Annotated in this window: 49 protein-coding genes (1 of these 49 running past the window's edge); 40 read left to right on the top strand and 9 right to left on the bottom strand. The window is 36.8% G+C overall.

The window, feature by feature from the left end:
* The 5 genes from HHT355_RS09180 to HHT355_RS09160 all read left to right on the top strand — a co-directional run.
* Positions 1-102: the 3' end of a glycine--tRNA ligase gene (locus tag HHT355_RS09180; RefSeq protein ID WP_103203153.1), read on the top strand. Its footprint begins 1,287 nt before the window's first position; the window shows 102 of its 1,389 coding nt (coding positions 1,288-1,389); its start codon lies off the left edge, out of view; the stop codon is at positions 100-102.
* A gap of 170 nt (positions 103-272) precedes the next feature.
* On the top strand, positions 273-2,894 hold the full coding sequence (gene ppdK, locus HHT355_RS09175) for a pyruvate, phosphate dikinase (protein ID WP_103203152.1): 2,622 nt from the start codon (positions 273-275) through the stop codon (positions 2,892-2,894).
* A gap of 263 nt (positions 2,895-3,157) precedes the next feature.
* The gene (locus tag HHT355_RS09170) at positions 3,158-3,508 is read left to right on the top strand and encodes a hypothetical protein (protein ID WP_103203151.1); all 351 of its coding nucleotides are present in this window, start codon (positions 3,158-3,160) and stop codon (positions 3,506-3,508) included.
* 266 nt (positions 3,509-3,774) lie between these two features.
* The gene (locus HHT355_RS09165; protein ID WP_103203150.1) at positions 3,775-4,941 is read left to right on the top strand and encodes an ImmA/IrrE family metallo-endopeptidase; all 1,167 of its coding nucleotides are present in this window, start codon (positions 3,775-3,777) and stop codon (positions 4,939-4,941) included.
* A complete protein-coding gene (locus HHT355_RS09160) occupies positions 4,935-5,444 on the top strand; it encodes a DUF4411 family protein (RefSeq protein WP_103203149.1) in 510 nt (169 codons plus the stop codon). The genes HHT355_RS09165 and HHT355_RS09160 overlap by 7 nt, the downstream gene beginning before the upstream one ends.
* Before the next feature lie 256 nt (positions 5,445-5,700).
* On the opposite strand, the gene HHT355_RS09155 is transcribed toward HHT355_RS09160, so the two are convergent.
* Positions 5,701-6,696, bottom strand: a complete 996-nt coding sequence (locus HHT355_RS09155; RefSeq protein WP_103203148.1) for a LacI family DNA-binding transcriptional regulator — start codon at positions 6,694-6,696, stop codon at positions 5,701-5,703.
* Positions 6,697-7,143: 447 nt separating this feature from the next.
* Here HHT355_RS09155 and HHT355_RS09150 point away from each other — a divergent pair, with 447 nt between their 5' ends.
* The 6 genes from HHT355_RS09150 (at position 7,144) to malQ (ending at position 16,695) form a co-directional block, all read left to right on the top strand.
* Positions 7,144-9,477: a glycogen/starch/alpha-glucan phosphorylase gene (locus HHT355_RS09150; RefSeq protein WP_103203147.1), complete on the top strand. Its 2,334-nt coding sequence runs from the start codon at positions 7,144-7,146 to the stop codon at positions 9,475-9,477.
* A gap of 32 nt (positions 9,478-9,509) precedes the next feature.
* Positions 9,510-10,823 carry an extracellular solute-binding protein gene (locus tag HHT355_RS09145; protein ID WP_158245945.1) on the top strand — a complete coding sequence of 438 codons (1,314 nt, stop codon included), beginning with the start codon at positions 9,510-9,512 and terminating at the stop codon, positions 10,821-10,823.
* Between the two features lie 194 nt (positions 10,824-11,017).
* Entirely contained in the window at positions 11,018-12,397 is a 1,380-nt protein-coding gene (locus HHT355_RS09140; protein ID WP_103203145.1) for a carbohydrate ABC transporter permease, read from the top strand.
* Positions 12,394-13,251 carry a sugar ABC transporter permease gene (locus HHT355_RS09135; RefSeq protein ID WP_103203144.1) on the top strand — a complete coding sequence of 286 codons (858 nt, stop codon included), beginning with the start codon at positions 12,394-12,396 and terminating at the stop codon, positions 13,249-13,251. The genes HHT355_RS09140 and HHT355_RS09135 overlap by 4 nt, the downstream gene beginning before the upstream one ends.
* 15 nt (positions 13,252-13,266) lie before the next feature.
* Complete coding sequence (locus tag HHT355_RS09130; RefSeq protein ID WP_103203143.1) at positions 13,267-15,018, top strand: alpha-amylase family glycosyl hydrolase; 1,752 nt, start codon at positions 13,267-13,269, stop codon at positions 15,016-15,018.
* A gap of 195 nt (positions 15,019-15,213) precedes the next feature.
* Entirely contained in the window at positions 15,214-16,695 is a 1,482-nt protein-coding gene (malQ, locus tag HHT355_RS09125; protein WP_103203142.1) for a 4-alpha-glucanotransferase, read from the top strand.
* A 381-nt stretch (positions 16,696-17,076) separates the two neighbouring features.
* Here the strand turns inward: malQ and HHT355_RS09120 are convergent, their stop codons facing one another.
* From HHT355_RS09120 to HHT355_RS09095, 6 genes are all read right to left on the bottom strand, one after another.
* Entirely contained in the window at positions 17,077-18,306 is a 1,230-nt protein-coding gene (locus HHT355_RS09120) for a hypothetical protein (RefSeq protein ID WP_103203141.1), read from the bottom strand.
* Positions 18,303-19,187: an ABC transporter ATP-binding protein gene (locus tag HHT355_RS09115; protein ID WP_103203140.1), complete on the bottom strand. Its 885-nt coding sequence runs from the start codon at positions 19,185-19,187 to the stop codon at positions 18,303-18,305. Before HHT355_RS09115 ends, HHT355_RS09120 begins: the two co-directional genes overlap by 4 nt.
* Before the next feature lie 89 nt (positions 19,188-19,276).
* Positions 19,277-19,501: an Apre_1838 family putative sactipeptide bacteriocin gene (locus tag HHT355_RS09110; protein WP_103203139.1), complete on the bottom strand. Its 225-nt coding sequence runs from the start codon at positions 19,499-19,501 to the stop codon at positions 19,277-19,279.
* A 48-nt stretch (positions 19,502-19,549) separates the two neighbouring features.
* Positions 19,550-21,100: a radical SAM protein gene (locus HHT355_RS09105; protein WP_199179186.1), complete on the bottom strand. Its 1,551-nt coding sequence runs from the start codon at positions 21,098-21,100 to the stop codon at positions 19,550-19,552.
* 108 nt (positions 21,101-21,208) lie between these two features.
* Positions 21,209-22,363, bottom strand: coding sequence for a sensor histidine kinase (locus HHT355_RS09100; RefSeq protein WP_103203137.1), 1,155 nt, complete (start codon positions 22,361-22,363; stop codon positions 21,209-21,211).
* The gene (locus tag HHT355_RS09095) at positions 22,356-23,027 is read right to left on the bottom strand and encodes a response regulator transcription factor (protein ID WP_242967639.1); all 672 of its coding nucleotides are present in this window, start codon (positions 23,025-23,027) and stop codon (positions 22,356-22,358) included. The genes HHT355_RS09100 and HHT355_RS09095 overlap by 8 nt, the downstream gene beginning before the upstream one ends.
* 241 nt (positions 23,028-23,268) lie before the next feature.
* On the opposite strand from HHT355_RS09095, the gene HHT355_RS09090 reads away from it, so the two are divergent.
* The 12 genes from HHT355_RS09090 (at position 23,269) to yjfF (ending at position 38,359) form a co-directional block, all read left to right on the top strand.
* Positions 23,269-23,952, top strand: a complete 684-nt coding sequence (locus HHT355_RS09090; RefSeq protein ID WP_103203135.1) for a response regulator transcription factor — start codon at positions 23,269-23,271, stop codon at positions 23,950-23,952.
* 2 nt (positions 23,953-23,954) lie between these two features.
* Complete coding sequence (locus HHT355_RS09085) at positions 23,955-24,872, top strand: sensor histidine kinase (protein WP_103203134.1); 918 nt, start codon at positions 23,955-23,957, stop codon at positions 24,870-24,872.
* A 115-nt stretch (positions 24,873-24,987) separates the two neighbouring features.
* Positions 24,988-25,677 (top strand): ABC transporter ATP-binding protein, encoded by a 690-nt coding sequence (locus HHT355_RS09080; protein WP_103203133.1) that lies wholly within the window; start codon positions 24,988-24,990, stop codon positions 25,675-25,677.
* Positions 25,667-28,219, top strand: coding sequence for an ABC transporter permease (locus tag HHT355_RS09075; protein WP_103203132.1), 2,553 nt, complete (start codon positions 25,667-25,669; stop codon positions 28,217-28,219). Before HHT355_RS09080 ends, HHT355_RS09075 begins: the two co-directional genes overlap by 11 nt.
* Before the next feature lie 358 nt (positions 28,220-28,577).
* Positions 28,578-29,414, top strand: coding sequence for an HD-GYP domain-containing protein (locus HHT355_RS09070; RefSeq protein WP_103203131.1), 837 nt, complete (start codon positions 28,578-28,580; stop codon positions 29,412-29,414).
* Between the two features lie 154 nt (positions 29,415-29,568).
* Entirely contained in the window at positions 29,569-29,895 is a 327-nt protein-coding gene (locus HHT355_RS09065) for a hypothetical protein (protein ID WP_103203130.1), read from the top strand.
* Positions 29,896-30,263: 368 nt separating this feature from the next.
* Positions 30,264-31,913, top strand: a complete 1,650-nt coding sequence (locus HHT355_RS09060) for a response regulator (protein ID WP_158245944.1) — start codon at positions 30,264-30,266, stop codon at positions 31,911-31,913.
* Complete coding sequence (locus HHT355_RS09055) at positions 31,898-33,352, top strand: sensor histidine kinase (protein WP_103203128.1); 1,455 nt, start codon at positions 31,898-31,900, stop codon at positions 33,350-33,352. The genes HHT355_RS09060 and HHT355_RS09055 overlap by 16 nt, the downstream gene beginning before the upstream one ends.
* 182 nt (positions 33,353-33,534) lie before the next feature.
* Positions 33,535-34,554 carry an ABC transporter substrate-binding protein gene (locus HHT355_RS09050; protein WP_199179185.1) on the top strand — a complete coding sequence of 340 codons (1,020 nt, stop codon included), beginning with the start codon at positions 33,535-33,537 and terminating at the stop codon, positions 34,552-34,554.
* Between the two features lie 181 nt (positions 34,555-34,735).
* Positions 34,736-36,265 (top strand): sugar ABC transporter ATP-binding protein, encoded by a 1,530-nt coding sequence (locus HHT355_RS09045; protein ID WP_103203127.1) that lies wholly within the window; start codon positions 34,736-34,738, stop codon positions 36,263-36,265.
* The gene (locus tag HHT355_RS09040; RefSeq protein WP_103203126.1) at positions 36,258-37,322 is read left to right on the top strand and encodes an ABC transporter permease; all 1,065 of its coding nucleotides are present in this window, start codon (positions 36,258-36,260) and stop codon (positions 37,320-37,322) included. The genes HHT355_RS09045 and HHT355_RS09040 overlap by 8 nt, the downstream gene beginning before the upstream one ends.
* Positions 37,319-38,359 (top strand): galactofuranose ABC transporter, permease protein YjfF, encoded by a 1,041-nt coding sequence (gene yjfF / locus HHT355_RS09035; RefSeq protein ID WP_103203125.1) that lies wholly within the window; start codon positions 37,319-37,321, stop codon positions 38,357-38,359. The genes HHT355_RS09040 and yjfF overlap by 4 nt, the downstream gene beginning before the upstream one ends.
* Positions 38,360-38,511: 152 nt before the next feature.
* On the opposite strand, the gene HHT355_RS09030 is transcribed toward yjfF, so the two are convergent.
* Both HHT355_RS09030 and HHT355_RS09025 read right to left on the bottom strand, forming a co-directional pair.
* Complete coding sequence (locus HHT355_RS09030; RefSeq protein WP_158245943.1) at positions 38,512-39,354, bottom strand: LytR/AlgR family response regulator transcription factor; 843 nt, start codon at positions 39,352-39,354, stop codon at positions 38,512-38,514.
* Between the two features lie 312 nt (positions 39,355-39,666).
* Entirely contained in the window at positions 39,667-40,443 is a 777-nt protein-coding gene (locus HHT355_RS09025; protein ID WP_103203123.1) for a DeoR/GlpR family DNA-binding transcription regulator, read from the bottom strand.
* 328 nt (positions 40,444-40,771) lie between these two features.
* Here HHT355_RS09025 and deoC point away from each other — a divergent pair, with 328 nt between their 5' ends.
* The 17 genes from deoC to HHT355_RS08940 all read left to right on the top strand — a co-directional run bounded on the left by deoC (position 40,772) and on the right by HHT355_RS08940 (position 57,528).
* On the top strand, positions 40,772-41,428 hold the full coding sequence (deoC, locus tag HHT355_RS09020) for a deoxyribose-phosphate aldolase (RefSeq protein WP_103203122.1): 657 nt from the start codon (positions 40,772-40,774) through the stop codon (positions 41,426-41,428).
* A gap of 17 nt (positions 41,429-41,445) precedes the next feature.
* A complete protein-coding gene (locus HHT355_RS09015; RefSeq protein WP_103203121.1) occupies positions 41,446-42,180 on the top strand; it encodes a nucleoside phosphorylase in 735 nt (244 codons plus the stop codon).
* Positions 42,181-42,212: 32 nt separating this feature from the next.
* Complete coding sequence (locus tag HHT355_RS09010; RefSeq protein WP_103203120.1) at positions 42,213-42,950, top strand: nucleoside phosphorylase; 738 nt, start codon at positions 42,213-42,215, stop codon at positions 42,948-42,950.
* A 16-nt stretch (positions 42,951-42,966) separates the two neighbouring features.
* Positions 42,967-43,821, top strand: coding sequence for an energy-coupling factor ABC transporter ATP-binding protein (locus tag HHT355_RS09005; RefSeq protein ID WP_103203119.1), 855 nt, complete (start codon positions 42,967-42,969; stop codon positions 43,819-43,821).
* Positions 43,822-43,824: 3 nt separating this feature from the next.
* Entirely contained in the window at positions 43,825-44,643 is an 819-nt protein-coding gene (locus tag HHT355_RS09000) for an energy-coupling factor ABC transporter ATP-binding protein (RefSeq protein WP_103203118.1), read from the top strand.
* 22 nt (positions 44,644-44,665) lie between these two features.
* Positions 44,666-45,277 (top strand): ECF transporter S component, encoded by a 612-nt coding sequence (locus HHT355_RS08995; protein WP_103203117.1) that lies wholly within the window; start codon positions 44,666-44,668, stop codon positions 45,275-45,277.
* A gap of 85 nt (positions 45,278-45,362) precedes the next feature.
* Complete coding sequence (locus tag HHT355_RS08990; RefSeq protein ID WP_103203116.1) at positions 45,363-46,145, top strand: energy-coupling factor transporter transmembrane component T; 783 nt, start codon at positions 45,363-45,365, stop codon at positions 46,143-46,145.
* Between the two features lie 169 nt (positions 46,146-46,314).
* Entirely contained in the window at positions 46,315-47,601 is a 1,287-nt protein-coding gene (locus tag HHT355_RS08985) for an MFS transporter (RefSeq protein ID WP_103203115.1), read from the top strand.
* 156 nt (positions 47,602-47,757) lie between these two features.
* Positions 47,758-49,104: an MATE family efflux transporter gene (locus HHT355_RS08980; RefSeq protein ID WP_242967638.1), complete on the top strand. Its 1,347-nt coding sequence runs from the start codon at positions 47,758-47,760 to the stop codon at positions 49,102-49,104.
* A 211-nt stretch (positions 49,105-49,315) separates the two neighbouring features.
* Positions 49,316-49,810: a GNAT family N-acetyltransferase gene (locus HHT355_RS08975; protein WP_103203114.1), complete on the top strand. Its 495-nt coding sequence runs from the start codon at positions 49,316-49,318 to the stop codon at positions 49,808-49,810.
* Between the two features lie 155 nt (positions 49,811-49,965).
* Entirely contained in the window at positions 49,966-51,627 is a 1,662-nt protein-coding gene (locus HHT355_RS08970; RefSeq protein WP_103203113.1) for an ABC transporter substrate-binding protein, read from the top strand.
* A 104-nt stretch (positions 51,628-51,731) separates the two neighbouring features.
* A complete protein-coding gene (locus HHT355_RS08965; RefSeq protein ID WP_103203112.1) occupies positions 51,732-52,715 on the top strand; it encodes an ABC transporter ATP-binding protein in 984 nt (327 codons plus the stop codon).
* The gene (locus HHT355_RS08960) at positions 52,708-53,763 is read left to right on the top strand and encodes an ABC transporter ATP-binding protein (protein ID WP_103203111.1); all 1,056 of its coding nucleotides are present in this window, start codon (positions 52,708-52,710) and stop codon (positions 53,761-53,763) included. Before HHT355_RS08965 ends, HHT355_RS08960 begins: the two co-directional genes overlap by 8 nt.
* On the top strand, positions 53,756-54,703 hold the full coding sequence (locus HHT355_RS08955) for an ABC transporter permease (RefSeq protein ID WP_103203110.1): 948 nt from the start codon (positions 53,756-53,758) through the stop codon (positions 54,701-54,703). Before HHT355_RS08960 ends, HHT355_RS08955 begins: the two co-directional genes overlap by 8 nt.
* A gap of 56 nt (positions 54,704-54,759) precedes the next feature.
* Positions 54,760-55,644 carry an oligopeptide ABC transporter permease gene (gene opp4C, locus HHT355_RS08950; protein WP_103203109.1) on the top strand — a complete coding sequence of 295 codons (885 nt, stop codon included), beginning with the start codon at positions 54,760-54,762 and terminating at the stop codon, positions 55,642-55,644.
* Between the two features lie 401 nt (positions 55,645-56,045).
* Entirely contained in the window at positions 56,046-56,558 is a 513-nt protein-coding gene (locus HHT355_RS08945) for a CarD family transcriptional regulator (protein WP_103203108.1), read from the top strand.
* A gap of 136 nt (positions 56,559-56,694) precedes the next feature.
* Complete coding sequence (locus tag HHT355_RS08940) at positions 56,695-57,528, top strand: polysaccharide deacetylase family protein (protein ID WP_242967637.1); 834 nt, start codon at positions 56,695-56,697, stop codon at positions 57,526-57,528.
* The last annotated feature ends 143 nt before the right edge of the window (positions 57,529-57,671 follow it).

Genomic DNA, 57,671 nt, shown 5'->3' with positions numbered 1-57,671 from the left:
ACCGACGGATGTGTAACTGTCCGTGACCGTGATACTATGAAACAGGAAAGAGTTCCCATTGAAGGATTAAAAGCCTATTTTGAGGAAAGAATTAGTTTTTAAAAAAGTACTTTCCTTATTTGGGATAATTGTGTTATAATGCAATTTGGTGACTTAAAAATTGTAAAATTTTTTTAATTTTAAGGTATGCATCCGTGTTTTTACAAAAACGAAATATAAACACAGAACATACGGATTAACCACAAAATTAATTTTAGGAGGGCTAATGCAGTATGAAAAAATGGGTTTATATGTTTAAGGAAGGCAGCGCCGACATGAGAAACCTGCTCGGCGGCAAAGGTGCCAACTTGGCAGAAATGACCAACCTGGGGCTCCCCATTCCCCAAGGATTTACTGTTACGACCGAAGCTTGTACCGACTATTACAATAACGGTAGACAAATAAGAGATGAAATTAAGGACCAGATCTTCGATGCTTTAAAGCAGCTTGAAGAAATACAGGGCAAGAAATTTGGGGATCCTGAAAATCCCTTGCTTGTTTCTGTTCGTTCCGGTGCAAGAGTATCCATGCCGGGTATGATGGATACCATTCTTAACCTTGGCTTAAACGATGTCGTTGTTGAAGGTTTTGCAAAGAAGACCAACAATCCAAGATTCGCATATGACTCTTACAGAAGATTTATCCAGATGTTCTCCGATGTTGTTATGGAAGTTCCTAAGTCCAAGTTCGAGGAGATACTGGATGAGGCAAAGGAAAAGAAAGGCGTTAAGGCTGACAGTGACCTTGATGCAGAAGATTTGAAAGAAATCGTTGTTAAGTTCAAAGCATTATATAAAGCAGAAAAGAATGCAGACTTCCCTCAGGATCCGAAGGTGCAGCTGATGGAAGCCGTTAAGGCAGTATTCCGTTCATGGGATAACCCTCGTGCTATTTATTATAGAAGAATGAACGATATACCCGGCGACTGGGGTACAGCAGTTAACGTTCAAGCCATGGTATTCGGTAATATGGGCAACACATCCGGTACCGGTGTTGCATTTACCCGTAACCCGTCCACCGGTGAAGCTAAGATTTATGGTGAGTACCTGATCAATGCTCAGGGTGAAGACGTTGTTGCAGGTATCAGAACTCCTAGCCCTATCGATAAACTTGCTGAGGATATGCCTGAAGTATATGAGGAATTCATAAGAATAGCCAATCTCCTTGAGAATCACTATAAAGATATGCAGGATATGGAGTTTACTATTGAAGACAGAAAACTTTACTTCCTGCAGACCAGAAACGGTAAGAGAACAGCTCAGGCTGCATTAAAGATTGCCTGCGACCTGGTTGACGAAGGCAAGATTACCAAAGAAGAAGCAATCAAGAGAATTGATGCAAAATCCCTTGATCAGCTCCTGCATCCTAGATTTGACGATAAGGCCTTAAAAGAGGCAAAAGTTATCGGAAAAGGTCTTCCTGCATCACCCGGTGCTGCTGCAGGTAGAGTATACTTTACCGCTGAGGATGCAAAGAACCATCATGATATGGGTGAAAGAGTTATTCTTGTTCGTCTTGAGACATCACCTGAGGATATCGAAGGTATGCATGCATCCGAAGGTATCCTTACCGTTCGCGGCGGTATGACTTCTCACGCTGCGGTTGTTGCCCGTGGTATGGGAACCTGCTGTGTATCCGGCTGTGGTGATATTGTAATTAACGAAGAAGAAAATTACTTCACATTAGGAGGATATACAATTAAAGAAGGAGATTACATCTCCCTTGACGGTTCTACCGGTAACATCTATCTTGGCGACATCCCTACAGTAGATGCTGAAATTAGCGGTAACTTCGAAAGAATAATGAAGTGGGCCGACGAAATCAGAACATTAAAGGTAAGAACCAATGCCGATAACCCTGTTGACGCAGCAAATGCTGTTAAATTCGGTGCTGAAGGTATCGGTTTGTGCCGCACAGAGCATATGTTCTTTGAGGCTGAGAGAATTCCTAAGATCAGAAAGATGATCTTAAGTAAGAGCAAGGAAGCAAGAGAAGCTGCTCTTAACGAACTGATTCCTTATCAGAAAGGCGACTTTAAGGCGATTTACGAAGTTATGGAGGGAAGACCTGTTACCATCCGTTTCTTAGATCCGCCGTTGCATGAGTTCCTTCCTACAGATGAAGGCGATATCGCAGCATTAGCAAAAGATATGGGCCTTACTGTAGAGGAAGTAAAAGAAACTTGTGCTGCACTTCATGAGTTCAACCCGATGATGGGTCACAGAGGATGCCGTCTTGCGGTTACTTATCCTGAAATCGCAAGAATGCAGACCAGAGCCGTTATGGAAGCAGCTATCGAAGTTAAAAAAGAAAAGGGTTATGATATCGTTCCTGAAATCATGATTCCTTTGGTAGGAGACAAGAAAGAGCTTGCATTTGTTAAGCAGGTAGTAGTTGAAACCGCAGAAGAAGTTAAGAAGGAAATGGGTTCCGATATCGAGTACCATGTAGGAACAATGATTGAAATTCCTCGTGCTGCACTTCTTGCCGATGAGATTGCAGAGGAAGCTGAATTCTTCTCCTTCGGTACCAACGACCTGACACAGATGACATTCGGTTTCTCCCGTGACGATGCCGGCAAGTTCCTTGAGGACTACTACAAGAATAAGATTTATGAATTTGATCCGTTTGCAAGACTTGACCAGAACGGTGTAGGTCAGCTTGTTAAGATGGCTGCAGAAAAAGGCCGTGCTACAAGACCTGATCTTAAGCTCGGTATCTGCGGTGAGCATGGCGGAGATCCTTCAACCATCGAGTTCTGCCATAAGGTAGGTCTGAACTATGTATCCTGCTCACCGTTCAGAGTTCCTATCGCAAGACTGGCTGCCGCTCAGTCTGCATTAAACAATAAATAAGATCTAAATTGCTTTGTGATATATAGTCTTTACTGAAAATAAATCAGAAGCCCTTATATCGGCTGCATAAGCCGGTATAGGGGCTTTAGAACATATTAGGATAACAACTATATTATCTATAAAAAATTATCTTTAAAAACGCTAATGAAGAATGAATGGAAATACCTAATATATTTTTTATATTTGCTTTATTGATAAACAAGACTATAATAAGTAGAATTTAAGTATAAAATATTATAGGAAAAGCAAAGGAAGGATGTTTTATGAGTAATAAAAACGTTATTATTGAAAAAACCAATGAACTTTTAAACACCCATTGCTATGAAGGCTTAAGAAATGCGGCAAAAGAATGGCTTGAATCATTAGGAACAGATAAAGAAAAAGAAGCCGGCAAAAAGTATGTGGATATGTTGCAAGAATCCATAGTAGACATTGATGCTGTTATAAATCTGTTTTCAAGCGATTTCGGTATTGAAAAATTTGGACGTGAAAAAGCAGAAGAGATAGCTAATCATGCAAAAGAGGTTAAAGCAAAGGGAGCAAAATGGTGCGATTGCCCGGCTTGTACTGCGGCTTTGGAAATATTGAAATACAAGGAAGATTTGCTGGCATAAATTTTTGAAAGTGCTAAGAATATATAACTATAATGTTTTACTATAAGATACCGGTTGTAATTTGTGTTAAAATCGAACATCTAAATTGTTTGATATATGATGCACAAATTTTAGCCGGTATGGCATATATGATATAATATAATTAAATATTATATATAATCTGATAATGTTTATTGTTATCCTGTTTAATTATGGTATAATATATATAATAATGTAAAAGTATAGGATTGTATCAGTAAAACTTTATTTGAAAGGAGGTAGTACCTATGCCGTCAGTGTATGTTAATATAAAACCGGAAATAATTAACTGGGTTTTGAACCAGATACAGGATGATATACTTGAAGAAAATATGATAAATAATATAAAAGCTTGGCTCAATGGTACTAAAACTCCGACTTTTAATCAAATTGAAGATCTTAGCAGGAAGACCAATATACCTTTGGGATATTTCTTTTTACAAACACCACCGGAAGAGAAAATTGATTTACTGGAATATCGCACAATTGACAGTATTCAGCTTGCAAAACCCAGCCGTAATCTTATTGATACAATTTATCATATGGAGAGAATCAGAGATTGGATGAAAGATTACAGACTGGAAATGGGGTTCGATATATTACCTGTTGTTGGATGTATGGAAAATGTCGACGATATAAGTACTATTACAAAAAGGATTCGTAATGATTTGGAACTAAATGAAACATGGTATGAGCTATGCAGTAATACAAGAGAAGCTTTTAATTTCATTAGAGATCGGTTGGAAGCATGTGGGATAATTGTTATGATGAGCGGTATTGTAGGTAGTAATACCCATCGTCTGCTGGATATAAATGAGTTTAGAGCGTTTGTTATGGTAGATAAGTGGGCTCCTATTATATTTATAAATGCAACAGATTCTGACGGAGCCAGGTTATTTTCTTTATTACATGAAGCAGTGCATATATGGATTGGCAAAGATGATTTGTTTAATGACAGGTACGACATAACCAACGGTGTGAGTTCTACGGAAAAATTATGCAATGCCGTTACTGCGGAATTAATGGTTCCTAAAGACATCTTTATAAATAAATGGAATGAAATTAATGAAACAGATGTTTTTGATACTATTACAAGATTGGCTAAATATTTTCGCTGCGGAGAGGTTGTTATTGCAAGAAGAGCAAAAGACTGCAATAAAATAAATCAGGATGTATATAATCATGTTGTGGAGACAGCGATTGAAAACTACAATAAGATAAAAGAGAAACAAGAGGATAATGGAGGTAATTACTATAATACAATGATTTCCCGCTTGGACGGTTGCTTTGTAAGGGCACTATGTGAAAGTATTAATATAGGAAGAACCTCTTATACAGAGGCATATCGTCTGACAAATACCAGCCCTAAGACATTTGCTGAGGTGGCACAGCGTCTTGGAGGTATGCTATGGTAGAAGAGAAATTTTTAGTTGATGCAAACTCCCTGATAACACCATACAGATTATATTATGCGTTCGATTTGGTACCGTCTTTTTGGGATAGACTGTCAGAGAATATTGGCAAAATTGTGTTGCTTGATATGGTAAAAAGTGAGATTGACAAAGGAAATGACGATTTGACTGTTTGGGTAAATAGTCTAAAGGGTTTTGAGATTTGCTATCATTTATCTCAAGAAATTGTAGACAAATGGCAGGAAGTTATACAATATGTTCAAACTTGTGGATTATATAATGAAAATGCATTACATTCATGGGCCCAAATTAATGTAGCAGATCCATGGTTAATCGCAGCTGCCGCAGTTTACGGATATACAATTATTACATTGGAAGGATCGGCAGGGAGATTAAGTCCTATGAATAAGAGTGGGAAAGTAAAGATACCGGATGTGGCCAGGGCTTTTGGCGTTAAAACCAATAATATATTTTATATGATGAGACAATTAGGAATTAAAATATAATGTACATATATAACAGAATGAGAATTATTTATTGACTGAAAATAATTTAAGAATTTGGCCAAATCATTAAATTAAAATAATTCGGAACTAAATTGATAAAATAAAAGAAAACAGGTTGTGACTTGTGCATAATAATCAAATTATTGATGGCTATGCACAAATCACAACCTGTTTTTATATCAAAGAAAATATACGTATATATCCGCTAAATTTATGAAAGTTATCTTAAGTTAATGACATTGCTATAGAGCCTTTTTTATTTCTTAACCGGACCGGTTGATTCCCTGGCAATGAATTTTGCCCTTAGTAATAGTTTGCTTATCGAAACACCGTTTACCAGACCGTCAAGCAGCAAAAATGCACTCTTTCCCAAGTCTCTTCGGTCCTGCCTGATAGTAGTTAAGGACGGGGATAACTGTGAGGCAATAGGAAGATCGTCAAAACCGATAACACTTACATCATGAGGAATTTTTACACCGAGCCTTGTCAGTTCGGCAATTACACCGGTAGCTATAAGGTCACTGGCACACATTATGGCGGTAGCACCATGTTCTAAAAATTCGGGCACATGATCTTTGGCACAGTCGGGTACATAGTATCCGTACCGGATAAGATTTTCATCGGGTTCAAGGCTGTATTTAATCATACTGTTTATAAATGCCTGTCTGCGCTGTTCCGATACCATGGAATTCTTTGTACCGTTCAAAAAGGCAATTCTTTTATGTCCGAGGTTGCATAAGTGATTTACAGCCTGATCTATTCCTTCAAAACTGTCTGTTCCCACATATCCGACGTGGGGGTTATTTTCTATATAATTATCGAGCAGTACGGTAGGGATAGTTGTTTTATTTAGCTGTTTTACCCAATCATCATGTAAGGTAAAACCTAATAAAAATGCACCGCTGTAACCGTTTCTTAACATATATGTATCATATTTTTCTTCCGTTTGCATATTCAGATTTGTCGGAACTACCGTCACTTCCCATTTTCTTCTGGCGGCAGATAATTTAAAGCCGACTATTATCTCATAACCGAATTGCTCAATGCTTTCATATCCCATATTTTCGATAAAAATGCAAACTTTTTTTGAATCCTGGCTTTTCATTTTCTTAGAGGTATAACCCATCTCAATAGCCGTATCCAGAACCAGCTGCCTCATTTCATCACTGATATCGCTGGCATTATTAAGCCCTTTGGATACGGTACTTACGGATATCCCTAATTTGTTTGCTATGTCTTTAATTGTAACCATGGATTAACCCCCTGATTTTTATTTATAAAGTATAAACCTTCTTGTTTTCAAATGCAATATTTTACTTTTACAGAAAAACTAAGATGTTATTTCGGGAATTAATATATATAAATACGAAAAAATGCGAAAATTCATATAAAAAATTATAAAACTTATTATTTATAAAATCAAGTATGTATTTTTATGAAAATAATAATTTTATTTAAAATATATAAAAAATGAACAATAAATTAAACTTATTACTAGTTAAAATATAAAATTTCAACATATAGTAATTGACAAAAAAGGAAGCAGATGTTATTATATTAATAGTTTCGAAAAATTGCGAAAATAAATGAGCGTATATTAGCATATTAAAAAGATAGGGCTTTATATAAGTGCTATATAATAAAACAGTTTATAGAAAATTAATACATAAAATGCGGGGATTTCAGGGGGAAAGTACATATGGATTTCGGATTTAAGGCAAATGTGAAGTTAATTCTAGATCTGGATTATGGAAAGACAATAAATAAGGCCGATAAGATTGAATTATATAATGCCGTATCAAAGGCGGCAATGAAAACTTTGGGTAAAGACTGGGGATTGAATACGGATAAAAAGAAGGTCAGTTATCTTTCAATGGAATTTCTTATCGGCCGTATGATATACAACAATTTATACAACTTAGGTTTGCTGGACGAATTTAAGGAGTTAATGAATGAGAATAATATAGACATTAATATATTTGAAGATATTGAAGATGCGGCATTGGGTAACGGCGGTCTGGGAAGACTGGCTGCGTGTTTTCTTGATTCAGCAGCAACACTGGGATATGTATTAAACGGTTATGGTATCAGGTATAAATACGGCTTATTTAAGCAGGAGTTTGAAAACGGCTTTCAAAAGGAACTTCCCGATGACTGGCAAAGTTTCGGTGATCCGTGGTCTGTAAGAAGAGAAGAAGAAAAGGTACGGATTGAATTTAAGGACCAGTCCGTATATGCAGTACCATATGACATGCCGGTAATAGGATACGGAGGAAAAACTGTCAATACCCTGAGATTGTGGCAGGCGGAAGCCACAAAACCTTTTGATTTTGAGCTGTTTAATAATCAGCAATATACGGAAGCTGCAAAAAATAAAAATGAAGCTGAAGCAATATCAAGCCTTTTATATCCCAATGACAGTACCGAAGAGGGTAAAAAATTAAGAATTAAGCAGGAGTATTTCTTTACCAGCGCCACAATGCAGGATGTAATAAGAAGATTTAAGGAAAAACATGGTACGGCATTTTGCAATATTCCAAAGGAATATGCTTTCCAGTTGAACGATACCCATCCGGTTTTTGCTATACCGGAGTTTATAAGGCTGTTAGTTGAAAAGGAAGGCGTATCTTTTGAAGATGCATTTCGTATCGCCAAAAAAACTTTTGCTTATACGAATCATACTATTATGGCGGAAGCTTTAGAAAAATGGAATGTTTCATTAATACAGTCCGTTATTCCTCATATCTATGAATATATTGTTCTGATAAACAAGGAACTGGTAAAAGAACTCAATGAGGCGGGTATATCTGACGCAGAAAAGAAAAAATATCTGATTATAGAAGATGATACCGTCCATATGGCACGGCTGGCCATATATGTAAGTCATTCGGTCAACGGTGTTGCAGAATTACATACTGAAATTCTTAAGAGCAGGGAATTGAAGGAATGGTGTCAGCTATATCCGGAACGTTTTAATAATAAAACCAACGGTATCAGCCAGAGAAGATGGCTGGCTCTTTCAAACAAGGAACTGTCTGACTTTATTACAGATAAAATTGGTGATGCCTGGATTACCGACCTTGACCAGTTAAAGAGGTTGGAGATGTTTGCTTTTGAAACAGATGTGATAAAAGAATTTGAAAAAATCAAGCAGGTTAAGAAAAGGCAGCTGGCAGATTATATTTTAAAACATGAGGGGGTTAAGATAGATCCTGACTTTATATTTGATATCCAGGTAAAAAGGCTTCATGAATATAAAAGGCAGCTTTTAAATGCATTTTCTGTTCTGGATATTTATTTCGGATTAAAAGAAGGAAGAATCAAAGACTTTTATCCTACGGTATTTATTTTCGGGGGAAAGGCTGCCCCGGGTTATTACAGAGCCAAAGCCATTATTAAATACATTAATGAAATAGCCGGGATGATAGCGGCAGACCCCGAGGTAAGAGATAGACTTAAAGTGGTATTTGTATCAAACTATAATGTTTCCTATGCCGAAAAGATAATACCGGCAGCAGATGTTTCAGAGCAGATTTCCACAGCAGGAACGGAAGCATCCGGAACCGGCAATATGAAATTTATGCTTAACGGGGCGGTTACGCTTGGTACTTTCGACGGGGCTAATATAGAAATTGTCGGGCAGGCCGGTATGGAAAACAACTACATCTTCGGTGCAAGAGTGGAAGACATCGAGAAGATAAAGGATACATATGACCCGCTTGGCATATATCAAAATAACCCTAGAATTAAGAGAGTAGTGGACACTTTAATTGACAATACCTTTGACGATAACGGGACAGGTATTTTTAAAGAACTTTATGATTCGCTACTTAAAGGGGCAAGCTGGCATAAGCCGGATCAGTATTATCTGTTACTTGATTTTATGTCCTACTGTGAAACGAAGATGCAAGTAAACACTGACTACAAAGACCGGCTGTCATTCAGGAAGAAATGCTTTATTAATATGGTTAATGCCGGAAAGTTTTCCAGCGACAGAACTATAAGAGATTATTTTAATGAAATATGGAATTAATTAATTTTAAATATAAAGGAGAGGTGGAGGAAATGAAGATAAGCAAAAAACTTATAATTCTACTTATGATTACAGTTATGGTAATTACCGCTTTTGGGGCATGCGGTAAGAAAGAAGCAGAAAATACTTCTGTAGATAACAAACAGGCAAATTCTTCGGCAGAAAATAAGACTGAGGAGAAAAAAGAAGACAAAGCTGAAGAAAAAGAACCGGAAGATATCACCTTAAAGGTTTGGGGACCCCAGGAAGAACAGGAACTTCTTAAGCAAATGACAGAAGCCTTTGCCAAGGCTCATCCGGAGTATAATATCACATTTGAATACGGCGTAGTATCCGAAGGGGATGCCGCAACAGAATTAACCAAAGACCCGGAGGCTGCTGCTGACGTGTTTGCATTTGCATCAGACCAGACGGCAAGGCTCGTTGAAGCTGGACTTCTGTATCCGATTACTTATAACGTGGATGCCGTAAAGGCTGCCAATTCGGAAGCATCCATACAGTCTGCAACTATAGACGGCCAGTTATATGCATATCCGTTTACACCCAATTCATGGTTTATGTACTATGACAAGAGCAAATTTACCGAAGAAGAAGTAAAATCTCTTGAAACAATGATGGCTAAGGATCTCGGCGAAGGAGTAAAGAATTTCTCGGTAGATATCAATAACGGCTGGTACCTGTCGGCATTTTATTTTGCTGCCGGTTGTACCTTGTTCGGTGAAGACGGAAGAGATCCCAATACCGTAACTTTTAATAACGAAGCCGGTGTGGAAGTTACGAAATATTTAATTGATTTGGTATCTAATCCCAAGTTCCTGGAAGAAGATCAGGGTAATATGATAAATGCTTTTGAAAACGGTACTTTAGGAGCAGCTTGTTCCGGTACATGGAACGCACAAAGCATTAAAGATGCTCTCGGAGAAAACTATGCGGCAACTAAGCTTCCTACTATAAAAATAAACGGTCAGGACCTGCAATTAAGAAACTTTGCCGATTTTAAGCTGATAGGTGTTAACTCGCAGACCAAGCATCCTTTGGCTGCTATGCAGCTTGCCGAGTTTTTGGCAAATGAGGAAAATCAGAAACTACGTTTTGAAGTAAGAAGTATTGCTCCTACCAATATTAATCTTGCCAGTGATCCAGAAGTGCTTAAAAATCCTGCAGTGGCTGCCTTAAGCCTTCAGACAACATTCTCTACAGTTCAGTCATCAATCCCTCAGATGGGCAATTACTGGGCTCCTGCAGAAGCCTTCGGTAACGAACTTATAAACGGAACTATTACAAAAGATAATGTCAAAGAAAAACTGGACAGTTTTGTAGCAAGCATTTTATCTACTCTTAATTAAAATTTTGATTGTCGCATTATAACCTTATGTAATTTAATTAAGTATTCTCCATTTGTATACAAGTACCGATTTAATCGGTACTTGTATACACTTTCAATTGAGCAAAATAATCAGATAAGCTTTTAAAAGCAATTATTTATTGATATTTGCAAATTCTAAGTGCCGGAGAGATTAGTGTAGGAGAGTATATCATTATGGCAAAAATTAAAGAAAAAAATGAAAGATATTCAATTATAAGTGCTTTTTTAAGAGGGGATTTTCTCACCAAATTATCTTTTCTTATCATGGGAGCATCCAACCTTTTCAGAGGGCAAATAATTAAAGGATTGCTGTTTCTCTTTACTGAGCTTGCTTATATATATTATTTAACCTCTGCCGGGATATCTGCCTTAAGGGGGCTTCGGACTCTTGGAACAAAAGAGCAGAGTATGGTCTTTGATGAAAGTCAGGGGATTTTTGTAGTTCAAAAGGGCGACAATTCCATGCTCATGCTTCTTGCCGGTGTAGTGGCTATAGCTGTAACCATGCTCTTTTTGGTTATATGGAAAGCCAATATTAATGCGGCATATGAGGCGAAAAATTTAAAACAGCAAGGCAAAAAACTGCCGACTTTTGCTATGGATGTGGCATCCTATTTTGATAAGAAGCTGTACAGAACTCTGATGTCATTTCCCCTTATAGGAATTTTACTTTTCAATATATTACCTTTAATGTTCATGATATTAATAGGATTTACCAATTTTGACCATGAGCATCAGCCCCCGGGCAAACTCTTTACATGGGTTGGACTGGATAATTTTAAGGCTCTTCTTTTAACAGGAGAAAAAATAGGAAAAACTTTTTGGGGTGTATTGGGCTGGACTCTTATCTGGGCGGTACTGGCCACATTCCTAAACTACATAGGTGGGATATTGCTTGCATTGCTTATAAATAGAGAAGGTACCAAACTCAAAGGTTTTTGGAGAACCATATTTGTCACATCTATAGCCATTCCTCAGTTTGTTTCCTTACTTGTTATACGGATAATGCTAAATGATAACGGAGCCATGAACAGTCTGCTACAGGACCTGGGTATTATCAGCCGGGACAAATTTTTGCCTTTTTTGTCAGACCCGACTTGGGCCAGATTTACCGTTGTTATAGTAAATCTGTGGATAGGTATTCCTTATACGATGCTGATTGTTACAGGAATACTGCAAAATATTCCGAAAGAACTGTATGAATCGGCAAAGGTTGACGGTGCCAATGCCTTTGTAACATTTATCAAAATTACAATGCCTTATGTGTTGTTTGTTACATCACCATATTTGATTACTCAGTTTATAGGAAATATAAATAACTTTAATGTCATATACTTCCTAACTGCAGGTGGACCTTTAAGCTTAGATTATTATCAGGCAGGAAAAACAGATTTACTGGTTACATGGCTGTATAGGCTGACAACCGGTTCCGTTAAGGATTATTCCTATGCATCTGCCATAGGTATTATGGTATTCATATTATCGGCAACATTCTCATTAATATCATATAGGTTTACCGCGTCATACAAGAGAGAGGAGGATTTTCAGCAATGAGCAGGTACCGCAGAATGAGTTTTAATAAGTTTGTCAGGAATGTTTTTGCTCATATTTTGCTTTTTGTACTGTCAGTAATATGGTTGTTTCCAGTATTTTGGATTGTTTTAACCTCCTTTCGCGGTGAAAAAGGGTCATTTGTTCCGTATTTTTGGCCTAAATCTTTCACTATTAATAACTATGTTCAGTTGTTTACCGATACTCAGCAGTTTTATTATGCAAAGTGGTTTATGAATACCTTAATAGTAGCTGTATTTTCATGTTTATTGTCGACGTTGTATGTTCTGGGAATATCTTATGCCCTGTCAAGAATGCGATTTAAGATGAGAAAACCTTTTATGAATGTAGCCCTGATACTCGGAATGTTTCCGGGGTTTATGTCGATGATAGCAGTTTACTATATTTTAAAGGGGCTCAATATGACCCAGTCGCTTCTAGCTTTAATACTGGTTTACTCTGCCGGAGCAGGCTTAAACTTCTATATTGCCAAAGGTTTTTTTGATACCATTCCAAAAGCTATAGATGAAGCGGCAGTCATTGACGGAGCTTCCAGGTGGAAGGTATTTACCAAAATTACAATACCTTTATCAAGACCGATAATTATATATACGGTTTTAACTTCTTTTTTGGCTCCCTGGACTGATTACATTTTTGTAAGTGTCATAATGGGTGATAATTACGATAAATATACGATAGCTCTCGGATTATACAAAATGCTGGAAAAAGAATTTATAACTACCTGGTATAACAGATTTGCTGCAGGTGCGGTTATAGTATCTATTCCGATTTCAATATTATTTATTATCATGCAAAGATACTACGCTGAGGGTGCAAGCGGTGCAATAAAAGGATAAGGCGTGAGTTTGGCTATGAAGTATCTTAAAATTTTTGGGGTGGTACTTATTTTTGCTTTTGTACTGACCGGATGCGGTCAAGTTAAGTCTGTAAATATGAAAAACCATACGGAGACTGCGACATCGGAGAAATCGGATCAGCCGGACTTTGAGCAATCCATGATATCAACAGACGGTAAAGACAGCGGTAATTATAATGATATACCGGAATATAAATACCGGCGCAAGGTAAATATCATCGATGATAATTACCGTACATATTATGAGGTGTTTTTGTATTCATTTTATGACAGTAACGGGGACGGAATAGGCGATATCAACGGATTGATAGAAAAACTGGATTATATAAACGACGGAAATTACGACAGTGATTACAGTCTGGGCTTTAACGGTATATGGCTGATGCCTGTAATGCCGGCAAGGTCTTATCATAAGTATGATGTTTTAGACTATTATGATATTGATCCCCAATACGGGATTATCGATGATTTTAAAAGACTTGTTGAAGAGTGCAATAAAAGGGGAATAAAACTTATTATTGATCTTGTTATTAATCACACCTCGAATCAGCATCCCTGGTTTTTATCGGCGCTTAAAAGTCTTGGGATTGAACCTTGCGGAAAAGAAATCTGCACTTATGAGGATTTATGCAGAGAACACAATCCTTATGTAAGCTATTACAATTTTACAGAAGGAAAGCCGGACAGGGGGAACTACTGCCATACCGGAATAGGGGACTGGTATTATGAAGCTGTATTCAGCCCGGATATGCCCGATTTAAATCTTGATAATATGGATTTAAGAGGGGATATAGAAGATATTATGAAATATTGGCTGGAGCTCGGTGTTGGGGGATTTAGGCTGGATGCGGCCCTTCATTATTTTTCAGACAATACCGAAAAGAACTGTGAGGTTCTGGCATGGCTGAATGACTTTGTAAAAAATTATAATGAGAAAAACTATTTGGTGGCCGAAGTCTGGACGAATTTTGGTACTTACTCGAAATACTATTTAAGCAATATAGACAGTGTATTTAACTTTGCTTTTGCCACCGAAAGCGGAGTAATTGCAAAAACACTGAATAATAAAGGCAGCACTTATTCGGCCAAGGCCTTCGGAGAGGCCATGATACAAGTGCAGGACGAATTGAAAAAGTATTCCGATACGGCTATAGATGCCCCGTTTTTTACAAATCATGATACTGCCAGGGCAGCCGGGTATTTTGCAAGAAATTCCGAAAAAATAAAAATGGCCGGCGGTATGAATCTTATGATGAGCGGGAATGTGTTTGTTTATTACGGTGAGGAACTGGGCATGAGCGGATCCGGAAGAGATGAAAATAAGAGAGCTCCGATGTACTGGTCAGACACCTACAGGGAAGGTATGACAAAAGGGCCTGAAAATATGGACAACTTAGAGCATAGTTTCGGTTCTGTCGAAATCCAGATGAAAGATCCGCTGTCTATCTATAATTATTACAAAAGAGCAATCCGGCTGAGAAATGAAAATCCTGAAATTGCAAGGGGAGTAATAACATATATGACGGATATAACAGACCGGGATATCTGTGCCATAGCTAAAACTTATCAGAACAGTACGATTTATATGCTTTATAATATTTCGGATGAGAAAAAAGTAATTACTGTAAAAAAATCAACCTATCCGTATGAGGAAATCAGGGGTTACTTAAGTGCAAACGGAGAGGAAGTAAAACTGGATGGGGAAACAGTAACTTTGCCTCCGTATTCAATTGTGATTTTAAAATAAAGTAAAGTTGCAAATCTGTTTTTGCTACAGAGTTTATACGGTAAATGTCAGACTTATTATAATTATGATTTATATATTGACATTCTAATATAAACCGGAAAGTAAATAATTAAATCTGTTACAAATTATTGTACGAGAAGATAATTGCAGGCAGTAAAGAACCGACATAATAATACATAAAGGAAGTGAGCAAACATGCGAGCCAGCGGCATACTATTACCTGTTGCCAGTTTGCCTTCAAAATATGGAATAGGTGCCTTTTCAAAAAGTGCATATAAATTTATTGATCAGTTAAGAATGGCCGGTCAGAAATATTGGCAAATCCTGCCCATTGGACCTACCGGTTTTGGAGATTCTCCATATCAGTTATTTTCGACTTTTGCCGGAAATCCTTACTTTATTGATTTGGAAAAATTGACAGAAGAAGGCTTGTTAACCACGGAAGAATGCGAAGAATGTGATTTTGGAGATGATCCGAGGTATATAGATTACGGTAAATTATATAAATACCGATTTGCTCTTTTAAGAAAAGCTTATCAAAGAAGTAACATAGACAAAAACATTAAGTTTTATGAATTTGCTTCGGAAAATGCCTATTGGCTTGATGATTATGCCTTATATATGGCAATAAAAGACCATTTTGGCGGAAAGAGCTTCATAGAATGGGAAGAGGATATCAGATTAAGAAAGCCGGAAGGCTTAAAAAAATACAAGGAAAAGCTAAAAGACGATATTGAATATCACAAATTTATTCAATTTTTATTCAGCAGTCAATGGAGCAGTTTAAAAACATATGCCAACAATAACGGAATAAAGATTATTGGAGATATTCCGATATATGTGGCATTTGACAGCGCGGATACATGGGCTAATCCCGAACTGTTTCAACTGGACGAAGATTGCAACCCTATAGCCGTAGCCGGCTGTCCTCCGGATGCATTTGCACCTACAGGACAGTTATGGGGAAATCCCTTGTATAATTGGGGATATCATAAGAAAACCGGATATGAATGGTGGATAAAAAGGATAGCTTACAGTTTTAAACTGTATGATGTGGTAAGAATAGATCATTTTAAGGGTTTTGATGAATATTATTCTATACCGTTCGGCGAGAAAACGGCAGTGAACGGGCACTGGGAAAAGGGACCGGGTTATGACTTTTTTGAAGCGTTAGAAAGACAGCTGGGGAAATTAAATATTATAGCAGAAGATTTAGGTTTCATTACGGAAAGTACAAGAAAACTTCTTGAGAAAACCCGGTATCCCGGTATGAAAGTTCTTGAATTTGCCTTTGATTCCAGGGAAGAAAGTGACTACCTGCCTCATAATTATGACAGAAACTGTGTGGTATATACAGGAACCCATGATAACGATACAATTAAGGGATGGTTTAGCAGCATTCCTCAGGAAGACAGAAATTATGCACTAAGATACCTGAATAATGACGGTAAAAATCCGGACAATATACATTGGGATTTTATACGGCTTGCCATGCAGAGTGTGGCTGATATATGTATAATACCGATACAGGACTATCTGGGACTTGGAAGCGAAGGCCGGATCAATATCCCTTCCACCGTAGGCTCAAACTGGAGATGGAGGCTTTTGGAAGGGGAAATAACGGATGAATTGTTAATGAAAATAAAAGAAATTACCTTACTTTATGGAAGAAGGTAAGGACACAAAAATACTGATACATTATAATTGACGGAAATTCAGAAAAAATGAATGAAATGCTCATGAGAAAAGTTATGTCTTATCAGATATTATTAATGGCATAATAAATATTGATATCAGCCGTTATTAAAGAGGGTTTTAAGAAGAATAATCAAAAATATAAGTAAAATAATGCTCTGTGTCAGGTGTGATTATAAACATTAAAACATGAAATCACCGGATACAGAGCATTTTTTAAATATGATTATAATATTTGAATATATTGCTTTTGCTAATAGTAATGAAAAATAATGTAAGTATTTAAAATAGACAGTATTTTAGAGTAATCATATGCAGTTTTCAAGGCTCCGGTAATAGTTTTTTCATGTTTATATCCGACTCCTATTTGTACAATCGATACATTTTTATCGAAATGTACCAATAAAAGAAAATTTGAAAAATTCCTGCCGGTATCATTAAATATGGCAACCATACAGCAAAACCGGCAATATTAACAAATCTGTATGAAAAAATATTATAAAATATTTGACTAATTCCTGCAGGAAATAACGACACTAATAAGTTCATAAATTTGCCCTGAGGTCTTATAAAAATCTCCATAATCATATATATTAAAAACATTCCTACTGAAATTATTATTGACGTACCACTTTTCTTTGAAATAGAAGAAATAAGAAGACTAAGAAATCCTATTGCGATTACCCCAATATAACCTCCTGTTACTTCTAATAGCATAGCTTTTCCCAACGTATAATTGGCAGGAGAAAATGGGGTATTAACCTGTAAACTTGTTTGAAGTCCTTTTCCGCCTAATGAAACATAAATTGAAATTAAGTAGATTGATATAGGAATAATATAAAGTAATGTATTTAAGATAAACAAAGAAAGGGATCTTGCTAACGGAAACTTTCTTTCTCCCTCTATTGTAATTGATATAATATCTTTAGTACCATTTTCAACGGTTTCTGAAAATGCCGTAGAAGAAACTATAATAACCATAACGGTTATTAAAATTATAAGCATAGTCAGCCATTCGATTGAATCGCCCCAATTATCATAGTTCTCATAATAAACAAATGGCTTTTTTATTTTGTCTTCCATATCTGCAATTTTCCTGCCAATTTTTTTGTCACTTAGTGCATCTATATATTTTTGGATCATTTTTTTTCTTAATGAATAATATTGGTCGGCATATTCAGTAGGCGGAATATGGGAGTTCCAAGGAATAATGATCATATCTCCTTTGGGAGGGAAGGTAAGTCCTTGCATAATACCTAATAAAGGAGTAGCTTCAAAAAGTTCGCAGGTATATATTAATTTTTCCTTAATAAAGTCATAATGATTGATATATATTTCTCGGGCTTTCTGAAGTTTTTCTACAGTAACTTCCCCTTCAAATGCCCGATTATATTCTGCAGTCAATTTAATTGCTTCTTTTCCTTTAATTATTTCTACGTCACCGGTTTCTGTTATCTTATCAGCCATAATTCCCCTTAAGAAGAAATAGCCGGTTAAAGAGCCTGCTACAACAGCAAGAATTAAAATAATGAAGTTAATTTTTTTCTTAAAAAAATAGCATAATTCCAATTTAAATATTTTTATAAATTTCATTGCTGCCTCCACATTTTCCAAAGATAATAATCATTTAAATTTGGAATTGCACTTACTGATGTATCACTCAATTTGATACTGCTAATATATCTGAGCTGATTTTCCATTGGATCTTCGCCTTTATAATTAGTGATAATGCCACCATAATTCTCAACTAGTTTTCTTAAACTTAATATTTTATCTTCCCTGTCCTTGCATTCCCAGACCATTCCCTGTATTTCGTTCAGTTGGTCTTTATATTTTCCGTTTGATATTACGTTACCTTTTTTTAAAAGTATCAGATCGCTTGCAATATACTCTATATCGGAAACAATATGTGTTGATATAATAACAGTGTTTTTCTCGCTGTAACGTGATACAAAATCCCGAAAATTTCTTCTTTCAGTAATATCTAATCCGGCAGTGGGCTCATCTAAAATTACAAAGCTTGGTTGATTTATAAAAGCTTGTGCGATACCGAGCCGCCGCAATGTTCCGCCTGAAAGATTCTTTATTTTTTTATTGATATGATCATTTAAATTTAAAATATTGACCAGCCAATCAATATTTTCGTTTATTTGATTCATAGACAGGCCTTTATACATTCCTACATAAGTAAGATATTCATAACATCTCATATCTTCCGGGGCTTTAAAATTTTGCGGCATATACCCCAAAGCCTGATGGAATTCTTTGTTTCTTTTTACTGAAGCATTATTAAAAATAACTTCTCCGTTTGTTGGCTTTTGCCTGCCCGTAATTATTCGGATTAATGAGCTTTTTCCTGCACCATTTTCACCCAGTAAACCGTATAATCCTTTACTTATTGTTAAATTAATATTATTCAAAGCCTTTATTTTCCCGTAATTCATGGATATGTTATTTATATACATTACATTCATTTATTTCCTCCGGATATACTTTGTAAAAGAGTTCATGAGTTAAATGTTTGCTTATGAACTCTTTTTCCTTACATAATAACATAATTACGTTACTCAATTGAGCCAGACTTTCTAATTGTCCAAAAAGCTGCTTGAGAATTACCTGCGCTGTATGTAGTTGATGAACATGAACAGCCACATTTGAAACAACTGTCATCGCCCCTTGTAGTAACAAAAGCTGTCTCGGTAGAACACATACAAGCCATAGGAAGAATTTCATTTCCTTCAAACAAGCTGCTTGCAGGGGTTCTGCCTAAAGGGTTAATTAGTTTCATTTTTACACCTCCTTCATAATATAAATTTATTGCTTTATGTTTAAACATTTATGTAAAAACATAATCATTTAATCCTTCAATTATTTTTGGATTATTTTCAAGTAACTCATGGTAAAGTGATAAGTTTTTTTCAATATAAATTCTGTTCATTATACAATGGCTGTGCCTATAGCTAATATGAATTCCATTTTTATCATAGCAGTTCATATAACACATTCCGCACAAATGTATTGCCCAGCAGTCTTTGCAATATTTTAGTGCCTCATTACAATAGTCGTTAACATAATGTTTTTTTATTTTTTCTATATCTAAACCGGAATAAACATCTCCTATAGATGGGGCTTCCCCTAATTTTTCGCAAATAAGATATTCGCCTTTAGCTGTTACATAAACTCGTCTGGCACCGGGAACACAACAACCATTCATATAATAAAATTTCATTGGATGATGAAAGAGATGCCTTTTGTGGATCAACGCCAAATCTTTTATTATGTTATCTTTTGCTATATTTCTAAATGCAAATTCACTTTTATTGATATCACTAGTTGCCCATTCATACAAAGGATCAAAATATCCTTTAATTTTTTTGCTATTTTCCATGATTTCTTTTTCAATTTCACTATCAACACCCATATAATCCATTTCTCTTTCTCCACTTGAAACAAACGATGATGTGAATATCACATTCTCAGGCAACCATTCCAAACTCGAGAAGAAGTTATCAATTTTTTCAAGTGTGCTAATATCGTGCTCTGGTAATACACAGTTGATTCCAAATGTTATAGAATTTTCATGTCTGCACATATCAACAAGCAATTTTAAGCCGGCTATTGCATCTTTAAATGTACCTTTTCCGTTAATATATACTCTATATTTATCATTAATATCTTTAGGGCCGTCTAAACTAGCTGTGATATGAAGATTTTTTAACTTTGAAAAATATTCTGCAATTTCTTTAGTTACTAATGTACAATTTGTTGTTATTGCATATGATATTTTCTTATCTTTAAAATTTTTGCAATAATCAATACAATTTTTTATCAAATTAAATTTTAGTAATGGCTCACCACCGTAAAATGTAACATGTATTGTCTCTTCTCCACTATTTATAACAAGGTCATCTATAGCCTTCTTAGCAATGTCAAATGTCATGTCTGCATTTCCAAATCTTCTGTATCCACCTTGGTTTTCATGATATATACAATATTTACATCTCATATTACATTTTTCTGTTAATTCCAGAGTTATTTGTTTTCTTTTTGATCTAAGGAATTCATCTAGTTCACTAATTTGAGGCCCGATAAATTCTGTTAGTTCAGGAGCTTGTAATATATTTTCTTTTATAATTACATCATATAATTCTTCTAGAGCTGACATTTTTTCCGATTCTGAGTAATTAATTTCGTCTATATGAGAAAAACCATTATAATTTAACATGTTATTTAATATATCAAATGTTACTTTATTTACTTGAAAGACTTTTCCTGTACCTAAGTCATAAAAATAATAATTTTTTCTGGTTCTAAAGCATCTGCCCAATCTGGAAAAGTTGGTGCAATGTATAACAGATTCTATTTTTTCTATTATATTATCTATCAAGAATATTCCCCCCTTTATATAAAAATCCGTATTTAGTACTTTGATATAGTGTACTAAATACGGAATTGTAATTTATGTATATTATTGCAAGAAAATATGAAGATTTTCTTAAGATTTTATATCGGTTTTTTCATTTACTATATTAGGCAGGCTAATTGAAACAGTAAATTGATTGTTATTACTGTGTGCCTTAATATTACCGCCTAAATCTGTAATTATTTTTTTTGCGATCGCTAGTCCTAAACCTGACCCTTCTTGACTTGATGATCTTGAGTTCTTGCCTCTGTAAAACCTTTCAAAAATTAATGACAATTCGTTTTTTGTTAATTCATCGGTATAATTAGAAATATTAAGAGTTAACATATTGTCCTTAATTAATGCTTCCAATGTGATACTGGAATTTTCGTATCCGTAATTTATGGCATTTTTTATAATATTTCCTAGAGCTTTGGAAAATTCTTCAACAAATGTAATTATATACACATCTTTTTCTATAAGTAGATTAATATCCATATTTTTATCTGTCAGCTGCGGATAAAATTCATCTTTTAGTTGATTAAGAAGTATTGCGAGATTGACTTGTTCTTTTAATTTGTTATTATAATCTGAATCATATTTGGTCAGATAAAACAAATCATCCAACAGCTTTTCCAAATATAAAGCTTTCAAAAGAGCTATTTTAATATATTTATTTTTGGATTTTTCCGATAAATCCGTATCTGTATCAAGTAAGTTTAAATATCCAATAACTGATGTTAAGGGAGTTTTTATATCGTGTGTAAAATTAGTTATAAGTTCGTCTTTAATTTTATTTTTTTCTATTTCATCTTCTATGCGATAATATTTACTGAAAAATATTTTAAGAGTATTAAAAAAGATATTGTAATCGCGAATTTTATCATAATCATTTGGAAGTTCGTTGGATCTTATAATTTCAGCCAATACTTTGGAACAGTCTTTTTCAACCCTATCTTTTGTTTTTTTCTCAACCTGATATCCCGTATAAATATATATAAAAATTGCCGATAATACTATGAAAATGAGGGAAATTATTATAGCTGTTTTTAATTTAGGCCATAACAGAGTACCCCTGCTTAATGGGATATTATCCGGTAATTCTACATCTGACATAAAAAGGTCAACAAATAAATCACCTATTTTTATAGAGAAGAAATATTTTATAATTAATAGAATAAAGGAAATTATTAAAACAACCGTTATTGCTTTTACTGCCTTTTTTATCCAAAAAATTTTACTATTCAATTTTATATCCTACTCCCCATATAGTTTTTATTATATCGGTGTTTTTTGATATTTTATTCATTTTATATCTTATATTTCTAATATGTACACTGACAGTGTTAGAGTCTTTTTCAAAATAATCCTCTTTCCAAACTTTTTTAAAAATTTCTTCAGAACTGACCACACTTCCTACCTGCTCCATCAAGATTTCCATTATCTTAAACTCTATCGGTGTAAGCTGGAGGTCTATATTGTTTAATTTGCACTCATGTTTTGCTTTATTTAAACTTACATTTCTGTAAGTAATCTCATTTGATATTTGCTTAGGGACTTTTCTTAGATGAACATTGAGTCTGGCAATAAGTTCCAGAGGATCGAAGGGCTTTTTAATATAATCGTCTGCCCCTGAATACAGGCCTTTTAGTACATCGGCCTGGCCGGTTTTTGCAGTAAGCAGAATTATAGGATAATTATGATTTTCTCTTAACTTTTTTAAAACGGATAAACCGTCAATTTCAGGCATCATTATATCCAATATTAAAGCAGACGGTATATTATTATCCAAATACTTTTCAGCTTCCCGGGAATTATAAAAGACAATAGGTTTATATCCGGCATTTTCAATATATAAAGATATTAAATCTGCAATATCTTTTTCGTCATCAACAATAACAATACTATCCAAGGCAATCTCCTTTCTAATTATAGTAAATTTATACATTAATTAATGATATTTAGAAATAAATGTATATTACTCGCTATAATTATACCACAAAATTAATTTTTTGAAATAAATAGTATAAATTGTAAGTTGTTATATTGTTAAACAAAAGCAGATTTGGTATCTTTTATTATAATATGTTTAGATTCTTTAGTAATTAGATCTCGGTTATTATATAAAATTTTACTGATAACGGAGGTACATAATGAAAAAAACGATTCTGATATTGGAAGATGATGAACATTTAAACCGTGGAATAGGATTTATTTTTGAGAAAGACGGCTATCAGATTCTTTCGGCAAAATCTATAAATGAAGGAAAAAGACTGATAAAACAACATAAGGTTGATCTGATAATATTGGATCTGATGCTGCCGGACGGAAGCGGGCTTGATTTTTGCAAAGATATCAGGACTTATTCAAACGTTCCCATTATTATGCTTACAGTATGTGATTTGGAAACGGACGAAGTATCCGGTCTTATGGCAGGCGCTGACGATTATATTACCAAGCCGTTTTCACTCTCCGTATTACGGGCAAGGGTTGAAGCCCTGATGCGCCGGACGGAAGCGGGAAAAGGGAATGTAATTATTTCAGGCAAATACAAACTTGACATGGATACATGCAAATTTTACCGGGATGATAAGGAAATTTTGGTCAGCGCTACGGAACTCAGATTGCTTTCATACTTAATGAAAAACGCCGGACAAGTCCTTTCAAAAGATCAAATTATCTCTGCTCTATGGGATAAGGACGGAAATTTTGTGGACGATAATACCCTGCCGGTTAATATCAGCCGTTTGCGGGCAAAGATTGAAGATGACCCTAAAAATCCTAGAACCATAAAAACCGTACACGGCATAGGGTATATCTGGAACGGGGAGGCTTAAAAATGGCACTAATAGTTATATCTGTTGTAAGTGTATTATTATGTGGCCTGACCGCTTTATTATGTTATCTGTATGTAAAAAGAACGTATGATGCCATTGACATGGTTTTTGACAGTATGATGGCAGGAAAATATGACAATTTGTCGGAAACGGCAAAAGAAAGCCGCTTATCAAAATTAACGCATAAAGCTGTAAGAATTTTAAAGACAAGTACAATGGATATTGAAAAAACCAGGCAGGAGAAAGAGATTATACAAAGGTACATTTCAGATATGGCTCATCAGATGAAAACACCACTGTCAAGTATAGCCATGTATACAGACTTGCTTCTTGAAGGCAACATAACCGAAATTGAAAGACAGGAATTTTTATCCCGTATAAAAACGGGAACAGAAAAGCTTCAATGGATGATGGACTGCCTGGTTAAGATATCAAGGCTGGAAGCGGGAGTAATAGAACTAAATCCCGTTCCTGCAAAAATCAAGAAAACCATTTCAGACAGTATCAATACCGTTTATATGGAGGCATCAAGGAAAAACATATCTGTTAAAACGGCAGAATTTGAGGATATTTCCCTGTTACATGACCGTAAATGGACAAGTGAGGCTATAACAAATATTCTGGATAATGCAATCAAATATTCCCCACCTGACAGTGAAATTTATATATCTGTGGAAACTCTTCCTGTCTACACAAAAATAATTATAACCGACAATGGCATCGGCATTTATCCCGACGAACTTAATTCCATATTTAAGCGTTTTTACAGGGGAAGAAACGCAAAAGACACGGATGGCGTAGGGCTGGGGCTTTATCTGGCAAATTTAATCCTGCAAAAACAAGGCGGATATATATATGCAGACTCCAGGCCGGGACAATATACGACTTTCTCAATTTTCTTACAAAACTGTAAGAAATAAGTATATCTTTGTCATGACCCTGTAAGAATTGCCCTGTATTATATAAAGCCGTAGATATTATTTAACTTTAAAAAAATCTGGTTCAGCATGAACAGGATTCGGAAGGGGAGATAAAATGCCGATTTTGTCTGCACAGGGACTAAAAAAATATTATGGAGAAGAACCGAATATTGTCCGGGCCTTGGACGGTGTCGATCTGGAGGTGGAAGCCGGAGAATTCGTTACGGTAGTTGGAGCATCCGGGTCGGGAAAGAGTACGCTTCTTCATATGTTGGGAGGTCTTGATAAACCGACAGAGGGCAAAGTAACAGTTGACGGACATGAACTTGATAAAATGTCGGATGAGGAACTTACCATATTCAGAAGGCGAAATGTCGGATTTGTATTTCAGAGTTTTAATCTGGTTCCTATTTTAAGCGTATATGAAAATATTGTGCTTCCGATTGAACTTGACGGCAACCGGCCGGACAAAGCATTCATAGATGAAATAATTGATCTGCTGGGGCTTAAAGAGAAGCGAAACAGTCTTCCAAATATGTTATCAGGCGGCCAGCAGCAGCGGGTAGCCATTGCCCGTGCTCTTGCGACTAAACCGTCAATATTACTGGCGGACGAGCCTACCGGTAACCTGGATACGAAAACCAGCCAGGATGTACTGGGAGTTCTTAAGATGACATCTGCCAAATTCCACCAGACTATTGTTATGATTACCCATAACGAACACATTGCCCAGCTTTCGGACCGCATTGTCCGTATAGAGGATGGTAAAATTGTTGGGGAAGGACGGGGCATAAATGAAAAATAACAACAAAGCTGTTATTAAAAAAATCATAAACAGAAGCCTAAAATCAAATAAAAAAAGAAATTTTTTTATCACGACAGCTATTGCTCTTACGACACTGCTCATTGCTTCAGTTTTCAGCATCGGTATGAGTATTATGGAAACAATGAAAATGCATGAAACCCGCCTTATGGGGACTTTAGCCCATGCGGCAATAACTCGGCCTACCGATATACAAGTGGAAAAACTTAAAAAGTTAAGTTACGTAAAAGAAGTCGGTACAGGAAATTATGTTGCCACAGTAAAAAACACACCGCAAATGGGCGATATGAGCTTAACACTACATTACTTTGATACTACCGAATGGGAGAATTTGCGCGCCCCTGCTTATACAAATATAGTCGGAACCTATCCGCAGAAAGAAAATGAAATCATGGTTCCGTTATGGGTACTTGAAAAAATGGGTGTTGATAATCCAAAGATAGGCATGGAAATACCTCTCACTTATCATGACAAAAATGTAAATGATGGTTTACCGGTTGATAAAATATTTAGTTTGTCCGGGTGGTTTACCAGTTATATGCATATCAGGTCCGGTAATATAGATTTTATTTTGGTATCGGAAGAGTTTTCTAAAAGGCTTGGTAAAACAGCCGAAACCGACGGTGCCGCATCGGTGGTTTTTGATAATTCAAAGAAAGTTTCTGAGTATTGTGATCTGTTAGTTTCAGATTTGAATTTATCCGAAAACCAGAATGTAAAGCCTGTTCCGGTTTATAATGTGGATGCCTCGACTATAAAAAACTCCATACTGGCATTATCCTGTATTGTTATATTTCTGATTTTGACGGGCTATCTTTTGATATATAATGTACTTTATATCTCGGTTTCACGGGATATACGTTTTTATGGCCTGCTTAAAACCATCGGAACAACGCCAAGGCAAATTAAACGGATTGTCACAGGACAGATCCTTAAGTTATGTATAATAGGCATTCCGGTCGGAGAAACGGCAGCATTTCTTGTCTCTTTTGCTGCCGTTCCCATGGCTCTTTCAATATATGAAGACACAAAAACGGGGACTGTCATATCCTTTTCTCCCATAATTTATATAGGAGCAGCGCTTTTTGCCCTGCTTACAGCTTTACTCGGAGCCTTCAAACCTGCCAAAAAAGCTGCGGGTATTACTCCGATAGAAGCGGTGAAGTATATCGGTGTAAAGCTAAAGATTAAGAAAAGAATGGTTCGTCCGGAACGGATTTATCCGGGAAGGATATTTTCGTTTGCCAACGGAAAACCGTTCAAAATGGCATTCCGTAATATTTTCAGAGACGGTAAGAGGGCAGCGATAGTCATAATAAGCCTGTTTTTGGGAATGACAACATTTACTTGCGTAACAACCCTTATAACAAGCATGGATACGGATAATTATGTTGATTCCTATTTGGAAAGTGATATCGTGCTGATAAATAACACTGTTTCCGGTGGTTTAGAACCAAAGCAAAAATTTGACTCCTCATTTATTGAAAAAATAAAAACTTTATCCGGATTTGAAAGTTTGCGCATAACAAGCCGGGAATGGATGCGGCTTGATTATACGCAAAAGGACTTTGGTAAATATGCAGACATGTACATTAAAAAATATGGAGGCGAAGGACTGGGCGAAGATTACCTGAAAGATAACTTCTCGGGAATTTTGGTGGGTATAGATAAGGAAGCTCTTGCTAGTCTGGATTATTCTTCGGGAAACCCTATAGATATTGATGCATTTGACAGGGGAGAAATAGCCCTGATTTCCACCGATACTCCGGAACTGTTTGAAAATGTTGATGAACTGACTATTTACCCGATAAAAAATACCGATGAAACAAAGATGCATAAAGAAACGGAAGGAAAACCTGTGAAGGTTCCGGTTGGAGGTTATGTGCCTCTGTTTTTTGAAAGAGTAGGTTTTAGTGCGGCTCCTACCGTTTTTGTGTCAAATGCTTTAATGGATTCCATATATGAAGAACCTGTAATATATAAAATTTGTATTGATGTGGCAAAAGAATATGAAAAGCAAACTCTTGAAACTATAAAGCAATTAACGGACAAGGATTATGAAATATCGCGCAGGTCAAAGGCTGAAGCAAGAGAAGAATTACGCGAAGGCAAAATAATAATGTATATCCTTGGGGGAGGTATTTCATTAATTCTTGCTTTTGTTGGCATTCTCAATTTTATAAATGTAATGTCAGTAGGTATCACAGTACGGAGGCAAGAACTGGCAAATCTTGAATGTGTGGGAATGAGCCGAAGACAGGTCAGAAAAATGTTAATATACGAAGGACTTTGGTATGCAACATTAATTCTAATTTTAGTTTTTACGGCAGGAAGTGCCGTTACCGTAGGGATTTTTAATTTATTTAGAAAACAAGCCACTTATGCAATATTTAGCTATCCGTTTATACCTGTTTTTCTGGCCAGTCTTACGATTTTGGCGGTTTGCATAATAACACCCGAAAAAATGTATCGTACTGTTATCAAATCATCATTAGTTGAGAGATTAAGGGAAGCGGAATATTAAATCTTTAAATTTGTGGTAAATCTTGCAGAGGCAATAGGAGATAATCAATTTGTTAGTAAATTATTGTATATAGCTTTAAAAGCTGCTAAAGGTAAAATAGTTGAAACCCTGGCTAAATTTGGTTTATATATACGATTCGTGCGGACAGAGATACGATTCATGCGGTAAACGGTTCTTTTATAAAAAAAGTGATAATATACAAAGCATAACCATATTAAGTCAGAAATTAAAATATACCAATACAGGATCTAAAAAGGAATAATTAAATTTATAAAAAAGTTTACCCAAACGCACGATTTGATCAATATAAAAAGGGGTGGCTGATATAAATAGAGTATTTGTGAAAAAGGAGGATGTTATGTTAAGTTTGGAGGGGACATATTGTCAGGCGATAAAAATATCGCAAAACGTAGTGGAAGATATCAGATTTGGCAGGAAACTGTATCTGGATCCTATAGATACAATATCAGCCCAAATATGTAAGTATCGTAATGAGGATGCGAACATTTTAATATTGCTGAACAACTTTAAGGACAAATACCCTTATTTAATTTCTCATCCCGTAAATGTGGCTTTTATTTCTTTTGTTATAGGGATATGGCTTGATTTAATAGAGACAAAACTGTCAAATTTGGTGAAGGCGGCGCTTTTACTTGATATAGGGAAAGCAAAGATTAAAGACAGTTTGTTAAACAAGCCTGAGGAATTAACATTGGCAGAAGCAGAAAAATTAAAGGCACATCCTGTCACCGGTTATAAAATATTACACAGCACAGGAAAATTTGGTAAGGAAGTATTAAGTGGGGTCTTATTTCATCACGAAAGAATGGACGGTTCAGGTTATCCTATAGGACTTAAAGGAGAGAATATTAATTTGATTAGCAGGATTATTGCAGTAGCTGACACGTATGATGCTATAACTTCAGATAAAGCATACGGAAAAAAATACTTTCCCTTGCAGGCAATTCAGGAAATTATGGAGAACAGTATTGGTTTGGATCAGGAAATCTGCAGGATTTTTGTTATGCATATGATCAACTACTATTGTGACAGAGAAGTTCTGTTAAATAATGGACGCCTTGGATACATAGCTTCAATTAATCTTAAAAATATATCAAAACCTTTGGTCAATTGTGATGATAAGTATATTGATTTAGCGCTTGAAAATGATATTGAAATAGTCGAGATACATTAAGATTGATTGATAATCTTAATAATGCCAATGTGTATTTATCCTGTTATTACAGAGTAAATATATTTTTACGAATCGGTTTCAAGTGATTATAAGGCTGATAAATTTATCAGTATTATGATTGTATTATATAAGCTCAAATAAGGGGTGATTTTATATGACATCAGTCTCATTAGGCTGGTTTATAGCAGGAATTTTTATTTCTGCCTTTGTTACACTGTGGTTTGCAGGCAGTTTCAATGAGCTGTCAGCCAGGCGAAAGAGCCTTGAGTTAATCAGGGAGCAAGTAGAAATGCATCGCAAATTATATATGCAGGAGCGAGGCGGTGAAAATGACGCGGCAGCATTGAAAATTCTTGAAAATAAACTTATGGTTTACAGAGAGGTGGAAAAAAGCTATAACTCCCTGATAAAAAAACCTATAAACCGAATTCCTGCCTATATTTTAGGATTTCACCCCACAGGTAAGGAGCATGATTCATGATAAAATTTACGGATTAATCAAAATATTTGCCTTAGGTAAAATTATACCAGGCATAATCTATGATACTTTTAGTCTGAGTGACAGGTGACTGTTAATCCGGATATGGTTCGGGAGTGAAAAACAGATGCCGGATCGGTATAAATTAAGGTTTAAATATAGGGGAAGTATTTAAAATAGAGTATTGGCGGTAGTAAAGTAGCCTGCATCTTTAAAGAATGCAGGCTATTTTTATTTTAAATTTATTCTGCAAACTTTTTATTTTATAAACGGAAGGAAAATAATTCAAATTCCTTGTTTTTATTTCCGGCTGGGGTATGGTAGAATAAATTTAGTTGATGAGAAAGTCCGATAATTTGGGGGTGTTACCTTTGTTAAAAATTTTTTTAGTTGAAGATGAGGTAGTGGTTAGAGAGGGAATACGTAATACATTAAATTGGGAAGAAAATGATTTTATTTTCTGTGGGGAAGCCAGTGACGGGGAACTTGCTTACCCTCTGATTCAGAAACATAAACCGGATATTGTGATTACAGATATCCGTATGCCTTTTATGGATGGGCTGGAACTTAGCAGGTTAATAAAAAAAGAAATGCCTTGGATAAAAATAATTATTTTAAGCGGATACGGGGAATTTGAATATGCGAAAGAAGCTATTAATATCGGAGTGACAGAGTACTTATTAAAGCCTATTAATGGTACTGAACTTATGAAATCTTTACTTAAGGTCAAAGAGAATATTTTAAATGAGCGGAGAGAAAAGGCTAATATAGAACGGTTTAAAAAAGAAATTCAGGAATATGAAGAAGATGAGAAAAGACGGATTTTTTATGATTTGGTTAATAACAGCCAGCCGCTTGGCAGCATACTTGAACGGGGCAATGAATTGAATCTCAAATTAAGCGCGGTTGTTTATAATATTATTTTGTTTACCATAGACCATACACGAAAAAATCATCGTGAAACCATGCAACTAAATGCTGTTAACCGGGAACTGAAGCAATTATTTGACATTAGTGAAGATATAATTAAATTTGATTTATTTATGGACGGAATGGCTTTACTTTTGAAGGGAAACAGTTTGGAAGATTTGCAAAGAAAGCAGGAGTATTACATAAACCGTATACGGGAGATTATGGATAATTATAAAGGAATTTCTTATTTTGGAGGTATAGGGGTTGCGGTTAACAGGTTGGGCGAGTTAAGCCGTAGCTATCATGAAGCAAGCAGGGCATTTTCTTACCGGTATATCTGGGAAGAAAATCTGATTTTGGATAGCAGTGCTATTTCTAAAACCAGGGAACTGCTTAGACGGACAAACCGTTTAAATATGGATAATATAGTAAAGCTAGATAAACGTAAAGTAGAAATCTTCTTAAAATCCGGCAGTAAAGAAGATGTAAGCAACTTTGTAGACGAATATTTGCAGTCCATTGGCAGTGAAAACCGTAATTCTATTTTGTTTAGGCAATACGTTGTGATTGATATGTATTCTATTGTTGCCGGTTTTTGCAAGGAAATAGGTATTGAAGATTATGAACTGGAAAAGCCCCTTCATAATGAGAATCAGTATAGCCGGCTTATAACTGATTTTAATAATACAAAAGACTACATAAAACGAATTTTAGAAAAAGCTATTGAGTTAAGAGACAATATAACAACAAAGGAGTACAATGACATTGTAAGCAAAGCTAAAATCTACATTCAAGAAAATTTCTGCAGGGAAGACTTATCTCTAAATCAGGTGGCTGCCAGTGTATATGTTACTCCCAGTCATTTCAGCGCAGTATTTTCCCAAAAAACAGGTCAAACCTTCATAAAATATTTAACAGATTTAAGGATGAATAAAGCTAAAGAACTGCTCAAATTTACCGACATGAAGACTTCAGAGATCGGCTATGCCGTAGGATATAAGGATCCTCACTATTTTTCCTATCTTTTTAAGAAGACATTTAATTGTTCGCCCAAGCAATACCGTAACAGCATTAAGAAAAGGGAGGACTCGGGGTGTTTCAATTCTTAAAAAAGAAGTTCTCAAATTTAAGGCTGAATGTAAAAATCAGCTTATATTATTCTATTGTTTTATTAATCTTTTGTACTGTTTTTTTTATGTTTTTTACCACTACAGTCAAATACAATCAGGAATATAACGAAATTATAAAAAGTGCCACCATAGCCAGCAGTTTTAGTATTGATTTCAAAAAAGACTTCGACTATAAAATGTACCGTATTATTATCGGAAGTAAAGAATTCTATGATGAGGACCCCTATAAGGACATCGAAGAAGCGCAAGCAATAGCAGAAAAATTACAGGCTTCATCCTGGTCAAAAGGAAATGTGGAAAGAGCACAAGCTATCCAAAAATATTTGCTTAATCTAAAAAAACATGTCCGTAAAATAGAAGATAATCTGAAAGAGACCGGCCATTACGATGAAAATATCACTATTCTTTATAATGACATTCATGTAGTTACGTCTTTAATACAGGATACCATCTTAGAGTACATATATTATGAAACTATGGAAATGGAAAATGTCCGGGCTGCAATGGAAGTTGAAATGTTAAAGAACATGGAACTTATGGTAATCATGGTAATAGCAATGATTTTAGTTGGTTTATTTATTGCTATTTTCATATCCAACAGTATTTCAAGACCTGTTAAAGAATTAAGCTTTATTACAAATCAGGTAGCCCAGGGAGATTTGACGGTCCGTTCCCACATAAAAAACGGAGCTGAACTTAAAATACTTAGCGATTCTTTAAATATAATGATAGAAAAGCTTAGTGATTTAATTGAAACTGTTAAGAAAGAACAAAGTAATCTTAGGGAAACGGAAATAAAACTGCTTCAGGAGCAAATAAACCCCCACTTCCTTTATAATACCCTTGATACTATTATCTGGTTAGCAGAATCAGGCAAGCAGGATGATGTAGTAGAGGTGGTTGGTTCCCTTTCGAAATATTTCAGGACTTCACTTAGCAAAGGCAAGGATTTGGTTACGTTAAAAGATGAAGAAACTCATGTATGCAGCTATCTGCAAATCCAGAAGATAAGATATGGGGATATCCTTGAGTACGAGATTGATCTTCCAAAGGAATTATCCTTATGCAGAATTCCCAAAATAACTTTGCAGCCCCTTGTTGAAAATGCTTTATATCACGGTATAAAAAATAAAAGGACAAAGGGTAAGATTAAGTTAATAGGCAGAATGGAAAACGATAAGGTTATTATCAAAGTTACTGACAACGGTTTAGGAATGACTCCCGATAGGCTTAAGCAAGTATTAGAAAGTATGCAGAGGAAATCGGAGAATGAAAAAGAGTCCTATGGTTTATACAATGTAAATGAACGTATCAGAATGATTTTTGGCCCGGATTACGGTTTATCCTTGCAAAGTACTTATGAAGTCGGAACAGAAGTAACTGTGTGCTTGCCTAAAGTTATTAAAGAAGATAATTAAGCAAAAAATTTTATAAGTATATCAAAAAAAAATAAACATTTGAATTAAAGAGAATAAATAATGCTTAAAATATCAACCTTTTCTCATAAGAATATTAATCGCATTTATTCCTAATATGTGTAAAAATATTATTGCATTAGAGATGTATTGGTGATGATAAAAATAAGGATGGGGGAACGAAAATGAAAAGAATGAAACAGTTGTTGGTTCTTCTTTTAATTCTTGCACTTGGACTCACTTTCATAGGATGCGGTAAGAAAGATACGAATACTCAAACCTCAGGAAAAGATGCTTCTTCTAAAGATGAGGGAGATCTGATTGTAGTAGGTTTTTCACAAGTTGGTGCCGAATCTGACTGGCGTACAGCCAATACAAAATCATTCCAGTCGACATTTACAGAAGAAGCCGGATATAAGTTACTGTTTGACGATGCTCAGCAAAAACAGGAAAATCAGATAAAAGCAATCCGTAACTTTATTCAGCAGGACGTAGATTACATAGTTATCGCCCCGGTTGTGGAAACCGGCTGGGAAACAGTCCTTGGTGAGGCAAAGGAAGCCGGAATTCCTGTAATTATAGTTGACCGTATGATTAATGTTTCCGATGACAGTTTATTTACCTGCTGGGTAGGTTCTAACTTCAAGCAGGAAGGGTATGACGCAGCCGACTGGTTGGCAGAGTACCTTGAGAAACAGGGAAGAAGTGAAGAGACAATTAATATTGTAACCCTTCAGGGAACCATCGGTTCCTCCGCACAGATCGGGCGTACCGAAGGTTTTGCAGAAAAAATGAAAGAACATCCTAATTGGGTTATGTTAGACAGACAAACAGGAGAATTTACTCAGTCAAAAGGTCAGGAAGTTATGGAATCTTTCCTTAAATCCTATGATGATATTGATGTTGTAATTGCTGAAAATGACAATATGGCATTTGGTGCAATCGATGCCATTAAAGCAGCAGGTAAAGTACCCGGAAAAGATATTATTATAGTTTCATTTGATGCTGTTAAGGCTGCATTTGAAGCTATGATAGCCGGAGATATGAATGTTTCTGTAGAATGTAACCCTCTTCACGGACCCAGGGTTGCTGAAATTATTCAGAAGTTAGAAAAAGGTGAACAGGTAGAAAAATTACAATACGTAGAAGAGGGAGTATATCCTGCAGAAACAGCAGCAGAACTTATTAATACAAGAGAATATTAATAACAGGGATAGTAATAATTTATAAAGTCCGTATGGAGTTAATGCCAGCTTCTTTAGTTATGACTGATATGACAAAGGGCTGCTGCAATACTAAGGTTTGCAGCAGCCTTTTGTAAAACTTACAAAGCTGTGATAATGAATCGGAATTGCTGTATAAAATAGAAAGGATTGATTCCTTGTGATGAGTGATAAAAAAATACTTCTTACGATGCGGCATATTACTAAGACTTTTCCCGGGGTTAGGGCTTTATCTGATGTGGATTTTACCCTAAGATACGGTGAAATCCATGCCCTGATGGGTGAGAACGGAGCGGGAAAGTCCACGTTAATAAAGGTCTTGACCGGTGTAGAAGAGATGGATAATGGTGAGATATATATGGATGGGATAGATCATACGATAATAAACCGGTCACCACAGGAAGCTCAGGCAATCGGAATTAGTACGGTTTATCAGGAAATAAACCTGTGTCCTAACCTGTCGGTAGCAGAGAACATTTTTATTGGCAGGGAACCAAAAAAGTTTGGAAGAATAGACTGGAAGACCATGAACAGGAAAGCCGGTGATTTATTAAGTAATTTAAACATCCATATTGATGTATCGAAACCTCTCAGTAATTACTCTGTGGCTATTCAACAAATGGTCGCCATAGCAAGGGCGGTAGATATTTCGTCTAAAGTATTGATTCTGGATGAACCCACATCAAGCCTGGATGAGCAGGAAGTTGAAAAACTGTTTGCCGTAATGCAAAAGCTAAAGGAATCGGGAATAGGCATTATATTTGTAACCCATTTTTTAGACCAGGTTTATAAAATAAGTGACAGAATTACAGTATTAAGAAACGGGTGTTTGGTAGGGGAGTATGAAACCGATAAGCTTCCAAGTGTAGAATTAGTAGAATTAATGATAGGAAAAGAAATAGATGACCTGGCAAAGTTAAGGAAAGAAGAAAATGATGATAATAACGGTAAAAAGGAGATTATTGTAGAAGCCAGAGAACTGGGTCATACAGGTACGATTAATCCCTTTAATTTGAAGATACATAAAGGTGAAGTAATAGGATTGTCAGGACTTCTAGGTTCCGGACGGTCTGAGCTTGCAAGAGCCGTCTATGGGGCAGATAAGCCTGACCAGGGTGAACTTTATTTTAAGGGAAAGAAGCTGCAGGTCAAAACCCCTTTGGATGCAATGAAAGCCGGAATGGCATATCTTCCTGAAAACAGGAAGGAAGAAGGGATTATCGAGGATTTGTCCGTCAGGGAAAATATTATAATAGCCCTTCAGGCAAGGCAGGGCATATTTAAGATGATCAGGCGGAAGGAACAGGAAGAATTTGCAGACAGGATTATTGATCTTTTGCAGATTAAAACATCCGGTAAAGATATACCAATAAAACAACTTAGCGGCGGCAACCAGCAAAAAGTAATCCTGGGAAGGTGGCTGCTTACAAATCCGGACTTTCTCATACTGGATGAACCTACGAGGGGAATAGATGTTGGCACAAAAACGGAAATTCAAAAATTGGTGCTGAAGTTGGCAGAAGAGGGAAAAACCGTATTATTTATCTCATCTGAAATTGATGAAATGCTTCGGGTGTGCAATAAAATTGCCGTATTAAGAGACCGCAGAATGGTAAGTGAACTAAAAGGAGATGATCTTTCCCAGAGCAACATTATGAAAGCAATAGCGGGAGGTGAGACGGGGGATGAATAAGATAAAGCATATTTGGATGAAAATTACCGGTTTCTCTTTGTTTTTCCCCCTGTTATGCCTTGCAGTGGTTTTGGTAATTAACCTTATAAGAACTCCCGACTTTTTTAGGATCTCAATGAATAACGGAGTTCTCTATGGCTATGTGATTGATATTCTAAACCGGTCCAGTGAACTGATAATTTTGGCAACAGGCATGACGCTTGTAGTGGCGGCATCCGGAGGGACGGATATATCTGTCGGCGCAGTCAGTGCGGTAGCCGGTGCGGTTTGTATATATTCCTTAATCGGCGGTGCCAGCAGTGATGTTTACCGGATTCCTTATGTGCTGGCTTTAGTTTTGGGAATACTGGCGGGTACTGCCTGCGGAGTTTTTAACGGATTTTTGGTTGCAAAACTGCATATACAGCCTATGGTTGCAACCTTAATCCTGTTTACGGCAGGAAGGGGTATTGCTCAGGTACTTACACAAGGATTTATCCTTTATGTAAGAAAAGAATCCTTTAAATACCTTGGCAACTTCCTTCCCGGAATCCCTGTACCGACTCCCATATTTATTGCAGCCCTTGTTGTTATATTAACCATTTTATTGCTTAAGAGAACATCCCTTGGACTATACATTCAATCGGTGGGTGTAAACCGTATAGCTTCAAGGCTGGTCGGCCTGAATTCTTCATTGATAATATTTCTTGTCTATGTATTCAGCGGATTTTGTGCAGGTATAGCAGGGATGATAATAACATCCAGAGTCTATTCTATTGATGCCAATAATGCAGGACTTAATATTGAGCTGGATGCCATCCTGGCAGTGGCCATAGGCGGAAATAGCCTTGGCGGAGGTAAATTCACATTAATAGGCAGCGTAATCGGAGCGATTACCATCCAGGCATTGACCACTTCCCTTTATGCAATGAAAGTTACGGCAGACCAGCTTCCGGTTTATAAGGCAATAGTTGTTGTTATAATAGTAGCTATTCAATCGCCGGTAGTGAAACGGTGGATGAAAGCTGTCAGGCATAAGAATGCTTTATCCGGCAACAGAAAGAAGGTGAAGGCATGATTAAGAAACTAAAAAACCGCTTAAGCTCAAACTCCTTTCTGATCATTATAACAATATTACTATTTCTGCTTATGTACATAGGAGGAGTCATTATTTTTAAAGATAAGAACTTCGGCAGGATGCAGGTTTTTTTGAATCTGTTCATCAGTAATGCCGGACTTATAGTAGCGGCTGCCGGTATGACCGTTGTGCTGATTTCCGGCGGGATAGATATTTCGGTAGGCTCGGTTGTAGCAATGACTTGTATGCTGCTGGCCTGGATGATGGAGAATAAAGGCATCAACGCTGTCACTGCAGTAATTGTCGTCCTGATAGTCGGTATTGTTTTTGGCTTTGTACAGGGATGGCTGATTTCATACTTAAAAATACAGCCCTTTATTGTTACTCTGGCAGGAATGTTTTTCGCAAGGGGGATGACTGCTGTAATCAGCGTTGATATGATTACAATTAAAAATGAAGTATTCCTTGCCATGGCTAAGTCAAAAATAAATTTGCCCTTCGGAGGTTCGGTGAATAAAAGGGGTGTATTAATCCGGCCGTATATATATCCTAGTGTTATTATCTGTATTCTGGTGCTTATAGTTCTGTTTTTTGTAATGAAATACACCAAGTTTGGCAGATCCATTTATGCAGTTGGAGGAAACGAACAATCGGCATTGCTTATGGGGTTAAATGTAAAGAAGACAAAGATAAAAGTATATGTATTGAACGGCTTCCTTTCAGCCTTAGCCGGATTTGTATTTTGCCTAAATACAACCGGAGGTTTCGTAGAACAGGCAAAGGGATTTGAGATGGAAGCCATAGCTGCTGCCGTAATAGGAGGTACTTTGCTGACCGGTGGGGTAGGAAATGTAATCGGCAGCCTGTTTGGGGTATTAATAAAAGGTACTATAGAAACCTTTATAACATTCCAGGGAACATTATCTTCCTGGTGGACAAAAATAGTAATCGCCGTTCTCCTTTGTCTGTTTATTATATTGCAAAGTGTCCTAATGAATTTAAAATGGAATAAAAGAAAGAAGATAAATCAAGTATAGGGTGTTAGCAGGATAAAAGGGCTGTCTCAGAATAATCTTAGGCATGAAGATATATCCTCACACACCGTTAGAAGAACAGCTGCCGTGATTTATACGTCATATTCGGACATAAATGTCCGCCTATGACTGTACAAATCACGGCAGCTGTTCTTCTAACGGTGCATTATGGATATATCTTCATGCCCCATACATTTTTTTCTGAGATAGCCCCTTTTATCCTGTTCTTGACATATCAAATAAACAGTATCAGGAAAATACAATTCGTACGGTATAAAACACGATTCTTTTGGCGACAGCAGATGTTTCATATATGTGGATTTTGCTTTTGAAAAAGAATCTCTGGCTACAGGAACAGTTTGACCGTTTCTGGTGATAAAACCTTCCTTATTTAACTCGCTTACATGGCGCAAATTAACTATGTACGACCGATGGGGTTTAAAAAAGTTAGGATCGGATAACAAGGCACTTTCATAATCGGCAAGATATCCATAGGCCTTTTTTAATTCACCGTTGGTCAGTATAAATTGAACCGTGCGGTTTATGACTTCCACATAGACAATTTGCGAAAACGTTAATTTTAGTATGCCATTGCTTGTTTTTATAGTCAGGTATGCAGCTTCTTTATTATATTTAGCAAGAAGTTTGGTGATGGAAGGGAATATTTCTTCCTTTCGTACAGGTTTTAGAATATAATCATTGGCCTCCACTCGGTAGCTTTCCACGGCAAATTCACGGGATGAAGTAAGAAAAATAATAGGGATTTCACTGCCTTTGCCGCGGATTTCTTTGGCTGCATCTATTCCTGTAATACCGGGCATTAAAATATCTAAGAGCAGTAAATCAAAACGCCTTGTTCTCATAGTTTCAATAAGATCCAGGGCATTGGTAAAAGTTTCGTATGTAACCGTGCTGTCGAGTTCATTTCTATAATTTTCAAGTATTATGGCGATACGTGTTAGCTCTTCAATATTATCATCGCAAACTGCTATGTGCATGAATTTTTCCCCCAAACAGTGTATGAATAACCAATATAATAACATTTTAGCATATAGTGTTATAAGCTACAAACAAGAATCGAATAATTCCTGCAAAATTTATTGGGGTTAAATAAAGACATATTTACAGATAAAAAAAGCCCCTTTAGATTAAGGGCTTTTTGAGATATATTAAAGCATTAGTTTAAAACAAGAAGAACAAGTTTATTTGCATTATGTAACAGAGATAAAATTTGAAAAATCTCATAAAATAGAAAATAAAACTTTCACAGCAAGAATATTACAAAGGCAAATTTCGAAATATCGATCTGACTAAACGGTGTATAATTTTATATTTGTTGTTTTAAGAAATTCAATCCAGTCTTCAGGAATATTATTGTCTGTTATTATTGCATCAAAATCGGTAATCTGAGCGAAATATGAAGGTCCTATTTTATCTAGTTTACTTGAGTCGAATACGAGTATTTTAGAAAGAGAAGAACTTATCGCTGCCTGTTTGGTATCCACTTCGATCTGCTCAACACAGGTTACGCCTAATTTTTGGCTTACACCGGATGCTGAAATAAATGCCTTGTTTGCCCGGATGCGGCGTATCATTTTGACACCTTCGGGGCTTTGGAATAACTGAAGATTTTTATAATAATAACCGCCTGCAAAAATAATATTTATATTCGGCTTGTTGCTGATAGCCATTAAAGTGTTCATATTATAACAAAGTACTGTTAAGGGCATATTGGTAGGTAGATAGTGAGCAATTTGTTCTGTAGTTGTACCCGTATCGAGAATGATAGTGTCATTAGGCTCAACCAATGATGCGGCAAATTGCCCTATTTTCAGCTTCTCCAAAGATTGCTTTGACGATTCGTTAAGCAGATCATAATCCACTTCGCCGAAAGATACGGAATCATCATTGTTAAAAATAGCTGCTCCATGTACCAGTTTTATTACATGCTTACTTTCCAGTAATGTTAAGTCACGTCTTATGGTCATTTCCGATACATTGAAAGCGGTAGCCAGTTCTTTGATTGAAGCCCCGTTATGTTCTTTTAAATATAATACAATGTTATTTAATCTGCCTATTTTATTCATTTGTCATCCTACCTGTTAGTTTAATAACATTTTTTCATTTTGCGAAAGGATTATAACATATTTAAATTTTTTTGTAAAGATATAAAAATACAAATTTTTCTATATGATTTATAAAAAATTTTTAGAATTAAATAAAAATTAGAAAAATAAACGAATGTAAAATCAAAATAATACCAGGTTGGTCGATTTTTTTAACAAAAAAAATATAAAAAAATTATTATTTTAATGAAATATTGACAAAAGCAACAAGTGGTGTTAAAATAACAACAAATAGAGTTAGAAATATATCACATGTTATGAAATTACCAGATACAGGAAGGATAAAAGTATGGATAAAAATGAAATTCTGGCTAGAGTAGATCATACGCTTTTAAAACCATATGCAAGCTGGGAGGAAATAAAGCAGCTATGCCTGGAAGCAATAGAAAACAAGACGGCGTCAGTATGTGTTCCTCCGTGCTATACCGCGAGGGTAAAAAAAGAATTTGGAGATAAAATCAGAATATGTGTGGTTATAGGTTTTCCTCTGGGATACAGCGTAACCAGCGCGAAAATAGAAGAGGCAAGGGCCGCAATAGAAGACGGAGCAGACGAAGTTGACATGGTTATCAATATAACCGATGTGAAAAACGGAGATTTTGACAAAGTTACCGATGAGATCAAAGCAATCAAAAAATGCATCGGTAATAAAGTATTAAAAGTAATTATTGAAACTTGTTATCTCACACAGGATGAAAAGATAGCTTTATGCAAAGCGGTAACCGAAGCTAAAGCAGATTACATAAAGACCTCTACCGGTTTTGGTACTGGTGGGGCAACAATAGAAGATGTAAGGCTTTTTAAAGAACATATCGGTCCGGATGTCAAGATAAAAGCGTCCGGAGGTATCAGGACAATAGAAGATATGGAGAGATTTATTTTGGAAGGAAGTTCCAGACTTGGGACAAGTTCTGCCATAAAGCTCTTTGAGCAAGAGAAAAAATAAAAACTGGAGGTAAAAAGATGGCATTAACTACAGACGGGTTGCAATATCATATTCGAATGAAGGAAGGGGATGTCGGAAGATATGTTTTCTTACCCGGAGATCCTTTCCGTACAGATTTAATAGCCAGCTTTTTTGAAGATGCAAAACTGGTAGCCCATAATCGCGAGCATAAAACATGGACGGGATACCTGGACGGAGTAAAGGTGTCTGTCACTTCAACCGGAATGGGATGTCCGTCAACGGCGATTTGCCTTGAGGAATTAATAAAAATAGGTGCGGATACCTTTATCAGAATAGGAACAGCCGGCAGGGTAAGCCCGAAAGCTTTTGATGAAAGCCTGGACGGTATTATATGTACCGCAGCGGTCCGTGATGAAGGTACAACCATACAATACATACCTGTTGAATATCCGGCTGTTGCCGACAGGCATGTTGTTGATGCATTGGCAAGGGCGGCAAAGGCAAGAGGGTTAAATTACCTGGAAGGAATTACACAATCCAAAGATTCCTTCTATGGCCAGCACGAGCCGGATTTAATGCCTGCGGCAGCAAGGCTTCATGAGCGCTGGAATGCCTGGATTAAAGGAAATGTGCTATGCAGTGAAATGGAAGCGGCAGCTTTATTCGTAATATCTTCTATCCGCGGCGTACGTGCCGGTGCTATCATGAACTTCAAAAACATGGAAGATACAATTCAGGTTGCCTGTGATGCCGTAAGAATTTTAGCAAAAGAAGACGGAGTGATTAAGTGATTTAACTAAAAACTATTGAAGGAGAAATTGATATGGCAAATTTTGAACTGGGAAATGAACTTCAATACCACATTAAGATGAAAAAAGGTGACGTCGGAAGATATGTATTTCTTCCCGGAGATCCTTTCAGAACCGATTATATAGCAAGTTTCCTTGATGATGCAGTTTTGGTTGCTCATAACAGAGAGCATAAAACATGGACAGGATATCTGGATGGGGTAAAGGTATCTGTAACCTCAACCGGAATGGGATGTCCGTCAACGGCGATTTGTGTGGAAGAGTTAATTAAAATAGGAGCTGATACCTTTATAAGAATAGGTACGGCAGGGCCTGTATGTGATCCAGAAGCTCCCGACAAGTATGACGGAGCTATCTGCACTGCGGCGGTAAGAGACGAAGGAACCACTATTCATTATATTCCTATTGAATATCCTGCTGTTGCCGACAGGCATGTGGTAGATGCCTTGTCAAAAGCAGCAAAAGCAAGAGGATTAAATTATCTGGAGGGTATCACCCATTCAAAGGATTCCTTCTATGGAGAAGTTGATCCTGATTGTGCACCTTTAGCAGACAGATTAAAAGAACGCTGGAAAGCTTGGCAAATGGGTAATGTAGTTTGCAGTGAAATGGAGGCTGCCGCCATATTTGTAATCTCTTCAATTCGTGGCGCAAGGGCCGGAGCAATTGTAAACTGGGGAAACATGGCTGATACCATTCAGGTTGCCTGTGATGCCGTGAGATTGCTGATTAAAGAAGACTCAAAAAAATGAAACAGGTGGAATTTAAATGAAAAAACCGATTATTGAAGTAAAAAATTACAGTTTTGCATATGAAAATACCGATAAAAAAGTACTTGATAGTGTCAGTTTTACTATTAATGAAGGAGATTTTGTAGGTATTATCGGCCGTAACAAAGCCGGTAAATCTACGCTATGTGAGTCCTTAGTCGGATTGCTGCCGTTTACCATGGGAGGTTCCTGGGACGGTGAAATTGTAATCGACGGAAAAAGTCTTAATGAGACTAAAGGTGCCGGTGTAACGGACATTATCGGCATTGTATTTCAGGATGCAGAAAGCCAATTTACTCAGGAAACAGTGGAAGATGAGATTGCCTTTGCTATGTGCAATTTTGGTTATAGTCGCGAACTGATGAGAGAGCGTATACTTTATGCCTCTGAAGCTTGCGGTCTCAGAAATATGCTGGACCGCTCCCCCTTCAAACTTTCCGGCGGGCAGCAGCAGCGTCTTGCCATAGCATGTATTCTTGCGCTGCAGCCCAAAGTTATTATATTGGACGAGTCTACTTCCCAGCTTGATCCTATTGGACGGGACGAAGTATTCGGCCTTATAACAAAACTTCATGCTGCCGGTTCAACCGTAATTATGGTAGACCACAACATTGAAAAAATAGCCGAATATGTAAATAAAGTTCTTGTGTTACATGACGGAAAAGTAATTGAATTTGATGACGCCGGCAAGGTATTTCAGAAGAAGGATAAACTGAATGCCCATGACGTCAGGGTGCCGCAAGTTACTGACGCGGCTCTGCAGCTTAAAGATAAGCTAGGTTTTAAAGAGGCACCGATTACTCTTGAACAGGCAAAATCGGTGTTTGCCGGATATAAGAAGGAGGGGAAGTAGAAGTTGAGAGAATGTATAATTGAGACCCAGGATTTGGTTCATACATATCCCACCGGCGTTACTGCTTTAAAAGGTGTAAATTTAAAAATTTACAAGAATGACAAGATATCTATAGTAGGCCAAAACGGAAGCGGAAAAACGACTATCGTAAGACATTTCAACGGTTTATTGAAACCCACATCCGGAAGGGTGTTACTGTTCGGAGAGGATACGACTAAGCAAAAAATCGGTCAAATGGCCAGAAAAGTCGGTTACGTATTTCAGAATCCAAATCATCAAATTTTCTGCACAACCGTAAGAGACGAGCTGGAGGCAGCACCGAAGAATTTCGGTTTTTCCGAGGAAGAAACCAAAAAAGCGGTTGATGAAGTCGTTGAGCTGATGAATATTCAAAGTGTTCTGAATACCCATCCTCTGACACTGGATTATACTACGAAAAAGATCGTATCTATAGCTTCAGTACTGGCTTACAAACCGGACGTTTTAATTCTTGATGAGCCTACGGGCGGCCTTGATGAACCGGGTAGGGTAATGCTTACAAAGATTATTGACATGATGATTGAGAACGGGCATACCATTATCATGATTTCCCATGATATGGATTATGTGGCGGAAAACTCGGACAGAATTATAGTTATGTGCCAGGGAGAAGTGGTAGATGACGGATCTCCTGAAAAGATTTTCTTAAATGCTGAGGTTTTAAGAAAAGCACAGATAGAACCACCTCAGATAACACAACTGGATTTATATCTTGAAAATGGCTATCCAAAAGAAGCCATACTTAGCGTTTCGGACTTTATTAAAAAATATAAAAATATATAAATTTTTTAGGAGGGCAAAGAGAATGGGAATGAAAACTATTGATAGTTCAAAAGGAAAAATGCGCAACACTTATATGGCTATTTTAATTCCTTTGGGTATAGCCATAAACTTTGTAGGCGGAACCATCGCATCAAAACTTTCTTTACCGCTGTTTCTTGATTCCATAGGTACTGCAATTGTTGCGGCGATAATGGGACCGTTTGTAGGTGCAGTATCTGGTGTAGGTTTTAACATAATTTCTTCTATTGTTAACGGCAATATTTTGGGTTCACTGTTCGGAATCTGTAATATTGCAACTGCTTTCATAGTAGGTTTTATGGCAAGAGCAGACAAATTTAGGACAATTGTTCACGCAATTATTGCAACAGTGGCTGTAGCGGTCGCCAATGCTTTACTTGGTGCACCTATTGCTGTTGTAGTTTACGGCGGTATTCAGGGTAGCGGCGTTGACCTTCTTGTTGCAGGTTTGCTTTCATTCGGAAATGATATTCTTTCCGCTGCATTCCTTGCACGTTTACCTATCAACCTGGCTGACAAAGGTATTGCATGTTTTGCTGCATGGCTTATCTTAAAGAGACTGCCTGAAAATATGCGCAATCTTACCGGCGGTAAGAGAGCAAATGCAGATGCTTAATATAAGAAGCGTTAACGTCTGAAATGTATATCAGTTTGCTTGAGGATTATTGCTAACAATACTAATTGGGGAATGAGGTAGCATAATGATACAGGAAAGATATAAACCAACCTTTCTGCGCAAATTATATCCGAACACAAAACTGTGGATGTCACTGGGTATATCATGTGCGGTCATATTCTTTAATAACATATGGTTTTCATTGGCTGTAATGATTTTAAGCCTAATAATGATTGCATATGAGAAGTATATTCTGGAATTTAAAGTGGTATCGATAAGTATTATTATTATGGCTGTAATGATGTTTGCCATTAACGGTACTCTTAACCCGGTTAATAATTATACTAATGATCCGGTGTTTATCCTGCCTTTGCTTAACTGGAAATTTTATAAAGAAGGGTTGGAATATGCACTTACATATTTTGGCCGAATTGCTCCTCTCATGTGTGCATTGTTTTTACTGTTCAGAACAATGAACATGACGGATTTGGGTATCGGAATGTATGAAGGCGGCATTCCATACAACATATCCTTTATGTTTATCAGCACATTTCAGACAATACCTATTTTGGGTAAAGATATGAATCAGATTATGGATGCACAAAGAGCCCGTGGGCTGGATACGGAAGGAAACCTGATTAAACGATTCAAGGCGTTTTTGCCGGTTATGGTGCCTGTGGTGGCAAATTCAATAATGAGGGTACGTAATCAGGCGGTTGCTTTGGAAACTAAAGGTTTTAACTCATCGGCAAAGAAAACGGTATATCGTGATTTGCCAAAAACAAAAGCCGATCATATCTTAAAATGGAGCAGCATACTTTTATCAATCGGCTCAATAGTTTACAGGATTATTCAATCATTTTTTTAATCCATATACAATTATATAAATATTTAAAATATATAAGAATTAAAAATTTATCTGTTTATATAACTTTAAAAACCAATAAAATTTAGCACTAAAAAAGACTTTCAAATCTACAAAAAAGCAGGCGGCCGACTGCCGTCTGCTTTTTATGAAATAGATTGGGGATAAATATATGACAAACGAGAAAACAACAAACAGCAAGAATGACATAATAAAACAAAGGGAAAAATACTACAGGCGAAATTACATAGCCTTAATGTTTGAAGGGTTTTTTGTAAGCTTTGCATTTTCTATTTTTTCTCATACAACCGTATTTCCTGTTTATGTTTCTTATATAACTGAAAACAGTTTTTTTATCAGCCTGGTATCGGTTATATATTTTGGCTTATCATATTTTTCGAGCATATTATCATGTGTATGGGGTGTAAATGCAAAAAGCCCCAAATGGATCAGCATCATTATCTGCGGTACCCAGAGAATCGGATTTATCGCTATAATAATTTCTACATATTTTGCATTCAGTAATTCGGCTGTTGCATTGACTATTTTCTTTTTATCTTTTGCCGTTTATGCGGTGGCTGCCGGTATGTCAAGCCCGGTCTTTTACAATATGGTTGCTACCGTTATACCGAAGAAAATAGGAGGCTTTATGGGCTCTTATTCCCTTATAGGTGCAGCTTCCGGTGTAATAAGTTCAAGAATTATGACAAAAATATTGGACAAGTACGGGTTTCCGGTTAATTACAGGACCATATTTATAATAGGAACCGTAATGGCCGTTATAGCCACCTTTATTGTTGTGTTTGGGGTGAAAGAAGTTGTAGGCGAGGAAGAAAAAGAAAAAATCAAATTTTCAGATTTGCCTGCTATCGTTAAAGGCCTTTTTACTAAAAACATACCTTACAGAAGGTTCCTTATAACCCGTATAATACTGGGGATAGCCGAAATGACCATTCCTTTTTATATTATTAAAGTCGGAAAGCTTGAAGGAGTAACGGCAGGTTTTGTCGGAACAATGACAACGGTACTTCTGATTTCAAATATGATAGCAGGAAAATTTATGGGGTATATAGGCGACAAATTGGGACCTATGGCCATGGTATTAATCGGATCTGTAAGCGGAGTATTGGCGGCAGGCCTGGCATTACTGATGCCGGGATATCAGTTCGGATATCTGTTGTTTATCCTGGTAAGTTTTGCCCAGCAAGGTATTACCCTTTCAACCAATGTCGCTGGAATTTATTATTCAGATGGAGGTCATATACCGATTTTAGTTGCTACAACCGGGCTGGTTTCGGCACCTTTATATATCGTTTCTTCGCTGGCAGGCGGAGTATTGGCCGAAAAATATTCAATAGATCTGGTATTTATTATCGGAGTCTTTTCTTATCTATGTGTTGCTATTTTATCTTATATTTATTTTAAAAACAGTAACAAAAATGTTATAATAAAGAATTAGATTTATAATAATAAAATAGGCTTACAAATAAGGAGCATTCTTGCCGGGAACAAGCAATTCTTGGAAGATGCTTCTTTGTTTATATAGTTGAGTTTATGGAAAAACAGTAGTAGAATATAGGGTATCGATTGATACTGGCAAAGAGAGGTAGGACGGTTGAAACTTGGTACCGAAAAGATATCAAAACTTCTATGGCAACTTAGTATACCTGCCATACTTGGGATGCTAAGTAGCGCTATTTTTAATCTTGCCGACAGGTATTTCGTGGCAAAAATAAGTCCCGAAGCCCTTACGGCGGTGGGAATTACGATGCCGGTTCAAATTTTACAGATGGCATTTATATTGCTGCTTGGAATAGGAACGTCATCGTTGATATCCATTAAACTGGGTGAGGGAAAGACTAAGGAAGCGGAAAGCATACTTTGGCTTGCGCTTAAATATATCGTAATATTTTTGGTTTCCTTTGCCTTGTTGTTTTTAATATTTTTGGATCCGATATTAAGCCTGCTTTCTATAAAGGATAAGCTTGTTTGGAATTATGCAAGAATGTATATTACAATAATCATTATAGGATCGATTCCGGGCATTCCGGGATATTGCCTTAACAATTCCCTGCGTTCCATAGGCAAGGCTTCCGTTTCCATGAAAGTTATTGCTGTTACTTCACTGTTAAATATTATTTTGGACCCTATATTTATATTTACATTTAAGATGGGTATAGCGGGAGCAGCCCTAGCAACAGTCCTTTCCCAGACAACCCTGACAGTATATGTGATATATGCTTTTATAAAAAGAGAAGATTTTGCCATACACCTGAAATTTAAAAAGGTTAAGGATGAGTTTATATTATTAAAGGAAAGTATCAGACTGGGTATACCGTCTTTTTTTGTTCAGATATTTGCAACAGTTGTTAATTTGATTCTTAATACCAGCCTGGTTAAATACGGTTCGGATATGGATGTGGCAGCCCTTACACTTATGTCCGGCATATTCAGCTTTTATCATATGGTTGTGGTAGGTCTGGTGCAGGGAAACAATGCCATATGCGGATATAATTGGGGTGCAAAACTTTACAAAAGAGTGCAAAAATCGCTGAAACTTTCGCTTTTGTATTCGTTTTTACTGTCATTTGCTTTGTTTTTAGTAATTATGCTGTACCCGCAGGCTTTAATCGGAAGACTGACGGACAATCCTTTACTGGTTGATTTGACTTGTAAAGGTATCAGGTATTATCTGCTTATGCTGCCGTTAATTGGGCCACAGACCGTAAGTGCCCAGTATTTCCAGGTTGTAGGAAAACCCAGGTTAAGCAGCTTTTTAGCTTTTTTCAGATACGGAATAATTATAATTCCTTCTATTATTATTCTGGCTCCACGAATGGGGGCAAAAGGAGTATATATAAGCAATGCCATATCCGATGGATTGGCAAGTCTGATTGCCTTATGCTTTATAATTTACGAATTGATTAGACTTGGTAAACCGGATTATGAAGCAAAACCTTAAGAAAATAAAGAAATTTAAAAGCAAAGCAGGTTAATATCTGTAGAAAAAAGATTAAACGGAGAAATTACTTTTTAAAGTCTTAAAAGGAAGTAAAATAAAGCCTATACTTATTAAGCAACTTAAGCTAAGAATTAAGTAAAAGCAAGCTAATAATGTAAAAAATTATGATATGAAAATCGCAAACAGAGCAAACTAATCTGGAGGAGCACTTATGCTTATAAGGGAAACTGAATATAAAGATTTGGATAAAGTAATGGAAATATATGATGATGCCAAAAAATTCATGCGGGAAAACGGAAATCCCTACCAGTGGGGTGACAATTATCCTGAAAGAGAGTTGATTATGCAGGACATTGCCGATGGTAAAAGCTATGTATGCATAGACGACGGAGAAATAGTCGGAGTGTTTTATTTCGATATGGGGCCTGATCCGACATATATAAAAATATATCAGGGAAGCTGGATTAATGATGAACCTTACGGTGTTATACACAGGATAGCTTCCGCCAGACGTAAAAAGGGTGTTGCATCCTTTTGCCTGGACTGGTGTTTTAAAAAATGGCCCAATATCCGCATAGATACCCACAAAGATAATTTAATTATGCAAAATTTTCTTAAAAAGCACGGATTCAAGCGGTGTGGTATTATTTATCTTATGGACGGTTCGGAAAGGCTAGCTTATCAAAAGATCGCAAATATTAATTGACAAATATAATGTATAATTATATTATAGTAAAGATATCAAAATAGTATGTATTCTACTTATGAGTATATGAAACAGATAAGCATATAATAAGCACAAAACATCAAGATCTGTGACCGGAATGCTTAACGCTTACTTTTGAAAGGACAGGTGATTTTATGAAAAAAACAAGAAAAATATTTATAGTCGCATTGTGTGCAGTTATTTTTGCTTTATCACTTGCGGCATGTTCAAAAAAGAATGTAAACAGCAATAACAGCGAAAGTTCAGATGAAGGGTCTAAAAATGGACAAAGCTCATCAGTAAAAGATATAGTCAATATTGGAGTAACCGATAATTTAAGCTCCGTTAATCCCTTGTTAATGGACGGAACAGAGGTGGTTAAATATACAACATCCCTGGTATTTTTACCTTTGGTTGAACTTAATAGGAATCTTGAGTTTGAAGGAATGCTTGCCAAGGAAATTACAACTGAGGATAACAGAAATTTCATTATAAAACTTGATGAAAATGCAGTTTGGTCCGACGGTACACCTATAACTGCCGATGACGTTGTATTTACATTTTTGCTTTGGGCAAGTCCCGAAATCGGCAGCACAGGCATGTCTATCGAGAAAATAGAGGGTACAGGAGATAACGGATATGTGGAGCCCGGAGCCGATTCGGTAAGCGGTGTTGTGGCTTTGGATGAACATACCGTAAGGATTACCACAAAGTCAGAGATGGCACTGCATACATTCCAAAACATATACGGCCGCTACATTCTTATACTTCCTAAGCATGTTTTAAAAGATGTGCCAAGGGAAAATCTGCTTTCTTATGACTGGTTCAATGCACCGACGGTTGTAAGCGGTCCCTATTTTATTAAAGATGTGGATTTAAACCATTACGTTACTTTGGAAGCCAACGATAATTATTTTAAAGGGGAGCCTAAAATAAAAAATTTGAATATAAAGGTAGTAACAGCAAGCCAACTTTTAGCTCAGCTTAAAACCGGCGAAATCGACCTGGTACAGCAGACAACCGGTGCAATCCTGCAGGAAGACTATGATTCTGTTAGAGCCCTTGATAATATAACCGTATATGACGGAACACCTATAACTCATCAGTCCATATTTATAAATACCGAACGCATTACCGATGTAAGGGTCCGTCAGGCAATTTTATACGGAATAGACCGTGAAACCATATTAAAAGATCTGCTTAAAGGGCGCGGAGAAGTGGTGGACGGCTTCCTTGCCAGCGCAGGACCTTTCTATGATGAAAGCGTTGTACCGACCCCTTATGATCCCGAAAAGGCCGCACAGCTTCTTAAAGAGGCTGAAGCCGACGGATGGGATAAATCAACCCAATATACTTTTTATGTAAACAGCGGAGATACCACATTTACGCAGATAGCAAGTTTTATTGCCGCAAAATTAGGGGAACTTGGTCTTAATATTAAGGTAAATACCGTAGATATCTCATCCCTTCTTTCAACCGCAGGTTCGGGAGAATTTGATTTGCTGGCAGTTCAGTACACTTATGCGCCTGTAGATCCTTATACGGACATAAGCTGGTTATTGTCAAAAGGAGGCTGGACCAGGTATTATAATGAACAGGTGGCAAATGCTTTAGACCTTACTCAAAAAACCGGAGATATAAATGAGATAATTAAGCAATACCGTATTGTTACCGACCATGTTCAGCAGGAAGTACCTGTGATATCAGCTTATGTAATAAGTGCCATTGGAGCAGTAAACAATAGGCTTAAAAATGCGGTACCTGACGTTTACGGAACCTTCATCAATGTCCATGAATGGGAACTTGTAAATAACTAATAACAGATATCTTATAAATTTATATTAATATAGGACAAGAATATAAGTGCCATAAAAATACAATATGATCGGAGTTTAATAATACAGAAAGGAGGATAAGGCAGATGGAGCCCTTATTGCAGGTAAAAGACCTTACCGTAGCCTTTATAGAGGACAAAAGGCAAACCGTGGTTGTAGATGCAGCTAATTTTACTGTAAATGCCGGAGAGATTTTATGTATTGTCGGAGAATCGGGCTGCGGCAAAAGCGTTACTGCCTTATCCATCCTTGGACTGTTAAGCCCAAATGCCAGAATCCTAAACGGACAAGTTATATTTGAAGGAAGAGATCTTCTTTCAATGACTGAAAAGGAGCTGGATCGTATTCGGGGTAATGAGATAGCCATGATATTTCAGGACGTTATGAACAGTTTAAACCCCGTCTTTACCATAGGAAACCAGCTGACCGAGGCAATAAGGATTCATATGGGCTACGACAAAAAAAGTGCAAAGGATTATGCTGTAGAGATTTTAAAAAAAGTTGGCTTGCCGGATGCAGAAGCCGTAATGAAAAAATATCCCCATATGCTGTCTGGCGGGATGCAGCAGAGGGTTATGATTGCCATGGCTCTGGCCTGCAAACCAAAACTGATTATTGCCGACGAGCCTACCACCGCCCTGGATGTCACCATACAGCTACAGATTATGAAACTTCTTGCGGATTTGCAGAAAGAATTTAAAATGTCTATGATTTTGATTACTCATGATATTGGCCTTGTAGCGGAACTGGCTGACAGGGTAATTATTATGTATGCAGGGCATTTTATGGAAGAGGCTTCGGTTTATCAGATATTTGAAAAACCTGCCCATCCGTATACCCGGGCACTGCTTAAATCGGTCCCTACAATTTACGGTGATTTGGAAAAAAGACTCCCTTCGATACCGGGTACCGTACCCGACAGGTATCAGGATATAGAATGTTGCAGATTTTATGACCGGTGTCCTTACAAAATCCCATCCTGCAAAGAAGCCCAACCTTACTTCAAGATAGGGCAAAATCATTATGCCAGATGCCACCGGGCGGGAAAGGGGGAATTACCCTATGAATAATACAGACAGCAAGAAATTTTCGTTTAACGGAAAATTTCAGGAAAATCAGCATATAAATCCTCTTATTATAGTGGAGGGATTAAAGAAATTTTACCCGGTAAAAGGGCAGGTCCTGGGGAGAAACAAACCTGTTATTCATGCCGTAGACGGAGTTGATTTGGAAATTTATGAAGGAGAAACCTTGGGGATTGTCGGTGAATCCGGATGTGGCAAGTCAACTGTCGGCCGTCAGATAGTAGCCCTGGAGAGACCTACTTCAGGGCGAATTCTTTATCGGGGTGAGGACATATCCCATATGCCTGTAAGTAAGCTTCGAAAAATCAGAACCGATTTGCAGATGGTTTTTCAGGATTCTACTTCGTCCTTAAACCCCAGAAAACAGGTTTATGAGATTTTGGCTGCCCCCATGCTTTATCATAAGACAGTAAAAAAGGAAAATATTGATAATGAAATAGATCGGCTTTTGGATTTGGTAGGTTTGCCTAAAGCAATGAAATACAGATATCCTCATGAATTTTCCGGAGGACAAAGGCAAAGAATCGGCATAGCAAAGGCTCTTTCATTAAATCCCAAAGTGATAGTGTGTGACGAACCGGTAAGTGCTCTGGATGTTTCGGTCCAGGCTCAGATTTTAAATCTGTTAAAAGAACTTCAAGAAGAGTTAAAATTGACTTATGTATTTATTGCCCATGGACTTGGGGCTGTCCGTTATATAAGCAATCGCATTGCTATTATGTATCTGGGAAGAATCGTTGAGATTGCGGATACAAAAGAGCTTTTTGAAAACCCCGTTCATCCTTATACCAAAGCTTTATTTGATGCCTCGCCTTTGCCTGTTCCGACGCTTAGGGACAGGAAGAGGATAATATTAAAAGGGGAAATCCCTTCCGCCATTTCTCCGCCCCAGGGGTGCAGATTCCATACCAGATGTCCTTATGCTTTGGAATCCTGTACGACAAATGATCCTATGCTTTTGCCTGTTAAGCCCGGAAGCAGCCATAAGGTTGCCTGTCCGGTTCTGTTGGCGAAAGGAGAGAACCATGATTAAGTATATAATCAAAAGAATACTTATAGCCATACCTGTTCTTATCGGTATAACAATACTTGACTATGCTATTATGAGCCTTGCAGGAAGTCCTTTGGAAATGATGTTGGGACCTAAGACTACACAGGCGGCACTGGAAGCAAAGGCAATACAGTTGGGCCTTGATAAGCCCATATATGTTCAGTATTATGTATGGCTGAAGAATGTGCTTAAGGGTAATCTGGGATACTCCATAAAAAATTATCAGCCTGTAAGCCAGATTATCCGTGAGCATCTGGGACCGACACTGTTGCTTATGGGGACGTCCCTTATTGTCGGACTTATGATAGCCATACCGCTCGGCATTTACAGTGCGGTTCACAGGTACACAAAAAGGGATTATGCTTTAGTAACCCTGTCCTTTTTGGGGTCCAGCATACCCAGTTTCTTTCTGTCTTTGATATTTATATATTTATTCAACGTTAAACTGGGCTGGCTGCCATCCGGGGGGATGAAAACCACAGGGGGTGACGGCGGCTTTGGAGATTTGGTCAGGCATATGGTAATGCCGGTTATGGTACTTGCCGTATCTATTGCCGGATCAAATATCCGTTATGTAAGAGGAGCGGTTTTGGAAATATTGCAGAAAGATTATGTACGTACGGCAAAGTCAAAGGGGATCGGCAGGTTTCTTACCATCAACAAACATGCCCTTCGTAATGCCTTAATTCCTATTGTAACGGTTATCGGAATGCATCTTCCTATTTTGTTCGGAGGTGCGGTAATTATTGAACAGATTTTCAGTTGGCCGGGGCTTGGCTTAGTTACAATGAACGCTATCATAGGCAGGGATTATCCTGTTATTATGGGTGTGGCCCTGCTTACGGCAGCAGTAGTATTGGCTGCAAATCTGATTACAGATATTGTATATGCACTAATAGATCCTACTATAAAATACCATTAAATACATTTGATAAAATAATTTAAGCATTTATATAAGGTACGGAAACGGAGTTAATTATGAAGAAAATTTCTGATTCGGCAGAAAAGAAAAATAACAGTATCAGGATGATTATAAAGCGGTTTAAAAGACATAAACTGGCTGTGGCGAGTCTTTATTTTCTTATTTTTATAACGATACTTGCAGTCTTTGCGCCGTTAATAGTACCGTATGATCCCAATCAGGTCAGTACATCCTTTTCTCAGCCCCCTTCGGCAAAACATTGGCTGGGGACAGATCAGATCGGACGGGATATGTTCAGCAGGCTTTTGTATGCGACGAGAATCTCCTTGTTCGTAGGATTTGCGGCAACCGTTATATCTACAATAATCGGTGTTGTACTTGGCCTGGTGGCAGGATATTTCGGCGGGATTGCAGATACCGTTATTATGCGAATTACCGATACTATCATGTCATTTCCGTATATCCTACTGGTACTGGTAGCTGCAGCCATATTTGAACCGGGTTTATGGAATATTATTCTAATCCTTGGTTTTGTGGACTGGCCTGGTGCCGCAAGATTGGTCAGAGGAAATGTTCTGTCACTTCGGGAAAGCAACTTTGTCAAAGGAAGTATAGTAGCCGGAATGCCAAGCCGCCATATTTTGTTTTCCGAAATTCTTCCAAACACCGTAGGTCCTGTTCTTGTATACGCTACTTCCGTATTTGCCATATCAATACTGGATGAAGCGGCTTTAAGCTTTTTAGGTATGGGAGTTCAGCCTCCGCAAGCCAGTCTGGGTAATATTTTAAACGGAGCTGAATCTATAACTGTTCTAACAGGTAAGTTGTGGTTATGGGTACCGGCAGGGCTGATGATTATATTGCTGGTAATAAGCATTAATTTTGTCGGGGATGCACTGAGAGATGCCATAGATCCTTCCGCCAAGGAAGACAGAATATAAAAGGTATAAAAAAAGTCATAATATGTTTAAATTTTCTAAAACTGGATAGAATAACATTCAGAGGGGTTGCCACAAAGGCCTTATAGTTAATAAGGTACCGTCAGGCAACCTTTAATTATGTAGTAGATGACAGTGCAATTGGCGTATATATTAAAACGCAATAATTTACAAATATGGACAGAACTAAATAGGAATCAAAAAAGTTGTAATATGTAATTTGAACATATAAAGTAAATTGTAAAATATTTAGTTGTGCAAAAGATATAACTATAAAAGTTTACAATAAATAATTAACCTGCAAAATTAACGAAAATAAATTCCATTACTGACAATTTTGACGGTCTTTTGGTAAGATATAAAGAAGAAGAAAGAACGACAAAAACGGCATTAGGAGGTTTATCATGTTTGAAATAGGGGAATATATAGTTTACGGTAATCATGGCGTATGCAGGGTAGAGGACATCGGAAGTCTTGATATATCGGGAATGGACAAAAGCCGGAAATGTTATACGCTTCAGCCGGTATTTTCAAAAGCAAGCACATTATATACTCCTGTTGATAATGATAAGGTACTAATGAGAAGGGTAATGTCCAATGAAGAGGCTCTGGATTTAATGGAACAGATTCCGGATATACCCTTGCTTTGGATAGAAAACGACAAGCAAAGGGAAGAAGTATATAAGGAAGCATTAAGAAGCCATGATTATACGGATTGGGTCAAGATGATAAAAACCTTATATGCAAGAAGGCAGGAACGTATGTCCCAGGGCAAAAAAATGACATACACGGATGAAAAGTATTTAAATATTGCAAAAAACTGTCTTTTCGGAGAGTTGGCAATTGCTTTGGATATGGATAAGGATAAAGTTGAAGATCTTATAAACGAACGGCTTGAACAGATAAATTTAGTATAAGAAGTAATGGCCGGCTTATATGAAAATATAATTTGTAGCTTATAGTATTAATAACTGTAAAATTATTTGTCTCAGCCGTATGAATTTGCTAAAATTGGCTTAAGATTGTAACTACAAGAAAGGGATAGGGAATAGTATGATGATAAAGAATCTTAAGCCTGTTCCTTATCATTGTTCTTATTTTCATATCATGTACACAAAGGAGAAAGATATAATGTACACCGCAAATTCAAAAAATGAAGCTATCGAAACTTATAAGCAAATTGCTCCTGCTAAGAAAGAGGCTCCTACAAGCACCCCTGCCCCAATACCAAAACATACGCCTGCAGAATTATCTGAATTTGATTATACCGGAAAAAAGCTGGTAGCTTTGACCTTTGATGACGGCCCAAATCTTGATACAACGCCTTTGGTATTGGACATATTAGAGGAGCATGGAGTGGTAGCTACATTCTTCCTGATAGGGAAAGATATAAATGAAGAAACAAAGCCTGTTATGGAAAGACAACTTCAACTGGGATGTGAAATTGCCAATCATTCCTTTAGCCACAGCTATATGGACCGGATGACGGCTGAAGAAATTAAGGAAGAAATCGAAAAGACAAGCAATATTATTAAAGAGATGGTAGGAATTACCCCGAAATTCTTCAGACCTCCTTATATTGTTACAAGCCCTACTATGTTTGAAGTAATAGACCTTCCTTTCATCAACGGTATAAACTGTATGGATTGGGATGCGTCCGTAAGTTCTGAAGATAGGGCCAAGGGTATTTTAGATAATGTTAAAGACGGAGATATAGTTCTTCTTCATGACTTTAGCGGAAATATAAACACGGTAAAAGCTTTGGATACTATAATCCAAGGCCTTTTAGATGACGGTTATACCCTTGTAACTTTAAGCAAGTTATTTGAGTTAAAGGGCATAGATCCCAATGTAAAAAACAAACTTTGGATAAACACTAACTTGTAAATTGCCCGTACATAATTAATTTAATATCCAATATAAAAAAGAAACTATCCCGAATATAATCCGTAAGCAGCATATTACTTTAAGGGAAAAGAGGATTATGAAATGTATTTTGGGATAGTTTCTTTATTATTATTGGCTCTTTG

The organism is Herbinix hemicellulosilytica (genome assembly GCF_002904165.1).
Lineage (GTDB): Bacteria > Bacillota > Clostridia > Lachnospirales > Lachnospiraceae > Mobilitalea > Mobilitalea hemicellulosilytica.
The sequence above is the reverse complement of the archived record's forward strand: the minus strand, read 5'-3'. Positions and strand labels throughout refer to the sequence as shown.

Bases quoted from the DNA above. Each gene is read 5' to 3' on its own strand.
- ppdK (WP_103203152.1), top strand. From the start codon at position 273: ATGAAAAAATGGGTTTATATGTTTAAGGAAGGCAGCGCCGACATGAGA.
- HHT355_RS09170 (WP_103203151.1), top strand. From the start codon at position 3,158: ATGAGTAATAAAAACGTTATTATTGAAAAAACCAATGAACTTTTAAAC.
- HHT355_RS09165 (WP_103203150.1), top strand. From the start codon at position 3,775: ATGCCGTCAGTGTATGTTAATATAAAACCGGAAATAATTAACTGGGTT.
- HHT355_RS09160 (WP_103203149.1), top strand. From the start codon at position 4,935: ATGGTAGAAGAGAAATTTTTAGTTGATGCAAACTCCCTGATAACACCA.
- HHT355_RS09155 (WP_103203148.1), bottom strand. From the start codon at position 6,696: ATGGTTACAATTAAAGACATAGCAAACAAATTAGGGATATCCGTAAGT.
- HHT355_RS09150 (WP_103203147.1), top strand. From the start codon at position 7,144: ATGGATTTCGGATTTAAGGCAAATGTGAAGTTAATTCTAGATCTGGAT.
- HHT355_RS09145 (WP_158245945.1), top strand. From the start codon at position 9,510: ATGAAGATAAGCAAAAAACTTATAATTCTACTTATGATTACAGTTATG.
- HHT355_RS09140 (WP_103203145.1), top strand. From the start codon at position 11,018: ATGGCAAAAATTAAAGAAAAAAATGAAAGATATTCAATTATAAGTGCT.
- HHT355_RS09135 (WP_103203144.1), top strand. From the start codon at position 12,394: ATGAGCAGGTACCGCAGAATGAGTTTTAATAAGTTTGTCAGGAATGTT.
- HHT355_RS09130 (WP_103203143.1), top strand. From the start codon at position 13,267: ATGAAGTATCTTAAAATTTTTGGGGTGGTACTTATTTTTGCTTTTGTA.
- malQ (WP_103203142.1), top strand. From the start codon at position 15,214: ATGCGAGCCAGCGGCATACTATTACCTGTTGCCAGTTTGCCTTCAAAA.
- HHT355_RS09120 (WP_103203141.1), bottom strand. From the start codon at position 18,306: ATGAAATTTATAAAAATATTTAAATTGGAATTATGCTATTTTTTTAAG.
- HHT355_RS09115 (WP_103203140.1), bottom strand. From the start codon at position 19,187: ATGAATGTAATGTATATAAATAACATATCCATGAATTACGGGAAAATA.
- HHT355_RS09110 (WP_103203139.1), bottom strand. From the start codon at position 19,501: ATGAAACTAATTAACCCTTTAGGCAGAACCCCTGCAAGCAGCTTGTTT.
- HHT355_RS09090 (WP_103203135.1), top strand. From the start codon at position 23,269: ATGAAAAAAACGATTCTGATATTGGAAGATGATGAACATTTAAACCGT.
- HHT355_RS09085 (WP_103203134.1), top strand. From the start codon at position 23,955: ATGGCACTAATAGTTATATCTGTTGTAAGTGTATTATTATGTGGCCTG.
- HHT355_RS09080 (WP_103203133.1), top strand. From the start codon at position 24,988: ATGCCGATTTTGTCTGCACAGGGACTAAAAAAATATTATGGAGAAGAA.
- HHT355_RS09075 (WP_103203132.1), top strand. From the start codon at position 25,667: ATGAAAAATAACAACAAAGCTGTTATTAAAAAAATCATAAACAGAAGC.
- HHT355_RS09070 (WP_103203131.1), top strand. From the start codon at position 28,578: ATGTTAAGTTTGGAGGGGACATATTGTCAGGCGATAAAAATATCGCAA.
- HHT355_RS09065 (WP_103203130.1), top strand. From the start codon at position 29,569: ATGACATCAGTCTCATTAGGCTGGTTTATAGCAGGAATTTTTATTTCT.
- HHT355_RS09050 (WP_199179185.1), top strand. From the start codon at position 33,535: ATGAAAAGAATGAAACAGTTGTTGGTTCTTCTTTTAATTCTTGCACTT.
- HHT355_RS09045 (WP_103203127.1), top strand. From the start codon at position 34,736: ATGAGTGATAAAAAAATACTTCTTACGATGCGGCATATTACTAAGACT.
- HHT355_RS09040 (WP_103203126.1), top strand. From the start codon at position 36,258: ATGAATAAGATAAAGCATATTTGGATGAAAATTACCGGTTTCTCTTTG.
- yjfF (WP_103203125.1), top strand. From the start codon at position 37,319: ATGATTAAGAAACTAAAAAACCGCTTAAGCTCAAACTCCTTTCTGATC.
- HHT355_RS09030 (WP_158245943.1), bottom strand. From the start codon at position 39,354: ATGCACATAGCAGTTTGCGATGATAATATTGAAGAGCTAACACGTATC.
- HHT355_RS09025 (WP_103203123.1), bottom strand. From the start codon at position 40,443: ATGAATAAAATAGGCAGATTAAATAACATTGTATTATATTTAAAAGAA.
- deoC (WP_103203122.1), top strand. From the start codon at position 40,772: ATGGATAAAAATGAAATTCTGGCTAGAGTAGATCATACGCTTTTAAAA.
- HHT355_RS09015 (WP_103203121.1), top strand. From the start codon at position 41,446: ATGGCATTAACTACAGACGGGTTGCAATATCATATTCGAATGAAGGAA.
- HHT355_RS09010 (WP_103203120.1), top strand. From the start codon at position 42,213: ATGGCAAATTTTGAACTGGGAAATGAACTTCAATACCACATTAAGATG.
- HHT355_RS09005 (WP_103203119.1), top strand. From the start codon at position 42,967: ATGAAAAAACCGATTATTGAAGTAAAAAATTACAGTTTTGCATATGAA.
- HHT355_RS08995 (WP_103203117.1), top strand. From the start codon at position 44,666: ATGGGAATGAAAACTATTGATAGTTCAAAAGGAAAAATGCGCAACACT.
- HHT355_RS08990 (WP_103203116.1), top strand. From the start codon at position 45,363: ATGATACAGGAAAGATATAAACCAACCTTTCTGCGCAAATTATATCCG.
- HHT355_RS08985 (WP_103203115.1), top strand. From the start codon at position 46,315: ATGACAAACGAGAAAACAACAAACAGCAAGAATGACATAATAAAACAA.
- HHT355_RS08975 (WP_103203114.1), top strand. From the start codon at position 49,316: ATGCTTATAAGGGAAACTGAATATAAAGATTTGGATAAAGTAATGGAA.
- HHT355_RS08970 (WP_103203113.1), top strand. From the start codon at position 49,966: ATGAAAAAAACAAGAAAAATATTTATAGTCGCATTGTGTGCAGTTATT.
- HHT355_RS08965 (WP_103203112.1), top strand. From the start codon at position 51,732: ATGGAGCCCTTATTGCAGGTAAAAGACCTTACCGTAGCCTTTATAGAG.
- HHT355_RS08960 (WP_103203111.1), top strand. From the start codon at position 52,708: ATGAATAATACAGACAGCAAGAAATTTTCGTTTAACGGAAAATTTCAG.
- HHT355_RS08955 (WP_103203110.1), top strand. From the start codon at position 53,756: ATGATTAAGTATATAATCAAAAGAATACTTATAGCCATACCTGTTCTT.
- opp4C (WP_103203109.1), top strand. From the start codon at position 54,760: ATGAAGAAAATTTCTGATTCGGCAGAAAAGAAAAATAACAGTATCAGG.
- HHT355_RS08945 (WP_103203108.1), top strand. From the start codon at position 56,046: ATGTTTGAAATAGGGGAATATATAGTTTACGGTAATCATGGCGTATGC.
- HHT355_RS08940 (WP_242967637.1), top strand. From the start codon at position 56,695: ATGATGATAAAGAATCTTAAGCCTGTTCCTTATCATTGTTCTTATTTT.